Source organism: Streptomyces sp. NBC_00536 (assembly GCF_036346295.1).
Taxonomy (GTDB): Bacteria; Actinomycetota; Actinomycetes; order Streptomycetales; family Streptomycetaceae; genus Streptomyces.
In genome coordinates this window covers 1,948,068-2,004,087 of sequence record NZ_CP107819.1, presented here as the reverse complement: position 1 = coordinate 2,004,087, position 56,020 = coordinate 1,948,068, and the positions used below count along the sequence as shown (strand labels likewise).

Sequence of the window (56,020 nt, the reverse complement as noted above, 5' to 3'; positions counted from 1 at the left end):
CCAGTCGCCCGGAGGGCAATTCCAGCCTGCCCGGCGTTTGAGGGCCCGCCGGAGGCGACATCAGCCCGCGCGGCGTTTGAGCGCGATCGATCCTGGTGCGGTGCGGCCGGTTTGGCTCTCCGGGGGCGCCTCAAACGCCGGCGGGGCTGGGTTGCGCGGAGGCCGCCCGGACGGCCGCGAGCGCGGCCGTGACGCTCGCCTCGATGTCCGTAACCGGATAGATCGTCTCGACGACGGTCCGGTCCCGCGCCACCACCAGGGTGAGCCTCTTGAGCCGGCTCACCCCCGCCGCCCGGAAGGTCGGCAGCCGCAGCGCCGCCACCAGCGAGAGCCCCGCGTCCGAGAGCAGCGGGAAGCGCAGCCCCTCGGCCCGGGCGAACTCCCGCTGCTCGTCCGGGCGCTGGGTCGAGACGCCGTGCACCGTCGCCCCCGCCGCCGTGAACTCGGCCAGCTGGTCGCGGTAGGTGCAGGATTCCAGCGTGCAGCCCTTGGCCCCCGGGATCCCGGCCCAGCCGGGCGGGTAGGACTCGGCGCGGGCGTAGGCGCCGGGGAAGCAGTACAGAACGGTGTACGGGCTGTCCGCGACCGGGTCGCGCAGCGCCCCGGAACCGTCCGGCAGCAGCAGCTCCGGTACCCGCGTGCCCTTGAGTGCGTGCACGCGCGCCGCCTCCCGCGAGGCCTCGTCGGCGGTCGCCGTCATCTCTCCCTCTCCCAGGATCCAGGCGTCCCCCCAGTCCTGGAGGGCCACCAGCACCGGCAGCAGCGCCCGCCCCCGCGGGGTCAGCCGGTATTCGTGCCGCACCGGACGTTCCTGGTACGGCTCGCGCGTGAGCACGCCCGCTTCGACGAGCAGCCGCAGCCGCTCGCTCAGCACCTTGCGTGACATGCCCAGCTCGCGCTGCAACTCCTCGAACCGGTGCAGACCGCGCGCGCTGTCGCGCACGATCAGCAGCGTCCACCAGTCGCCCACGACGTCGAGGGCCTGGGCGATGGCGCAGTCGGCGTCGCCGAGCTGGGTGCGCTGGGCCATGGGCACTCCTTTGTCCGTTGACCCGAGGCTGTCATGCTGACATAGTCCGTTCCCAAAAGGAACTGACTCGGAGTGACTCAGAACGAAAGCCGGGGGCGGACATGCTGCGGGGATTCAAGGACGTGCCACGTGTGGTGTGGCTGCTGGCGGCGGGGGTGTTCGTCAACGCCGTCGTCAGCTTCACCTTCGTCTTCGTCTTCCTGTACCTGACCGGACCGCGCGGCCTCGCGGTCACCGAGGCCGGGCTGGTCACCGGCCTCGGCGGCATCGGCATGGTCGCCGGGAACTTCACCGGCGGCTGGTACGGCGACCGCTTCGGCCACCGCCGGGTGCTGCTGACCGCCTCCGGCCTCGGCGGGCTCGTCCTGATGGCCTTCCCGCTGCTGCCCACGCCGCTGCTGTTCGCCGCCCTGCCGCTGGCCCAGTACGCCGCCGGGGTGATCCGCGCCGCCAACGGGGCGCTGGTCGCCGTGACCGTCCCCGAAGGCTCCCGCCGCCAGGCCTACGCCGTCGTGCGCAGCGCCTCCAACGGCGGCTTCATCATCGGCCCGCCGCTCGGCGCCCTGGTCGCCACCGCCGTCTCGTACGACTGGCTCTTCGTCTGCGACGGCATCGGCACCCTCGGCTTCGCCCTGTGGACCGCCCGGGCCGTCCCGGCCCGCGGCGCCGCACGCTCCGCCGCGGCCCGGGACGGGGGTCCGGGCCGCGGCGGCCTCTGGTCCGAACTGCGCGCGCGGCCCGCCGTACTCCTGCTGCTCGGCGCGATCCTGGCCGTCGACTTCGTCTACCGCCAGCAGTACTCCGCCTTCCCCGTCTTCCTCGCCGACCACGGCCTCGACGCCCGCGTCTTCGGCTTCGCCATCGCCCTGAACGGCGCCGTCGTCATGCTGCTGGAACTCCCCGCCGCCGTCGCCCTGCGCGCCCGCCCGCCGCTGCGCGTCATCGGCGCCGGACTGGTCCTGGTGGGGGCGGGGTACGCGGCCCTGCTCCTCGGGGCCTCAGTGGCGAGCACGGCCGCGATGATGCTGCTGGTGAGCCTCGGCGAGATCCTCTACAAGACCACCGCCACCGCCTACATGGCGGACCAGGCCCCCGAGCACGCCATCGGCCGCTTCCAGAGTCTGTACGCCGGAGTCTCGGTCAGCGGGGTGGTGCTCGCCCCGCCGCTCGGCGGGGCCCTGTACGCCGCCGCGCCCGGCCTGCTCTGGCCGCTGTGCGCCCTGCTCGCGGGCGGCGCCGGGGTGGCCGTCCTGTGCGCGTCCGCGCAGATCAGGGTGGGTCGCGCGGCGCGCGCGGCGACCGGCACATGAGACCGGTTCGCTCCGGCGGGCCGTCGCCGGTTAGGTTTCGGGCATGACTGCTACGCGTACCACCGGCGCCGTCGCCGCCGGACTTGCCACCCTCGCCGCCGACGGCACCGTCCTCGACACCTGGTTCCCCGCCCCCCAGCTGGTCGCCGAGCCCGGCCCGGCCGGCACCGAGCGCCTCACGGCCGAGCAGGCCGTCGAGCTGCTCGGCGCCGCGGCGCCGAAGGCGGTCCGCCAGGACGCGGTCCGCGGCGTCGAGGTCGTAGCGGTCCGCACGGTGATCTCCTCCCTGGACGACAAGCCGCTGGACGCGCACGACGCGTACCTGCGCCTGCACCTGCTCAGCCACCGCCTGGTCCAGCCGCACGGCCAGAACCTCGACGGCCTCTTCGGCCTGCTCGCCAACGTCGCCTGGACCTCGCTGGGCCCGGTCGCCGTCGACCAGGTCGAGACCGTCCGGCTCAACGCGCGCGCCGAGGGCCTGCACCTCCAGGTCACCTCGATCGACAAGTTCCCGCGCATGACCGACTACGTCGCCCCCAAGGGCGTGCGCATCGCCGACGCCGACCGCGTCCGCCTCGGCGCGCACCTCGCCGAGGGCACCACCGTCATGCACGAGGGCTTCGTCAACTTCAACGCGGGCACCCTCGGCACCTCCATGGTCGAGGGCCGGATCTCCGCGGGCGTCGTCGTCGGCGACGGCTCCGACATCGGCGGCGGCGCGTCCACCATGGGCACCCTCTCGGGCGGCGGCAAGCAGCGCATCTCGATCGGTGAGCGCTCCCTGGTCGGCGCCGAGGCGGGCGTCGGCATCGCCCTGGGCGACGAGTGCGTCGTCGAGGCCGGCCTGTACGTGACCGCGGGCACCCGCGTCACCCTCCCGGACGGCCAGATCGTCAAGGCCCTGGAGCTGTCCGGCGCGGACAACATTCTCTTCCGCCGCAACTCGGTCACCGGCGCCGTCGAGGCCCGCCCGAACAACGCGGTCTGGGGCGGCCTGAACGAGATCCTGCACAGCCACAACTGATCTGCACACGCTGTACACGACGAAAAGCCCGTCGGCCGGATCTCCGGCCGACGGGCTTTTCGTCGTTCGTGCGTCAGTGCAGCGGGATCGTGCGCACCAGGCCCGCGAAGGCCTGCTGTTCCGCCTCGGTCAGTTCCACGCGTTCCAGGGGGTGGGCACTGGAGTCGCGCTGGGCCGGGATCACCGAGAGGCCCTCGAAGGAGCCTGGCTCGGGGTGGTGGAAGCGGCTGTCCCACATCATGTGGCCGAGGCCGAGGATCCAGATGAAGGCGGCCACCAGCAGCACGGCGAGGCCGATTTCCTGGGCCAGGGAAATGGAGGGGAACACGCGGTCCTCCCGGGGAGTGCGGGCGGTACAAGATCGGGCGTGTGGATACTCAACACCACAAAACGCGGAATGAGTAGGGGTGTGGCGAGGATCACGCCAGGGCCGAAAGTCCCGATCTCGGGGCGGAACGGGCCCGTCCGGGGACGTGGCAGGGGGCCCGGCCGGGACGGCGGCCGGGCCCCCTGCGGATCACGGGGTGCGATCACGGGATGGCGATCACGGGATGAGGATCACGGGCGGAAGCGCAGCACCTGCGGGTCGTGGTCGCTGTTCTGCGCCGCGAACTCGGCGTTGATGTGCACGCTGTCGTACGTGTACTTCTTGACCGCCGGGCTGGTCAGGATCTGGTCCAGCACCTGGGCGTTGCCCTGGTAGACGTACGAGTAGCGCTCCGCCTTCGGCAGCGACTGGATCGCCGGGTACAGCACCCCGCCGTCGCGCAGCGCGGTCGTGGTGCCCGAGAAGTCGAAGTCGTTGATGTCGCCGACCGCGAGGACCTTCGCGTCCTTCTGCGTGGCCAGCAGGCTCTTGACGAAGCCGTTCACGGCCTGCGCCTGGAGCAGCCGCTTGGTCTCCGAGGAGCGCGCCGGGGGCTGGTGGACCGAGGTCAGGCCCTCGTCGCCGCCCTTCGAGGCGAAGTGGTTGGCGATCACGAAGACCGTCTTGCCCTTGAAGACGAACTCGCCGGCGAGCGGCTTGCGGCTGTCGGTCCACGCCGGGTTCGCCGGGTCGATCCGGCCGGGGGAGTGGGTCAGGGCCGCCTGGCCCTTGTCGCCCGTGGTCACGCCGGTCGCGGTGAAGGAGTCACCGGGGGCGCGGTCGGTGAAGGAGACGCGCAGCGGGTTGAAGAGGAAGACCTGGCGGATGTTGCCGCCGGGCTCGCCGCCGTCCTTGTTGTTCTCCGGGTTGATGTAGCGCCACTGGTACGCCGGACCGCCCGCGGCGGTGACGGCCGCGGTGAACTTCGTCAGCGTCTGGTCGGCGGAGACGGTGCCGTCGTTCTTGGCGCCGTTGTCGTCCTGGATCTCCTCCAGGGCCACGATGTCGGGCGAGGCGAGGTTCTCCACGACGGCCTTCGCCAGGTTGTCGAACTTCGTCTGCGGGTCGGTCGGGTCGAGGTTCTCGACGTTGTACGTCGCCACCGCCAGCTCGTCGGCCTCCTGGGCCTTGGTCTTCTCGGGGGCGAGGGTGCCCGCCTTGACCGTGCCGAGGGTGCGGGCCGCCAGGGTGTAGCCGCCGAACTGGTTGAAGTCCAGGGGGCCTTCGGTGGTGCCGGTCAGCTTGTCGCCGACGTTCGCCACGGGGAAGGGCTGGGTGGCGAGCGGGGCGAGCTGCTGGACCTGGATCCGGCCGGTGTTCTGGGACTCGTACGAACCGTAGAGCGTGCCGCCGCGCTTGACGGGGTTCTCCCAGCCCTTCACCGTGACCCACAGCTCCGCGTACGGGTCGGTGGCGCCGACCACGCGGGAGGTGCCGATCTTTACGTTCATGCCCTCCAGCGACTCGTAGTAGTCCAGGGCGTAGCGCGCGGGGTCCAGGGTCAGCCCGTTGATGCTGCCGGCCGCGGCCGGGTCGCCCGCCGGGGCGTACTCGGCCGGGACCGAGTACTCGTTGACCGAGACGGCCTCGGGGAGCGCGTTGCCGGAGGAGACCACGGTCACGACCGGCTTGGTGATCTGGGTGACCGACTGGTTGCCGGAGTTCGCGCCACCGGGGATGTACTCGCCGACCGTGCCCGAGACCGTCACCGCGTCGCCGACGGCGACGGTCGGCGCGGAGCCGGTGAAGACGAAGATGCCTTCGCTCGTCGCGTCGTTGTCGTCCGCGTCGGGGTCCTGGAACCAGAAGCCGCGCGAGCCGTAGGTGCGGACGCCCGTGACGATTCCGGCGACATCGGCGACCGGCTTGCCGTTCAGCGGCGATATGCGGGTGGTGCCCTGGATGTCGTGGATGTGTATCGCGTCGGCGGTCGCGGCGCCTTCGGCGGCATCGGCGGAGCCGGCGAGCAGACCGGTGGCCAGAGCGGTGGCCACGAGGGCCGCGACGGCGGCGGAACGGGGATGCGAGGAGCGCATGGGCAGGAACTCCGGTGTGTGGGTGGGTGGAGCGGAGCGGGCACGCGATCCGTTCGGGCTCCAGGGGGACGCCCTACAGGTCTGCGCACATATCTACGCGCGTCAATTTCCTTTGTGGCCAGCGACATTGTCAAGGCCTCCAGGGAATACGGCAGCTGACTGTGGGATGAACCAAAGGCGATGACCCGCGGGGAGCGGCCCCGATGCGTCTACGCTGGTGGGCGCTGTCACACAGTTCACGCGAGGAGAACCACCCCATGTCCGCTGAGGCGCACCCCACGTTGCCGCCGGTCCGGCTGCACTCCGAGGCGGAACTGGCGCGCGACGCCCTGGCCGCCCCGCTGTTCGCCCGCGCCGTGCGACTGGCCCGCTGGGCCACCCCCGGCACCCCGGTCGGCTCCGGCGGCGAACTCCTCGCCGACCGGCTGCCCGAGGCGGTGCGGCTGCTCGGCTTCGAGGACGACGCGGACGGGGCGGCGTACGCGAGCGAGGCCTGGCGGGTGGCCGTCGACACCGGTCTGGTGGAAGTGACCGACGTCGAGGACCTCGCGGAGGACGCAGCCGACGCGGCGCAGCCCCCCGCCGCGGAACTCGCCGAGGAATCCGGTGCCTTCGGGGTCGCCGGACCGGGCGAGGACCTGGCCCTGGTGACCGGCGGCGCGCCCGGCGACGTACTGGACCTGTGGCTCGCCGCGCTCGACGCGGTCCTCGCGGACGCGGCCGTGCCCGACCTCGACGACCTCGTCGAGGCCCTGGACGCGGGCGGCGAGATCGACTTCACCCGGCTCGACTGGAACCCGCAGCGCGAGGCCGACTTCCTCGACGGGGTGCTCGCCAACCTGTACCTGCTGACCGTCGCGGAGGGCGGCGCCGCCGACACCCCGGTGCCGCTGCCCGTCCTGGCCGCTTCGATGGTCGTGCCCGACGGGATGGCCGAGCCCACGAACGAGGTGCTGGAACAGGTCTCGGACGCGATGATGCGCCTGGACGACCAGTTCCGGCAGCTGGAGCCGATCGGGCTGGTCGAGTTCCGGCCGGTCGACGAGGAGCTGATGGCCGAAGCCGAAGCCGACGACGATGACGGGCTGCTCCCGGCGGCCGACGGCCTCGACGACGAGGACGTCTCCCGGTACGGCATGGTCCGGCTGACCCCGCTCGGCCTGTACGGGATCCGTGCCCGGATGCGCGAGGCCGGGGTCGAGGCGCCCGCCATCGGTGACCTCGCCGACAAGGGCGCGGACGCGCTGCTCGACGCGGTCTCCGGCTACCCCGAGGGCGCCGCGCAGGCCGAGATCGAGCAGTGGATCGAGGGCCGCGAACTGCCGGAGGCCGTCACCGAACTGCTCGCCGCCGCACGCGGCGGGGACGCGGGCGGGCCGCTGCGGCGGCTGCGCTGCCAGCAGGCCCTCGCCCCGGCCGGACCGGCCGCGGAACCCCTGATCAGGGCGGTCCTGGACGACGCCGAACTCGGCGGACTCGCCCGGGTCTGGCTCGCCGAGCACGGCGCGGCCGACATCCCCGCGCCCTCCGAGGCCATGGTGTTCTGGCTGACCGTCGACACGATCGCCGCCCAGCTCGGCGAGGAGGCGGAATCCGATGAACTGCCCGGACTGATGGCGAGCCTGACAGCTCATCACACCGGATTCTTTGACGCGGTGTGGCGGGTCGAGCACCCGTACACGGCGCAGGTGCTGGAGGCCATGGGACGGCTGCACCCGGACCGCAAGTCCGCGAAGGAGGCCCGCAAGGCCGCCTTCAAGGCCCGTTCGCGGCAGCCGTCCGGCGCGTAACGCGCCGCTCACGGGCCGGGAGCCCGACAATCGGTGGCGGACCGTCAGCCGCGGGCCCGGCGGCGGACACGCGGCGGGCGGGCAAGGGGACCACTCCCCCTGAGGGGGACCACTCCTCTTGAGGGGACCACTCCTCTTGAGGGGACCACTCCTCCTCACGGGGATGTCAGCCTCCGTTCACGTGGAGGCGGGACTCTGACCCCGCCGACCGCAGATCCGCGCCCGCTCCCCACCCAGGAGACCCGATGCCGCTCAGCCGCAGAGACTTCACCGCCCGCACCGTCCTCGCCGGAGCGGGTGTCGCGCTCACCGGGACGGTCGGCGCCCTCGCCACCGCCCCCGGCGCCCTCGCCGCCGACGACACGACCCGCCACGACGAGCACGGCCGCCCGGCGCAGCCCGGGTACGGCCCGCTCGTCCCGGACCCGGCCGGACTGCTCGCCCTCCCGGCCGGGTTCTCGTACCGCGTGATCACCCACAGCGGGGTCACCACGCTGGACTCCGGCGAGAGCACCCCGTCCAACCACGACGGGACGGCCGCCTTCGAGGGCCACCGCGGGGTCACCCTCCTGGTCAACAACCACGAGCTGAAGGGCGCGCGGGCCGCCTGGGCGCACCCCGTCCCGCTGGCCGAGGGCCTCGTCTACGACCCCGCCGCGGCCGGCGGCTGCACGGTCGTCGAGGTCCGGCGCGGCGGCGAGGTCGCCGAATGGGTCGGCATCGCCGGTACGTCGACCAACTGCGCGGGCGGGGCCACCCCCTGGGACACCTGGCTGACCTGTGAGGAGACCGAGGACCTGGCCGGCAAGAACGGGATGACCAAGGACCACGGCTACGTCTTCGAGGTCGACCCGAACGACCGCCGGGCCAACCGCGACCCGCGGCCGGTGAAAGCCTTCGGCCGGTACGCCCACGAGGCCGTGGTGATCGACCCGCACAGCGGCCACGCCTACCTGACCGAGGACGCCTCGAACCCCAACGGGCTGCTGTACCGCTGGACCCCGCCGCAGGGCTTCCGGCACGGGCGCGGCAAGCTGCGTACGCTCGCCCCCGACGCGGGTGTGCTGGCGGCGGCCAAGTGCTTCGACAAGGCCGGGCAGTTCGTGGACGACCTCTCCCGTGCCACCAAGGTCGGGACCGTCTACGGGGTCGACTGGGCGGAGGTCACCGACCGGGACGCGCGCACGCTGTCGGTGCGCAAGCAGTTCGCGGCGGGCGCGGTGACCCGGGCCCGCAAGCTGGAGGGCATGTGGTGGGCCGACGGGGGGACGTACTTCGTCTCCTCCTACGCCCGTGAGGAGAGCCCGGGCGCGGCGCACGACGGGCAGGTGTGGTTCTACGACCCGAAGCGGCGCACGATCCGGCTGATGGTGATCTTCGGCGTGAACGCCACCCCGTCGGCGGAGGGCGGCTTCGACGGCCCCGACAACATCACGGTCTCCCCGTACGGCGGTCTGATCATCGCGGAGGACGGCAGCGGGCTCCAGCACCTCTTCGGAGCCACGGAGGACGGGCGCACCTACCCGCTGGCGCGCAACGAGTTGAACAACGGGACCGCGGCGGAGCCCGACTACTCGGAATTCACCGGTGTCTGCTTCTCCCCGGACGGGCGGACCCTCTTCGCCAACATCCAGGAACCGGGCATCATGCTGGCCATCACCGGCCCGTGGCGGCGGGGGCGCTGACGCACGCCCGCCGGGACCGGGGGAGCGGCGGGGGCCTACAGGGCCGCGGAGCCGACTTCCTCGCGGCTGCCCGCGGCCCATTCGCCGAGGAGGAACTCATACGCCTCGGAAGGCCACTCGCTGTCCACCCCGGTCTCGACGAGGTGCCGTATCGCCTCGTTCGCCTCGGAGGCGGACGGGCGGGCGGGACCCGCGGTCGGGAGTGTCTTGTACATGGGGTCAAGGCTACGGGCGGGCACTGACAGCGACCTCCTGTTTAACTGCGGCCCGGGGTGGCCTGGGTCACCCCGGGCTCTCCGCGGGGGGCGGTCAGTCCCCGCCCACCTGCGTCAGAGCGCCTGAGCGGCGGGTTTGACCATGCCGCGCACTGTGCGGGACTTCACAAAATCTCCGATGGCCGTCATCTCCCATTCGCCGGAGAACTGCTTGATCAGCTTGGCCATCATCACGCCGGTCTGCGGTTCGGCGCCGGTGAGGTCGAAGCGGACCAGCTCCTCGCCGCTGGCCGCGTCGATGAGCCGGCAGTAGGCCTTGGCGACCTCGGTGAACTTCTGGCCCGAGAAGGAATTGACCGTGAAGACGAGGCCGGTGGCCTCGGCGGGGATGCGGCCGAGGTCCACGACGATGACCTCGTCGTCCCCGGCGCCCTCGCCGGTCAGATTGTCACCGGAGTGCTTGATGGCGCCGCCCAGGATCGACAGCTTGCCGAAGTAGCAGCTGTCGATGTGGTTGCGCTGCGGGCCGTAGGCGATGACCGAGGCGTCGAGGTCGATGTCCCGGCCGCCGTACGCGGGCTCCCAGCCGAGGCCCATCTTGACCTGGGAGAGCAGCGGGCGGCCGCCCTTGACCAGGGAGACGGTCTGGTTCTTCTGGAGGCTGACCCGGCCCTTGTCGAGGTTGATCTTCCCGGCGCCGGGGGCGGGCGGGGCCGCCGGGGCGACGGGCGGTGCCTGCGGCGGCGGGGGGAACGCGGCCGCGACGGGGGCGGGGGGCGGGGTGTGGACGGCGGCGGGGACGGGCGCGGGCGCCGCGGCCGCGGGCTCGTCGTCCACCGAGACGCCGAAGTCGGTGGCGATCCCGGCGAGTCCGTTCGCGTACCCCTGGCCGACGGCGCGGACCTTCCACACACCGCCGCGCAGGTAGACCTCGACGACGACCAGCGCGGTCTCGGTGCCCAGCCGCGGCGGGGTGAAGCTGGCGATCACCCTGCCGCCGTCGGCGTCGCGCACGGTGGCGGTGGGCTCGACGCCCTGGAAGCTCTGCCCGGCGGCGTCGGGGCTGGCCGTCACCACGATGCGCTCGATGCCGGGCGGGACCGCGGAGGTGTCCACGGTGATCGAGTCCGGCGCCGCACCGCCACCGGACCGGTAGCTGACACCGGGGCCGGCGGGCTGGTTGTAGAAGATGAAGTCGGCGTCGGAGCGCACCTTGCCGTCCGCGGCGAGCAGGAGCCCGGATACATCCAGCCGTACCGGAGCAGCCACATCCACCGTCACGCGGACGGCATTGAGCGGCAGGTTCGAACCAGGGGTCATAGCGGTCATGCCCGGAGAACGACCGAAGGCCCTTTGCCGTTCCCTTACCCGCGGGTCCGTCGCCCGAGTGCCGGGCGAGTGCCGGGCCGAGGGGCGGTGGGCTGCCGTCTACCGCCGGTTGCGGGGGTGGTTCTTCGCCATCCGCTCGTTGCCGAACTTGTAGGCGCCGGTCCAGCGGGCCATGACCAGCTGGGCGTCCCCCGACCCCACCTCGGCCAGGAACTTCTCCGCCCGGGCGCCGCGCAGGGTGCTCGCCTCGCGGCCCTGGTGGGTGATGACGACACTGCCGTCGCGGCGCTGCTCGTACGTGAATCCGTGGGGTCTCGGCATGGCGGCAGCCTGCCCCGCGCCGCGCGGGGCGGGCAACCGCATTTCTCCGTCGGAGCCGGTGGAGGCGCCCGTCAGGCGGCGGGTCCGCCGGTCACCAGGCGGGGCAGTCCCAGCGGGTTGGCCTCGCGCAGCTCCGGCGGCAGCAGCGGGTCCGGCACCGACTGGTAGGCCACCGGGCGCAGCCACCGCTCGATCGCCGTCCCGCCGACGGAGGTGGAGTGCGAGGTCGCGGCCGGGTAGGGGCCGCCGTGGTGCTGGGCCGGGGCCACGGCGACACCGGTCGGCCAGCCGTTCACCACGACCCGCCCGGCCAGCCGCGTGACCTGCCCGATCAGCTCCGCCGCGCCGGTGGGGTCCGGGCCCGCGCACTCCGCCGCCGACAGCTGGAGGGTGGCGGTGAGGTTGCCGGGGAGCAGGTCCAGTACGTCGGCGGCCTCGCCCTGGTCGGCGTACCGCACGACGACGGTGACCGGGCCGAAGCACTCCTCCAGCAGCGCCCCGTACGTCCGCGGCCCGTCCAGCAGGCCGCGCGCGGCGATGGTCAGGTAGCCCGCGCCGACCGTGTGCGCGCCGCCGGAGCCGGGCCTGACCGGGGCGCCGACTCCGGGCAGCACGGCCCGCTCGCCGACCCCCGTGATGAAGTTCTCCCGCATCCGGTGGTCGAGCAGCACCCCCGGCCCGCTCTCCCCGAGGGCCTTGGTGAGCGCGCCGGTGAGCCGGTCGCCGTCCGCTCCTTCGGGTACGAGCACCAGCCCGGGCTTGACGCAGAACTGGCCGACGCCGAGCGTGACCGAGCCGGCCAGCCCCGCGCCGATCTCCTCGGCGCGCTCGGCCGCGGCGGCGGGCGTGACCACGACGGGGTTGAGGGAGCCGAGTTCGCCGTGGAAGGGAATGGGGACGGGCCGGGCGGCGGCCGCGTCGAACAGCGCCCGGCCGCCCCGGATGGAACCGGTGAACCCGGCCGCCGTGACGAGCGGGTGACGGATCAGCTCCAGGCCGGCGTCGAAGCCGTGGACGACGCTCACGACGTCCGCCGGCAGCCCGGATTCCGCCGCGGCCCGGCGCAGCAGCGAGGCGCACAGCTCGGAGGTGGCCGGGTGGTCGGGGTGGGCCTTGACCACGACGGGGCAGCCCGCGCCGAGCGCGCTGGCGGTGTCGCCGCCCGGCACGGAGAAGGCGAGCGGGAAGTTGGAGGCGGCGTAGACCGCGACCACGCCGAGCGGCACCTTGTAGCGGCGCAGTTCGGGCCGGGGCGGGGTGAGCGCGGGGTCGGCGCGGTCGATCCGGACGTCGAGGTACGCGCCGTCCGCGACGGCGTCGGCGACCGCGCGCAGCTGGTAGGTCGTACGGGCCAGCTCGCCGGTGAGGCGGCCCGGGCCCAGCGCCGTCTCGGCGTCGGCGGTCTCGACGACCCGCGCGGCCGAGCCGTCCAGTAGGTCGGCGGCGGCGCGCAGGAAGGCGATGCGGGTGGTGCGGTCGGCGAGCGCGCCGCGGGCCGCGTGGGCCGCCCGTACGGCCCGGTCCACCTCACGGGCCGTGGCCTCGGCCGCGACCTGCTCGCGCTGCTTCCCGGTACGGGGGTCCACACTCCAGACTGGGGTTCCTGTCATGGCGCACTTCCTCCTGGGTCTGGAGATGAATCGTTCAGTATTCTGAACGCCGTTCCGATGGATGAATGATCACATCCGTCGTGGACTCTATTTCCGTGTCTTCGGGGTTGACAAGGCAAAGGGGCGAGAACGCGCATGACGACAGCCGAGTCGGAGGCTTCAGAGGTCTCAGGGGTCTCAGGGGTTACGGCGGTGGGCGCGCCGGTGAAGTCCGCGGTGCGGACCGTGCAGTTGCTGGAGCACTTCGCGGCGCGGCCCGGACTGCACAGCCTGGCGGACATCCAGCACGACCTCGGACTGCCCAAATCCAGCCTCTACATGCTGCTGCGCACGCTCGTGGGACTGGGCTGGGTGGAGACGGACGCGCAGGGGACCCGGTACGGGATCGGCGTACGGGCGCTGCTCGTCGGCAGTTCGTACATCGACGGGGACGAGGTGGTCGCGGCGGCCCGGCCCACCCTGGACCGGCTCTCGGACGGGACCACCGAGACCATCCACCTGGCCCGGCTCGACGGCACGAGCGTGGTCTACCTGGCCACCCGCCAGTCGCAGCACTACCTCCGGCCCTTCACCCGGGTCGGGCGGCGGCTGCCCGTGCACTCGACCGCGCTCGGCAAGGCGCTGCTGGCCACGCACACGGACGAGGAGGTGCGCCGGCTGCTGCCGGAGCGGCTGGAGGCGGTCACGCAGCACACGATCACGGACCGGGAGGTGCTGATCGAGGAGCTGGCGCTGGTGCGCGAACAGGGGTACGCGGTGGACCGCGAGGAGAACACGCTGGGGCTGCGCTGCTTCGGGGTGGCGGTGCCGTACCGCACTCCGGCGCGGGACGCGGTGAGCTGCTCGGTGCCGGTGGCGCGGCTGACGGCGGGGCACGAGCGGCTGATCAAGGAGGCGCTGTTCGAGGCGCGGGACCGGCTGACGGTCGTGACGCGCCGGATGTGACGGGCCGGATGTGACGGCTCTGCCGGGGGGGGTCTCCCCCGGGCGGGGGAGGCGGATCACCTTCGCGGGGGAGGTGCTGGGGCGGCGGAGGCGGGACCGTTGACCCATGAACACGCGAGCGGTGGAGACGGCGCGGTCGTCGGCAGCGCGCGAGCCCTTCCTCGATGCGTGGGTGTTCGTCCAAGTACTCGCCCTCGCCGGACTGTTCGTCCCCTCCGCGCGTCAGCGCCGGGGGCACCGGTGGCAGGGCGTGCCGGGCCGGCGGTTCCCGTCATCCACGGGGGTGGTGGCGGGAGCCGCGGCGGTGGCGGGACCGGCGGTGGGCGCGACGTACCGGGACCACGGTCGGCATGTACCTGACCTACGCTGGCCAGATGATCACCGGATTGCTGGCGGCCGCCGTGCTCACGAGGTTCCTCGCCGCGCGCCGCGCGGACCGGCCACGGAGCGGGTGAACGGGATGGGGCGGACCGGGGTGGGGCGGAGCGGGACGGGGCTGCGCGGGACGCGGTTGGGCAGGGCGGGGCTGAGCAGGGCCGGTCTCAGCAGGCTCGGTCTCAGCAGGGCCGGGCTGGCGACGGCCGGGTTGCGCTGGGTGCACCTGGTGCTCGGCGGGGCGCTGCTGATGCCGTACTTCCTCCTGGCCCAGGTGGTGGTGGGGGTGGTCGCGGGCGGGGTCAATGCCCTCGCCTCGTTCCCGCTGACGCTCATCGCCTATGCGGCGGCGCTGCCGCTGGTGGCCGTCACCGCGGTGTTTCCCCTGGTCAGGCCGATGTCGGTGGTCGTGGTCCGGGCCTTGTGCGGGGTGCCGGGGGAGCGGCTGGCGCAGGGGCCCGGCCGGTCCTGGGCGGCGCGGGGCCGGACCGCGGCGTGGTGGACCCTGCACCTGGGGACCGGCGCGGTCGTGAGCGGGATGACCCTGGCGGTGCCGCCGATGGGGGTGGTGCTGCTCCTCCTGCCGTTCGTGGGGGCGCTGCGGAACAGCCGGTCGGGGCTCGACTGGTTCAGCACCTCGGCCGGGCCCTACCTCGCTCCCCTGCTCGGGGCCGGGCTGCTCGGCGGGCTGGCGCTCTGCGCGGCGGGGGCGGGGGCGCTGCTGGCCCGGCTGGCGCCCGTACTGCTCGGGCCGACCCCGGCGGACCGGCTGGCCGCCGCCGAGGAGCGGGCCGCCGACCTGGCGGTGCGCAACCGGCTGGCCCGGGAGCTGCACGACGCGGTGGGGCACGCGCTGAGCGCCGTCACCCTCCAGGCGGGGGCGGCCCGGCGGGTGCTGGACACGGATCCGGAGTTCGTCCGGGAGGCGCTGGCCGCGATCGAGGACACCACGCGGCGCACGGTCGGCGAGCTGGACGCGGTCCTGGGCCTGCTGCGGGAAGGGGACGGGGTGGACGGGGCGGGTCGGCCGGGCGCTGCGCCCGCGCCGACCCTGGCCGCCGACCTGGACGGGCTGCTGGCCCGCAGCCGGGCCGGGGGCGTCCGGATCACGGCCCGGCAGGATCCGGGACCCGTCGGCGACTGGGGGCAACTGCCCGCGATCGTGTCCCGGGAGGCGTACCGGATCGTCCAGGAGGGCCTGAGCAACGCGATGCGGCACGGCGCGGGCCCCGTCGACCTGCGGATCCTCGTACGGGACGGCGGCAAGAGCAACGACCACGGCGACCACGGCGGACATCGGGAACTGGAGTTGATCATGAGTAATCCCCCGGGCACGGGCACGGGCACGGCCGAAGGGCGGGAGTCCCGCGGCGGCGGGGGCCGCGGGCTGCGCGGGGCCGCCGAGCGGGCCGCCCTGCTCGGCGGCCGGGTGGAGGCGGGGGAGCAGGGCGGGCACTGGCGGCTGCGCGCCGTCCTCCCGCTGGGCGGGGGCGCCCGGTGAGCGGGCCGCCGCTGCGCATCGTGATCGCCGACGACGAGCGGATGGTCCGTACCGCCCTGCGGGTCATCCTCGACGCCGAGCCGGACATGGAGGTGGTCGGCGAGGCGGCCTCCGGCGCCGAGGCGGTCTCCCTGGTCCGGTCCGTGGCTCCCGACGTGGTCCTCATGGACGTCCGGATGCCGGAGACCGACGGGATCCGGGCCACCGGGCAGATCCTCGCCACCATGGCGGAGCCGCCCCGGATCGTGGTGGTCACCACCTTCGAGAACGACTCGTATGTGTACGACGCCCTGCGCGCGGGCGCCGCCGGGTTCCTCCTCAAGCGCGCCCACCCGGAGGAGCTGACCGGCGCGGTCCGGCTGGTCGCCCGCGGCGATTCGCTGCTCTTCCCGGCGGCGGTGCGTTCGCTGGCCGCCGCCCACGGCACGGGGCGGTCCTCCGCCCCGGCCTGGGCGGCCCGGCTGACCGAGCGGGAGGCCGACGTACTGGGGCTGATGGCGACCGGGCTGTCGAACCACGAGATCAGCGAGCGGCTCGGGGTCGGCCCGCAGACGGTGAAGACCCACGTGGCGGCGGTCCTGGCCAAGACCGGCTCCCGCGACCGGACCCAGGCGGTCATCGCCGCCTACGAAGGGGGCTTCCGTATGAAGAAAAGCTGAGAACCCCGCCACAATCGGGGCAGAGTGGAACGCCCGGGACCGCTGGCGCGTCTTTCCCGGAGATGAACAAGACGATCAGGCGCGCGTCGGTCTTCTGTCTGCTTCTGGTGCTTGCCCTGCTGGTGCGGGTGACCTGGGTGCAGGCGTACCAAGGCCAGGCCCTCGCAGACGACACGCACAACCAGCGGAACATCATCGGGCAGTACGCGAACCCGCTGGGCAACATCATCGTGGGCGGAGAGGCGATCACCGGCTCGACGAAGACCGAGGGGAGCAAGACCTACGCCTACAAGCGGACCTACACCGACGGCCCGCTGTACGCGCCGATCACCGGACACACCTCACAGGCGTACACCTCCACGATGCTGGAGGGGATCTACAAGAACATCCTGAACGGTTCGGACAACCGGCTGAAGTCGTTCATGGACGTCCTCACGAACAAGCGGGCCGACCCGGGCAACGTCCTGACGACGATCGACAAGGACGTCCAGAAGGCCGGGTACGACGCGCTCCAGGGCAAGCAGGGCGCCGCCGTCGCGATCGACCCGGTCTCCGGCGAGATCCTCGGCATCGTGAACAACCCGTCCTACGACCCGGGCAGCATCACGGGCAACACCAAGGCGGACGAGGCGGCCTGGGTGAAGCTCTCCGAGAACCAGGGCGCGCCCATGCTGAACACCGCGCTGCGCAAGCCGCAGGCCCCCGGGTCCACCTTCAAGCTGGTCACCCTGGCGGCGGCGCTGGAGAACGGGCTGTTCAGCTCGATCGACACGCCCACCGGGATCCCGGACCCGTACACGATCCCCGGCACCACGACCGTGCTGAAGAGCGAGGTCTCGACGCCCGGCTGCAACAACGTGACCCTGCGCGACGGTCTCAAGAAGTCCTGCAACAACGTCTTCGCGGAGCTGGCCCACCGGCTCGGCCAGGACAAGATGCGCGCCATGGCGGAGAAGCTCGGCTTCAACGCGGACGCCAAGATCCCGATCGGGACCACTCCGACGAGCAAGTACCCGTCGAAGAAGATGTCCAAGGACCAGGTGGCCCAGACGGGCATCGGCCAGTTCGACGTCCAGGCCACCCCGCTCCAGATGGCGATGGTGACGGCGGCGATCGAGAACGGCGGCAAGCTCGTCGCCCCGCACGTGGTCTCCGAGGTCACCGACTCCAGCGGCAATGTCCTGGAGAGCTTCAAGGACCCGAAGTCCCAGCAGGTCATGAGCGAGAAGACGGCCTCGATGATCCGCGACGCGATGCGGACGGTGGTCTCCGAGGGCGGCGGCAGGCCCGCGCAGGTCTCCGGAGCCGAGGTCGGCGGCAAGACCGGCACCGCCCAGCGCGGTGTCAACAACAGCCTCAATCCGCTCGCCTGGTTCACCTCGTACGGCAAGACGAACGGCAAGCAGATCGTGGTGGCCGTGGTCATCGAGAACTCGGACACGGACCGGTCCGAGATCGGCGGCGGGAAGCTGGCCGCGCCCGTGGCCCAGAAGATGATGGACGCGTGGCTCAAGAAGTAGCCTCAAGAAGTAGCCGACGTACGCAAGTACGAACGCGCCGGGAACCCGCGAGGTCCCCGGCGCGTTCTCTTTCCCATGATCAGGACCGCACTCCCCGCCGATCTCGACGCGATCGCCGCCCTGCACACCCGCGCCCGCGCCACCTACTACCGGGGCCGGATCCCCGAGGACGCCTACGCGGGCGAGGGCGAGCTGGCCCGTACCCGCGAGGGCTGGTCGCGCGCCGTCGCCCGCGGCGACGGGACGGCCGGCGGGGTGCTCTGCGCGGAACAGGACGGTGAGCTGACCGGCGTCGCCGCCTTCCGGACCGAGGCCGGTGAGACCACGCTCACCCAGCTGCACGTGGACCCCGCCCACTGGCGGCGCGGCACCGGCGCCGCCCTGCACGCCGCCTGCCTCGACCGCTGGCGCCGGGCGGGCGTGCCCCGGGTCCGGCTGGAGGTCTACGAGCACAACCTGCGCGCCCAGGCCTTCTACGCCGCCCACGGCTGGCGCTCCGACCCGGACGCCCCGCACGCGGGCTCCCACCACACGCTCTGGCTGACGGTCGGGGAATGAGGGCCGCGGGGGAATGAGGGCCGGGGGGTGGGTGTTGTGCTCGCTGGGACGGCGGAGGGGACCCCTCCGCGCCCCGAGAGCCCACCCCGGACCCGGAGAGAAGAAGGATCATGCGCGTCGAGATCTGGAGCGACATCGCCTGCCCCTGGTGCTACATAGGCAAGGCCCGTTTCGAGAAGGGGCTGGCCGCCTTCGCGCACCGCGACGAGGTCGAGGTGGTCTTCCGCTCCTTCGAACTCGACCCGAACAGCCCCAAGGGCAGTGTCGCGCCGGTCGTGGAGATGCTGGCCAAGAAGTACGGCCGCACCGTCGAGGAGGCGCGCGGCATGGAGGAGCACGTCGCGGCGAGCGCCCGCGCCGAGGGGCTGACGTACCGCACCGAGGGCCGTGACCACGGCAACACCTTCGACATCCACCGCCTCCTGCACCTGGCCGCCGCCCGTGGCCGCCAGGAGGAGCTGCTGGACCTCGCCTACCGGGCGAACTTCGCCGAGGAGCGGTCCGTCTTCGACTCCGCGACCCTCCTCGTCCTCGCCGTCGAGGCCGGTCTGGACGAAGCGGAGGCGGCCGCGGTGCTCGCCGATGCCACCGCCTACGCCGACGCGGTGCGCGCGGATGAGCGCGAGGCGGCCGAACTGGGCGCGAACGCGGTGCCGTTCTTCGTCCTGGACCGCCGCTTCGGGGTCTCCGGCGGGCAGCCGGCCGAGGTGTTCACCCAGGCGCTGGAGCAGGCGTGGGCCGGCCGCGAGAGCGTCCCGACCTCGCCCGACGCGGAAGTCTGCGAACCGGACGGCGCGTGCGCCGTGCCCGGCCAGGCCTGATTACCCCTCCGCCGGGCCGCCCGTCCGGGCGAACCGGCCATGGACGGTGGGCTGTTGCTGCAGCAGAGTGGGATCCATGGATCATCGCGATGCCGAAGCGACCGCTGCCGATGTGCACTCCGACGACGTGAACCTGGCCGAGGCGGTCCGGGCCGAATTCGGGCACACCACCGCCTACCTGAACACCGCCACCTGCGGCGTCCTCCCGCGGGCGGCGGTGGCGGCCGTGCACGCCATGGCCGACGCGGCCGGGGCGGGGCTTCCCGAGGGGTTCGGGGACCTCGCGGTCGTCGGCCGGGTGCGCGAGGGCTTCGCGCGCCTGGCCGGGGTCGCGCCGTCGCGGGTGGCCATCGGTTCGGCGGTGGCCACCCATGTCGGGCTGATCGCCGCCGCGCTGCCCGCCGGGTCCGAAGTCCTGTGCGTCGAGGGCGACTTCGCCTCCGTCATGAATCCCTTCGTGGCGTGGGGCGACCTCAAGACGCGGTTCGTCCCCCTGGAGTCGGTCGCCGGAGCCGTCCGTGAGCGGACGGCCCTGGTCGCGCTGAGCGCCGTACAGTCCGCGGACGGGCGGGTGGCCGACCTCGCGGCGATCCGCGAGGCGAGCGCCGGGTACGGGGCGCGGATGCTGGTGGACGCGACGCAGGCGGTCGGCTGGCTGCCGTTCGACGCGGCGCCCTACGACTACACCGTGACCGCCGGTTTCAAGTGGCTGCTGGCCTCGCGCGGGGTCTCGTACCTGACCGTCTCCGAGGAGGCGCAGGAGGGCCTGGTACCGCTGCACGCCGGGTGGATGGCGGCCGGACCGGGGCGGGACCCCTTCTACGGGCCGATGGCCGAACCGGCCCGTGACGCGCGCCGGTTCGACGAATCCCCGGCCTTCCTCGCCTACCACGCGGCCGAGCCGTCGCTGGCCCTGCTGGAGCGGGTCGGCATCGCGGCGGTGCACGCCCACGACACGGCGCTGGCCGACCGGTTCCGGGCCGGGCTCGCGACCCTCGGCCACGAGCCCGTCCCGGGCCGCGCCCCGATCGTCGCGGTCCCGGGCCTGGCCGACCGCCAGCCGGCCCTGCTGGCGGCGGGCATCCCGACGGCGGCCCGCGCGGGCGCCCTGCGCGCCTCCTTCCACCTGTACAACACGGAGGCGGAGGTGGACCGGGCGCTCGACGCGCTGTCCTAGACGTCGGACGTCTAGACGGAAGCGGTCTCCCAGGCCGCGGTGGCCGCGTCCAGGGCGGGGGCCGACGGGACGGACAGGGCCGTGGCCAGGGCCGTCAGCGAGGCGTGCACCACGGGGAGCGCGGCCGCCGGGCCGAAGTGGTTGACCCGGATCATCTCCTGGGCCAGCGCGCCGCCGCCCGCGGCCAGCGGCGCCGAGGGGTCGGCGCCGAGGGCCTTCGCGACCACCAGCGAGGCCTCGGCCACCCGCAGGGTGGTGGCCACCGGCGCCGCGTCCGCCGCGTCGATGACGTACGGCGCCACGCCCAGCGCCGCCGCGCCCGCCCGGGTCGCCGCCGCGGCCGCCGCGTGGCGGGCCATCAGGGCCGCCGGGCCCTCCTCGGCGATCCGGGCCAGGCAGGCCTCCAGCGCGAGCATCTCCAGCTGGGCGGGGGCGTGCAGCAGCGTCGTGCGCCCGCCGTCGATCCAGCGCTCCTTCCAGTCCAGGAGGGAGAGGTACGAGCGGCGCGGCGCCGAAGGGTTGCCCGCGAAGCGGTCCCACGCGCGCTCCGAGACCGACACGGCCGACACCCCGGCCGGTCCGCCCATCGCCTTCTGCGCGCCGATCACGCACAGGTCCACGCCCCACGCGTCCGGCAGCAGCGGTTCCGCGCCCACGGAGGCCACCGCGTCGAGCATGAAGAGCGCGCCGTGCGCCCGCACGACCTCACCGATCTCCGCGACCGGGTTCGTGTTCCCGGTCGCCGCCTCCGCGTGCACCAGCGAGACGAAGTCGATCTCCGGGTGCGCGGCGAGGGCGCGCGCGACCTGCGCCGCGCTCACGGCGGTGTCGAAGGGCACGGTCAGGTCCACCACCGTCGCGCCGCAGTCCCGCAGCCAGTTGCCGAAGGTGGTCCCGTACGGCCCCGTCACGATGTTCAGCGCCGTCGAACCGGGCCGCGCGCCCGAGCGGATGCAGCCCTCCAGCGGGAGCAGCGCCTCGCCCTGGGTGATCACCACGTCCTGGCGGGTGGAGAGGAGTTCCGCGACCCCCCGTTCGATCGACGCGAAGCGCTCCGCGGTCAGCGGCGGCAGGTCAAGGAGGGGGTGGGGCACGGTGCTGGTCACGGTGGTGCTCTCTTCGTTCGAGGTTACGGGCAGAGCGTACCGAGCGGGTGGCTACAGTGCGGCCATGAGCGAAGTGCTGCACGTGAAGGGGCGGATTCTCGTCGGTCCGGACGAGGTCCGCGACGAGTTGTGGGTCATCGGTGGCCGGATCTCGTACGAGCCCCCGCGCGGCGCGCCGGGTACGGGGCCGGGCGCCGGGGCCGGGGGACACGAGGTGACCACCGTGAGCGGCTGGGTGCTGCCGGGCCTGGTCGACGCGCACTGTCACGTGGGACTGGACGCCCACGGTCCGGTCGACGACGCGACCAGCGAGAAGCAGGCGCTGACGGACCGGGAGGCGGGCACCCTGCTGATCCGGGACGCCGGTTCGCCCTCCGACACCCGGTGGATCGACGCGCGCGAGGACCTCCCGAAGGTGATCCGGGCCGGCCGTCACATCGCCCGCACCCGGCGCTACATCCGCAACTACGCCCATGAGATCGAGCCCGCAGACCTGGTCGAGTACGTCGGCCGCGAGGCCCGGCGCGGCGACGGCTGGGTGAAGCTGGTCGGCGACTGGATCGACCGCGAGGTGGGCGATCTGACGGCTTGCTGGCCGCGCGCCGAGGTCGAGGCGGCGATCGCCGAGGCGCACCGGCTCGGCGCCCGGGTCACCGCCCACTGCTTCGCCGAGGACTCGCTGCGCGACCTGGTCGAGGCGGGCATCGACTGCGTCGAGCACGCCACCGGCCTGACCGAGGACACCATTCCGCTCTTCGCCGAGCGCGGGGTCGCGATCGTGCCGACGCTGGTGAACATCGCGACGTTCCCGAAGCTGGCGACGGGCGGCGAGGCCAAGTTCCCCCGCTGGTCGGCCCACTTGCGGCGGCTGCACGAGCGGCGCTACGACACGGTGCGCTCGGCGTACGACGCGGGCGTCCCGGTCTACGTCGGTACGGACGCGGGCGGTTCGCTGCCCCACGGACTGGTCGCCGCGGAGGTCGCCGAGCTGGTGAAGGCCGGGATCCCGGCCTCGGCCGCGCTGTCGGCGACGGCGTGGGGAGCCCGCGCGTGGCTGGGCCGGCCCGGACTGGAGGAGGGCGCTCCGGCGGACCTGGTGGTCTACGGGGAGGACCCGCGGGCGGACGTGTCCGTGCTGGCGGACCCGCGCCGGGTGGTGCTGGCGGGCCGGATCCGCGGCTGAGCGCGCGTGGTTGACGGGGCGTGTTGACGGGGCGTGTTGACGGGGTGTGACGTTGCCCCGCGCCTGGTCGTTGAGTGTGGCTGAAACCCGTGGTCCCGTGTGTGCTCGCGGGGTTTCGGCACACTCCTGTGCCCACTGATTCGAATATGTGCGTGGAAACCACCCTTTGGGGTGAACTCACGCCAGGTCGTCACCCATTCACTCTCAGTGCGTAAAACTTCCGGGGTCCAGGCCGTCGGCGCGCGATGTCCCCCATTGGCGGCGCGACGGCTCCCACCTCCCTGGGGGTTCCACCACCTTGAACAGCAACACCTTCCGCATGCCCGCGGCCGCCCTGCTCGCCGCGGGCGCGGTCGCCCTGCTCACCGCACCCGCCGCCCACGCCACGGGCGGCTCCGGAGCCGGGAGCACGGGCAGCACGGGCGCCGTGGGCACGGCCGGCGCCGTCGTCCTGCGCGCCGGGCTCGACGTGGGCCTGCTCAACAAGACCGTCGACGTACCGCTGACCGCCACCCTCAACGAGGTCAGCGCTCCCGCCGACGCGGCGAAGACCGCCCTGACCGTCACCCTCGACGGGGTCGACCAGGGGAACCCGGTGAGCGTCCTGCGCGCCGACGTCGCCACCTCGAAGGCGACCGCGGACAAGACCGGGGCGCGGGCCGAGGCGAACCTCGCTCACGCCAGGGTCCACGTCCCCGGACTGCCCGCGCTCTCCCTGATCGAGGTGGAGAAGGTCACCTCGAAGGCCGTGTGCGAGCCGGGCAGGAAGCCGGTGGCCATGTCCAACGTGCTCGGCACGGTGACCGCGCTCGGCAAGAAGATCACCCTGTCCGCGGGCGGCCCGACCCGGGTCGCGGTCCCGGGCGTCGGCGAGGTCAGCCTGGAGCTGTCCGGTACGCAGACCACCTCCACCACCGCCGCGGCCGCCGCCCTGCGGCTCAAGGTGTCGGTGAACCCCGGCAACCTGAACGTCGCCCAGGTGACGGGCGAGGTGGTCCTGGCCGAGGCGCACTGCGAACGGGCGGGCGGCATCGCGCCCTCCCTCGCCCCGTCCACCGCGCCCTCGGCGCAGGCCCCCGCGAAGCCCGCCGTCGCGGACGTCAAGCCCCAGTCCGCCGGGACGGAGGCCAACCTGGCCGAGACCGGGGCCGGTTCGGTCACCCCGTACGTGGCGGGCGGCGCGCTGCTCCTGCTGGGGAGCGGCGTCGTCGCCCTCGTCGTGACCCGCAGCCGGGGCCGCGGCCGGATCCAGTAAAGCCCCCTGGCGGGGGGTACGGGCGGGGCTGGAGGGTTTCAGCCCCGCCGGCGATTGAGGCGCGGGGTCTGGGGCAGAGCCCCAGTCCCCCGAGGCCGCTCAGGCCGGGCCGCGGCACACCGGCTCAGGAGGACGTCAGCGTCAGCGCGTGGTCCAGGGCCTGCAGCAGCCGCCCCGTCGTCGCCCGGTCGCGCACGGCCAGCCGGAGCCAGGACCTGTCCAGCCCGGGGAAGGTGTCCCCGCGCCGGACGGCGAAGCCCAGGGCCCGCAGCCGGGCGCGGACCTCCGGCGCCCGCTCCACCCGGATCAGGACGAAGGGACCCGCCGCCACCCCCGCCACCGTGACCTCATCGAACTCGGCCAGCCCGGCCAGCAGATGGGCCCGGTCCACCTCGATCCGGCGCGCCGCCTCCGCCGCCTCCGCCAGCGCCGCCGGGGACACACACGCCTCGGCCGCCACGAGCGCCGGACTCGACACCGGCCACAGCGGCTGCGCGGCCGCCAGCGCCGCGATCACCGCGGGCTCGGCCAGCACGTAGCCGATCCGCAGCCCGGCCAGCCCCCACGTCTTGGTCAGGCTCCGCAGCACCACCAGCCCGGGCACGTCCACCCGCCCGGCCAGCGCTTCGCGTTCCCCCGGAACCGCGTCCATGAAGGCCTCGTCGACCACCAGCGTCCGCCCCGGCCGGGCCAGCGCCGCGATCGCCGCCGCCGGGTGCAGCACCGAGGTCGGGTTGGTGGGATTGCCGATGACCACGAGGTCCGCGTCCTCGGGGATCACCGCCGGGTCCAGCCGGAACCCGTCCTCGGGCCGCAGCAGCACCCGCTCCACCCGGTGCCCGGCATCGCGCAGGGCCGCCTCCGGCTCGGTGAACTGCGGGTGCACCACCACCGGCCGTACGGCGCCCAGCGCCCGCGCGATCAGTACGAACGCCTCCGCCGCCCCGGCCGTCAGCAGCACCCGCTCCACCGGCAGCCCGTGCCGCGCGGCCACCGCCGCCCGGGCCGCCCGCCCGTCCGGATAGGCCGAAAGGGTGTCCAGCGAGGCGGCGATCCGCTCCTTGAGCCAGGCCGGGGGCGTGTCGGACCGTACGTTGACGGCCAGGTCGACCAGCCGCCCCGGCGCGTCCAGCACCTCGGCGTCCCCGTGGTGGCGCAGGTCGTGCGCCTCCGCCCGGGCCACCGCGCAGGTGGCCGCCGCCGACTTCCGCTTGGGCACGAGCAGCTCGCCGCCCCCGGCCAGCGCCGCCGCCTCCGCCACCGAGGGGGTGCCGGCCGCCGCCCGGGCGGCCTCGCTCGGATGCGGGACCGCGATCCGCTCCAGCTCCTGGGGCCCGTATGTCAGCAGCGGTACGCCGAAACGTTCCGCGGCGCCCGAGATCCCGGCCTCGGCCGCCTTCGACTCCACCGTGGCCAGGGCCGTGACCGCGGCCACCGCCAGCCCGGCGTCCCGCAGCGTCTCCTCGACCAAGGCGCAGACCTCCGCCACCGAGACCCCCGAACGGCCGCCGACGCCGACGACCACCCGCTCGTACCCGCTGTAACCGCCCTGCTCGCCCACCCGGGGTCCTCGCTCCCTCGTCATCGTCAGCCGTCAACATCGTGTCGTCCGCCACCCCGCGCGCGAAGGTGCGCGCGGGCCCGGCAGTCGGTATTCAGGGGCCTATGGCCGTGATCGTGGCGTTGGGCGCGTTCCTGATGACGCTGGCGGGCGGATGGACGGCGCAACGCGTCACCGACCGCCGCCACCTCGTGCTGGGCCTCGCCGGCGGGCTGATGCTCGGCGTGGTGGGCCTGGACCTGCTGCCGGAGGCGATGCGGGCGGCCGGGCACGAGGTGTTCGGCGTCCCGCTGGCCCTGCTGCTCTTCGTGTCCGGGTTCCTCGTCGCGCACGTGGTGGAGCGGGTCCTGGCGGTCCGCCAGGCCTCGCACGGCGGCGAGAACGGCTCCGGGCACGGCGGCGAGAACGGCTCCGGGCACGGCTCCGGGAACGGTTCCGGGCACGGGGAGCACGGGGGCAGGGTCCCGCAGGTCGGGCTGACGGCCGCGGGCGCCATGGTCGGCCACAGCCTCGCCGACGGGGTGGCGCTGGGCGCCGCGTTCCAGGTCGGCGGCGGGATGGGGGTGGCCGTCGCGCTGGCCGTGATCACCCACGACTTCGCCGACGGCTTCAACACCTACACGCTCACCAGCCTGTACGGGAACGCCCGCCGCAAGGCCCTGATGATGCTCTTCGCGGACGCCGTGGCCCCCGTCGTCGGAGCGGCGTCCACCTTGCTGTTCACCCTTCCGGAGGAACCGCTCGGGGGATACCTCGGCTTCTTCGCCGGAGTCCTGCTCTACCTCGCGTCGGCCGAGATCCTGCCCGAGGCGCACCACCGGCACCCCGCCCTGTCCACACTGATGTGCACGGTGGGCGGGGTGGCGGGCATCTGGCTGGTCGTCGGCCTCGCGGACTGACCTCACGGGGCGTCCGCTGCCCCGGCCGGTGTCGCCCCCGCCGGGGCCGCCCCGGCGTCCGCCGCGCGCGCGTGGCCGACGAAGCGCCACGCCACCGACGGCTGCGCGGCCCAGTGCGTGTGCAGGTAACTGGCGTGCACACCCCCCTGCACGAAGCCCTCGACCCGGCGCTCGGGATGCGTGAACCCCCACGCGGGCGCGGCCCCGGCGCCCGGCTCGATCACCGTGCGGTGGAACTCGTGCCCGCGCAGCCGGGTCCCGGCCCGCGCCAGCGGGCTGTCCGAGACCGCCACCGCCTCGCGGTAGCCGAGGGTGAGCCGGTCCGACATCCGCGCGTCGGCGTTCAGTACCCCGCACATCGGCTTGCCGTCCAGCGAACCCGCCAGGTAGAGCAGCCCGGCGCACTCGGCGGCGACCGGGGCCCCCGACGCGGCGAACGCGGACACCGCGGCGCGCAGCGGGGCGTTCGCCGACAGCTCCGGCGCGTACATCTCGGGGAAACCGCCGCCGATGACCAGTCCTGCGGTGCCCGCGGGCAGCGCCTCGTCCCGCAGCGGGTCGAAGGTGACGACCTCCGCCCCGGCGGCGGTCAGCAGCTCCGCGTGTTCGGCGTAGGAGAAGGTGAAGGCGGGCCCGCCCGCCACGGCGACGACCGGCCGCCGCCCGGTGGCGGCCCCGGTCGGCTCCTCCGGGTCCCGGGCCGGGTTCCGCGCCGGGTCCCACGGCTCGACCTCCAGCGGCGGCGCGGTCCGGGCCAGCGCCATCAGCGCCTCCAGATCGCAGCCCGCCCGCACCTGATCGGCCAGCGCCGCCACCGAGGCCAGCGCGTCCGCCCGGCGCTCGGCGACCGGGACCAGCCCCAGGTGCCGCGAGGGCGCCGCGACCTGCGGCACCCGGCGCAGCACGCCGAGCACCGGCATCCCGGCCTCCTCCAGCGCCTCCCGGAGCATCACCTCGTGCCGGTCGGAGCCCACCTTGTTCAGGATCACGCCCCCGATCCGCACCTGCGGATCGAAGGACGCGAAGCCGTGCGCGAGCGCCGCGACCGACCGGGACTGCGAGGACGCGTCCACCACGAGCACCACCGGCGCCCGCAGCAGCTTCGCGACCTGCGCGGTCGAGGCGAGTTCGCCCCGCCCGGCGGCCCCGTCGTAGAGGCCCATCACGCCCTCGACCACGGCGAGGTCACAGCCCGCCGAGCCGTGCGCGAACAGCGGGCCGATCAGGTCCGTCCCGGACATGAAGGAGTCCAGGTTGCGCCCCGGGCGGCCGGTGGCCAGGGCGTGGTAGCCCGGGTCGATGTAGTCGGGCCCGGCCTTGTGCGGGGACACGGCGAGACCGCGCTGCGTGAAGGCCGCCATCAGGCCCGTCGCGACGGTGGTCTTGCCGCTGCCGGAGGACGGCGCGGCGATCACCAGGCGCGGGACGGTCACGGACGTCACCACTCGATGCCTCTCTGGCCCTTCTGGCCGGTGTCCATGGGGTGCTTGACCTTGGTCATCTCGGTGACCAGGTCGGCGAACTCCACGAGCTTCTCGGGGGCGTTGCGGCCGGTGATGACCACGTGCTGGGTTCCGGGACGGCCGCGCAGCACCTCGATCACCTCGTCCACATCGATCCATCCCCAGTGCAGCGCGTACGTGAACTCGTCCAGGACGTACAGAGTGTGCGTCTGCGCGGCCAGGTCGCGCTTGACTTGCTCCCAACCCTCCTTGGCCGCCTGCTCGTTGTCGAGCTGCGCGTCGCGCTGGACCCAGGACCAGCCCTCGCCCATCTTGTGCCAGACGACCGGGCCGCCCTTGCCGGTCTCGCCGAGGGCCTTGAGCGCGTTCTCCTCGCCGACCTTCCACTTCGCCGACTTGACGAACTGGAACACCCCGACCGGCCAGCCCTGGTTCCAGGCGCGCAGCGCCAGCCCGAAGGCGGCCGTCGACTTGCCCTTGCCGGGGCCGGTGTGGACGAAGACCAGCGGGCGGTTGCGGCGCTGACGCGTGGTGAGTCCGTCGTCGGGGACGACGGACGGCTGTCCTTGGGGCATTAGGCGGCCTTCCTGAGAGTCGCGGATGAGGTACGTACGTTCTTCACGAGCCCGGCCAGCGAATCGGCCCGCAGCCCGTCGAGGGTCACGGCGGGCCCGCCCAGGTCGGCGGCCAGCACCCCGGCCAGGCCCAGCCGGACCGGACCCGACTCGCAGTCCACGACCACCGAGGCGACGTGCTCGCCCTGGAGCAGCAGCGCGGCCCGGCGCGCGAGCGCCCGGGCGTCACCGCCCGCCGGACCCGCCGAGGTGGCGCGGCCGTCGGTGACGACCACCAGCAGCGGGCGGCGCGACGGATCGCGCAGCCGCTCGATCCGCAGCACCTCGTGGGCCTTGAGCAGCCCCGCGGCCAGCGGGGTGCGCCCGCCGGTCGGCAGCTGCTCCAGCCGGGCCGCCGCCGCGTCCACCGAGGAGGTGGGCGGCAGCGCCAGCTCGGCGCCGGTGCCGCGGAAGGTGATCAGGCCGACCTTGTCGCGCCGCTGGTAGGCGTCCAGGAGCAGGGACAGGACCGCGCCCTTGACCGCGCCCATCCGCTTGCGGGCCGCCATCGAGCCCGAGGCGTCGACGACGAACAGCACGAGGTTGCCCTCGCGGCCCTCCCGGGTCGCCTGGCGCAGGTCGTCCCCGCGCACGACCAGGCCGCGGCCGGTGCGCCCGCGGGCCAGCTGGTGCGGGGCGGCCGCCTGGATGGTCGCCGCGAGGTGCAGCTTGGTCAGCTGGCCCCGGGGGCGCTGCGCGCCGGTCGTGCGCCCGTGCGCGGTACGGGCCCGCGAGCGCCGTCCGGACGCGCCCTCGCCGAGCCCCGGGACGCTGAGCATCTTGGTCCGGAACGGGTCGGCGGCCCGCACGGCGGCCTGGGTGGGAGCCTCGGCCGCGTCGGCGCGGGCCGGGGCGGGCTCGGGAGCCCCCTCGGCCTCCGCCGGGTCTGGGGTGCCGCCGTCCGGCTCCGGAGCGGACTCCGGCGCCGGATCCTGGCCGTGCCCCTGCGGCGGCAGCCCGCCGCCGTCCGGTCCGCCGTCGGGCCCGCCGTCCGGTCCGCCCTCAGGTCCGCCGTCGTCCGGACCCTCCGGCTCCGGTTCGGGCTCCGGGTCGGGCTCGGGCTCCTCGTCCGGGAAGGAGTCGAGGATCTCGTCCAGCTTGTCCTCGTCCAGCCCCGGCGCGTCGAAGGGGTTGCGCCGCCGCCGGTGCGGCAGCGCCAGCAGAGCGGCCTGCCGCACGTCCTCCTTGCGGACGTCCGTCCGCCCGGCCCAGGCCGCCAGTGCGGTGGCGGTGCGCGCCATCACGATGTCGGCCCGCATCCCGTCCACCTCGAAGGCGGCGCAGGTCGCGGCGATCTGCATCAGCGCGCCGTCCCCGAGCACCACCCGGCCCAGCAGGGCACGTGCCGCGACCACGCGGTCCCGTACGTCCGCCTCGTCGACGGCCCAGCGCGCGGCGAAGGCCGCGGAGTCGTCCTCGTACGCGAGCCGGCGGCGCACCACCTCGACGCGCTGCGCGGGCTCGCGGGAGGCGGCGACCTCGACGGTCAGCCCGAACCGGTCCAGCAGCTGCGGCCGCAGCTCGCCCTCCTCCGGGTTCATCGTGCCGACGAGCAGGAAACGGGCCGCGTGCCGGACGGAGACGCCCTCGCGCTCGACGTAGGAGGCGCCCATCGCGGCGGCGTCGAGGAGCAGGTCGATGAGGTGGTCGTGCAGCAGGTTGACCTCGTCGACGTAGAGGATCCCGCGGTGCGCGTCGGCCAGCAGGCCCGGCTCGAAGGCCTTCACGCCCTCGGACAGGGCGCGTTCGATGTCGAGCGCCCCCACGAGGCGGTCCTCGGAGGCGCCGACCGGCAGCTCCACCATCCGCGCGGGCCGCGCGGCCCGGCCGCCCGCCTCGTGCGGGCCGTCGGGGCAGGCCGGGTCCGGGGCGGTGGGCGCGCAGCTGAACCGGCAGCCGGGGACGACGTCCACCTGCGGCAGCAGCGCGGACAGCGCGCGCACGGCGGTGGACTTGGCGGTCCCCTTCTCGCCGCGCACGAGCACGCCGCCGACCGCGGGGCTCACCGCGTTGAGCAGCAGCGCGAGGCGCAGGTCGGCCTGGCCGACCAGTGCGGTGAACGGGTAGGGCGTGCTCATGCGTTGCTCACTCCTTCGAAGGTGCGGACCATTGCCGGGGCTCCGCCCCGGACCCCGCGCCTCAAACGCCGGCGGGGCTGGAGGATTTCAGCCCGTCCGGCGTTTGAGGACCGGGTCTGGGCAGAGCCCAGTTTCGGGAACGCCCGGGCCGCGGTCACGGCGCACCCGGGGGGAGGAACGGGAGCCCCGCCGGAGCCCCGCCCTCGATCAGCCGCAGCAGCGCCCCGGTATCCGCGTGCTCCTCGATCAGATCGCCCAGCAGATCCAGCTGTTCCTCCCGCAGCGCCCCGAACGACGTGTCCGCCGCCGGAACGAACCGCCGCCCCGCCGCCGCCGCGACCTCCCGCAGGAAGGCCCGCCGGAAGCCGTCGCTCTCCAGCGACCCGTGCCAGTGCGTGCCCCACACCTCACCGACGCGGCAGCCGTCCAGGAAGGGGATCCCGCCCCGCACGTCGGCCACCCCGTGGTGGATCTCGTACCCCTCGACGCTCTCGCCGAGCGCGTGCCCGCTCGGCCGCGCGAGGGTCTTCTCCCGCGCGAAGCGGACGCGCACGGGCAGCAGCCCCAGCCCGTCGACGACCCCGGCCCGGGATTCGACGTCGTCCTCGATGGTCTCGCCCAGCACCTGGAAGCCGCCGCAGATGCCCAGCACCGGGCGTCCCTCGGCGGCCCGCCGCGCCAGCGCGTCGGCGAGCCCGCGCTCGCGCAGCCAGGCCAGCGCCTTCACGGTGCCGCGGGTGCCGGGTACGACGACCAGGTCGGCGTCGGCCAGTTCCTCGGCCCGGTCCACGAACCGGACCACGACGCCCGGTTCGGCGGCCAGCGCGTCGACGTCGGTGAAGTTCGACATGAGCGGCACCGCGCACACCGCGACCCGCAGCACGTCCTCCCCGACGGGCGGGGCGACCACGGATTCCCGTACGGCGCCGCGCAGCGAGACGCGCAGGCCGTCCTCCTCGTCGATGCCGAGCCCGTGCTGGAAGGGCAGCACCCCGTACGTCGCGCGCCCCGTCAGGCCCCGCAGCATCTCCATGCCGGGTTCCAGCAGGGACACGTCACCGCGGAACTTGTTGACCAGGTAGCCCGCGATCAGCGACTGGTCCTCGGGGGACAGCAGCGCCGTCGTACCGAAGAAGGAGGCGAAGACCCCGCCGCGGTCGATGTCGCCGACCACGACCACCGGGAAGCGCGCGGCCCGCGCGATGCCCATGTTCACGATGTCCGTACGCCGCAGGTTGATCTCGGCCGGACTGCCCGCCCCCTCGCAGATCACGGCGTCATACGTGCCCCGCAGCTGCTCCAGACAGTCCGTGACGATGCCGAGCAACTGCTCCTGCCTGCCCCCGTGGTAGCCACGGGCGCTCATCTCGCCCACCGGCTTGCCCAGCAGCACCACCTGGCTGCTCTGGTCACTGCCGGGCTTGAGCAGCACCGGGTTCATCAGCGCGGTCGGTTCGACCTTCGCCGCCTGGGCCTGCATCGCCTGGGCGCGGCCGATCTCGGCGCCCTCCAGGGTGACGAAGGAGTTCAGGGACATGTTCTGGGCCTTGAAGGGGGCCACCTTCACGCCCTGGCGGGCCAGCCAGCGGCAGATGCCCGCCGTGACCACGCTCTTGCCCGCGTCGGAGGTGGTGCCGGCGACCAGGAGTCCGCCGCCGCGCCGTGCGCCGCTCATGCGCGTCCCTTCGTAGTACGACCTGACGTGCGACGACCTGACGTGCACTGTGACAACAGGAACCGCAGCGACACACACGCCCCGAGGGAGATCCAGGTGACCCGGCGCGACAGCCGGACGGCCCGCTCGATGTCCGCGACCTCGACCGGGCGGCCCGCGGCCCCGTTCAGCACGGCCCGGTGCTCCACGCGCCCGGCGTACGCCAGGGTGCCGCCGAGGCGGACCCCGAGCGCCCCCGCGAAGGAGGCCTCCACCGGTCCGGCGTTCGGGCTGGGGTGGGCGGCCGCGTCCGCGCGCCAGGCCCGTACGGCGCCCCACCGGTCGGGTCCGGCCAGTACGGCGGCCAGCGCGGTCAGCCGCGCGCCCGGCCAGCCCGCGACGTCGTCGAGCCGGGCCGAGGCCCAGCCGTAGCGCAGGTGGCGGGGGGACTTGTGGCCGACCATCGCGTCCAGGGTGTTCACGGCGCGGAAGCCCAGCAGCCCGGGCACCCCCGCCAGCGCGCCCCAGACCAGGGCGCCGACGACGGCGTCGGAGGTGTTCTCGGCGACGGACTCCACGACGGCGCGGGCGATCTGCTGTTCGTCCAGGGCCTGCGGGTCGCGCCCGCACAGGTGGGGCAGCCGCTCGCGGGCCACCTCGGTGTCCCCGGCGGCCAGCGCGCCCCCGATGGCCCGGGCCTCCCGGCCCAGCGAGGTGCCGCCGACCACCGCCCAGGTGGCGGCCGCGGTCAGGGCGATACGGGCGGCGGCGGGCCGGGAGCGCACGGCGCGGGCGCCGAGCGCGCCGATGGCGGCCGCGCCCCCGGCGCACACCAGGGCGTGCACGGCTCCCCGGGCCCGGCTGTCGCCCCACAGGGCTCGTTCGACGGCGGCGGCGGTCTTTCCGAAGGCGGCGACGGGATGGCCGCGGCGCGGATCACCGAGGATCCGGTCGCCGATCAGGCCGGCCGTCGCGCCGTACGCGAAAACGCGATCGGCACGCATGGGGCAGGTGGGTCCTCACTCAGGGTCCGCGCCCTGGTTCGACGTGTCCGGTGGCGAGAGTTCCTGGCTTCCGGGAGCCTGTGGCTCCCGGTGACAGTGGCGGGACCGCGCCGGATTCGCACCGGACTTCCTCTTCATGCCGCCGTATTGGCTCCGGCAGTCCACCACGCACCGCGAACGCCCGTCAACTTGCCGTTGACCTGCGAAAGCTCCCCCCGGCATTGGGCCGGAGGGAGCTTTCGGACGTGCGGTGCCGCTGAGGTGCCGGTGGGGCGCGCGGGCGCGCCCCCGTGCCGTCAGCTGACGATCAGGTAGATCGCGTAGCCGACGGCCACCGCGCACAGTGCGAAGCAGGCGTAGGCGCCGGTGCGCGCCAGGTGGGCGGCGCCGCCCTGGCCCGTCGCGGTCTCGTGCTTCGACAGGCCCACGATGCCCAGGGTGAACAGGGTCACGAGGGCGACGGTCGCGGAGAGGCTGACGCCGAACACGGAGCCGAGTGCTGCCCAGTCGATCTTCATACTGCCGATTCCTCTGTGGGTCAGACCGCGGCGGCGGGAGCCGCCGGTGCCGGGGGAGCGGCCGGGGTCGGGGTCGGGATGGTCGCCTTGAAGGCCTCGTCCGTGACCGCGGCGGTGCTGCCCGCGACCGGCGGGACGGCGACGGCGGCGATCGCGGTGGTGACCACGCCCGGCGCCTCGGCGGCGGTGTCCGCCACCTCGTTCACGTTGGTGTGGTCGACGACCTGGCGGCGCGAGATCAGCCAGATGGCGACGATCGAGCCGACGAGGAAGAGCGCGACGGCGGCCACGCCGACGTCACCGGTGCGCATGACCAGCTCGGCGCCCGCGGACACCAGTGCGGCGGCCGGCAGGGTCAGGCCCCAGGCGATGAACATCCGGGAGGCGGTGGACCAGCGGACCACGCCGCCCTTGCGGCCCAGACCCGCGCCCATCACCGCGCCGGAGCAGGCGTGGGTGGTGGAGAGGGAGAAGCCGAGGCTGGAGGAGGCCAGGATGACGCTCGCGGCCGAGGTCTGGGCGGCGAAGCCCTGCTGCGGCTGGAGGTCGGTCAGGCCGCTGCCCATGGTGCGGATGATGCGCCAGCCGCCGAGGTAGGTGCCCATCGCGATCGCCATGCCGGCGGAGACGATGACCCAGACCGGCGGGTTGGAGCCGGGCGCGAGGGCGCCGCCGGCGACCAGCGCCAGGGTGATGATGCCCATGGTCTTCTGCGCGTCGTTGGTGCCGTGCGCGAGGGAGACGAGTCCGGCCGAGGCGATCTGACCGGCCTTGTAGCCCTTGGCCGAGGTCTTCGCGTCGACGTTCGCGCCCAGCTTGTACGTGAGCCTGGAGGCGAGCATCGCGGCCACACCGGCCACGATCGGCGCGGCGACCGCGGGGAGCAGCACCTTGGTGACGAGCGTGCCGCCGTTGACGGCGCCGAGGCCGGCAGAGGCGACGGCCGCGCCGACCAGGCCGCCCATCAGGGCGTGCGAGGAGCTGGACGGCAGGCCGACCAGCCAGGTGACGAGGTTCCAGAGGATCGCGCCGACGAGCGCGGCGAAGATGACCTCCGGCTGGATGCCTTCCTCGTTGACCAGGCCCTTGGAGATCGTCTTGGCGACCTCCACGGACATGAACGCGCCGACGAGGTTCAGCACGGCGGACATGGCCACCGCCGTCTTGGGCTTGAGTGCGCCGGTCGAGATGGTGGTGGCCATCGCGTTGGCCGTGTCGTGGAAACCGTTCGTGAAGTCGAACACGAGAGCGGTGATGATCACGATCCCGAGGAGAAGCGTTACGTGCTCCATTTACCCAGGCTTCTGTTTGACGTCAGTGGCACGCCGACCGTAGGCAACCTGGGTGAACGGAAGATGAACTGAAACGGGCGGAGCGGTGTACCAGGTCAGGGCTGGTTTGGGACCCTCGTCCCCATTGATTCATGGATATATCGATTCGCGCACGTCAGGGGCTGGTCGACAACCGGCCGAACGGGGGTCTTTCGGCCCACCGAACCGCCCGCCGGGACCCCCGGAGGAGACCCAGATCACCCTCTCCTGCCGTCTTTTGCCGCCGCCGGAGCGATCCGCTCCGCTGGCCGGGGCGACCCGGCCGTCCGACACTGGAGCGGTGCGCTCCGCAACGACGACGGCCAGGACCGTCACCGCCACCCTCACCGCCGCCGCAGGCCTGGCCGCGGCCGCCGGAGTGGCCGCGGTCGCCGCCGCCCGGTACGCCGCCGACGGCGCCCTGCGGGGCGAGCCCGGCCGCCCGCTGCCCGGCGGCCCCCGGCTCAGCGTCCACTCCACCGCCGAGGACCGGATCACCCTCACCCGGTCGCTGGCCTCCCTGTGGCCCGGCACCTACGCGCTGGCCGCGCCCGGGGTGCACGCGGTCGTCGGCGCGGTCCTGCCCGACGCCCCGCACGACCCCGACACCGTCGTCCGGCGCCTCGTCGGGGTCACCCACGGCGCCCTGGAGCACGGCACCCGGGTCCGGCTGACCCCGCAGATCCACCTGGGCAACCCGCGCACCGCCCTCGGGCTCGACCACGCCGACGTGGACGTCCCGGGCGAGCTGGGCGCGCTGCCGGCCTGGTTCGTGCCGGCCGCCCGCGACACCTGGGTGATCACCGTGCACGGGCTCGGCGCCACCCGGGAACACCCGATGGTGGTCATGCCCTTCCTGAACCACCACCGCCTCCCGGTCCTCGACCTCGCCTACCGCGGCGACCTCGGCGCCCCCGCCCCGCCCGACGGCCTCGGTCACCTCGGCGCCTCCGAGTGGCGCGACCTGGACGCGGCCATCCGCTACGCGCTCCGCTTCGGTGCCCGCCGGGTCGTCCTCCACGGGTGGTCCACCGGCGCCACCATGGCCCTGCACGCCGCCGAACGCTCCGCGCTCGCCGACCGCATCTGCGGCCTCGTCCTCGACTCCCCGGTGCTGGACTGGCGCACCACCCTCGGGCGGCTCGCCGCCGCCCGGGGCACCCCCGCCGCGCTGCTTCCGCTCGCCGTCCGGGCCGCCGAGGGGCGCACCGGGCTCCGGGCCGACCGGCAGCCCCCGGGCGTCGATCCGGCGGCGGTGCGCGTGCCCGTACTGATCTTCCACGGGCCCGACGACACCCTCGCCCCCTGGGAACCCTCGCGCCGCCTCGCCGAGGCCCGGCCCGACCTCGTCACCCTGCGGACCGTCCGCGACGCCCCGCACGGGGCGATGTGGAACGCGGATCCGGCCGGCTACGAGGAAGCCCTGCGCAGGTTCCTGACCCCTCTTATGTAGCCACCGTGACGTGAAGGCCGGTTCGTCCCGTTATCACCCACCGGCCTTCGGCGGCAACGGCCGGTTCCGTTTGGGCTTTCGGGCGGTGACGAGCGAGACTGCTTCCGTGACGTCCCGAAAGCCTGATGAGCAGTTGGCTCGCGACTCCAGACTCCGACTCGTCTCTCCGCGCTCCGTCGCCACGGCCCGCAAGGCAGTGACGGACCGGAGCACCCGGCCGGCCCCCCGGCCCCCGGCGGGCACCCCCGCCGCGCCCGACCTCGCGAACCGGGCCCGCGCCTCGCTGGCCGACGCCGTACGCCTGGCCCGCTGGGCCGAGCACCACCTCGGCGTCGCGGACGGGTCCCGGCCCGCCCCGGCGGGCGCGCTGGCCGCCGCCGACGTCGAACGGGCCGCCCGGCAGCTGGGTCTGACGCACGGCCAGATCCAGGTCGGCTGGGACCGCGCCCGGCTCGCCGGCCTCGTCGAGGTGCACGGCGGCCACGCCCGCCCCGGCTGGCGGCTGCGCGCCTGGGACCGCGACGACACCGCCGTCCTGCGCGGCTGGGTCGCCCTCTTCGACGCCTGGTCGCTCGTCCACCCGGCCCCCGCCGACATCGCCCCCTCGGCCGTCGCCGAAGTGGTCGAGTCGATGCCCCAGGTGCTGTCCCTGCTCCAGCTCTCCGCCGGTCCGGTCACCGTCCCCGCACTGCTGGACCTGCTCGGCCAGCGCGTCGTCGAACTGCGCGACGAACGCTGCGAAGTCCCCTACGACGCCCCCGCGTCCGACCCCGGCGCGACCGTGTCCGACGCTGGCGTCGCCCCGGCCGCCGCCGAGCGGCCCGTCCCGCTGGCCCGCCTGCTGCGCTGGGCCCTCGGCGGCCTGGCCGCCGTGGACGCCGTCACCCTCGGCCCCGCCATGGCCGCGCTCACCCCGCTCGGCAGCTGGGCGGTCTGGGTCAAGCTGGAGCAGATCTGCGTGGCCGCCCAGAGCCCCGCGGGGAACATCGAGCAGTCCGCCGCGGCCATGCTGCACGGCTGCGCCCGGCTCACCCCCGGCCCGGCCCGCGCCGAATACCAGGCCTGGCTCGCCGCCCGGCCCGTCGGCCACGCCGTCAGCGAGCTGCTGCACGCCGCCCGCGGGGAGGACGCCCTGCTGCGCGGCCTGGCCTTCGAAGCGCTGCGCGTCGTCGGAGCCCCGGCCGAGCCCGAGGTCCGCGCCGCGGCCCGCGAGGCCGCGCTGCGGCCCTACGCCCTGCTCTGGCTCGCCGAGCACGACGGGGTGGACCCCGACGAGGCCCAGGACGTGCTCACCCGCGAGGAGTCGACCTGGCTGTGGGTCGACACCGCGGCCGCCATCGCCGACCACGGCGAGGCGGAGCTGCTGGCCCGCCACCTCGACTCGGCCGTGCGCACCACCGTGCCCCGGCTGCTGGACGAGGTCCGCGCGGTCGGCCACCCGCGCACCGTGCAGGTGCTCGTGGCCCTGGCCGCCGCGCACCCCGACCCGGCCCTGGCCAAGGCGATGCGCCGGGCCGCCTTCCAGGTGCACACCGGCGGGGTCTGAGCCGGCACACGCACGGGCGGACGCGCCGCAGGGTCAGGGGGTGTCTTGTGGATCAGGCCGGATCAGGGAGCGGCGTCTGGTGCCGTGCATCGCAAGGCGGAGGAGGGAGTCAATGCGGAGCATTGGCGACCGACGACAACGCGGCGAGGTGCGGTGCCAGGCGCCGCGAGCCCGGCGTGATCCACAAGACACCCCCTAAACCTGCGGCGCGTACGTCCCGAAGCTCCAGATGTTGCCCTCGCCGTCGCGCGCCATGTAGTCCCGCGACCCGTAGTCCTGGTCGGTCGGCGGCATCAGGACCTCCACCCCGTGCTCCACGGCCCGGCGGTGGTGCGCGTCCACGTCCTCGACCACGATGTACACCCCGCTCGGACCGGCCTCGGCCATGGCCGAGTCGAAGACCCCGCCCCGGCCCTTGCTGCCCAGCATCACCATGCCGTTGCCGTACGCCAGCTCGGCGTGCATGACCGCGCCGTCCTCACCCTCGTACACCGCGGCCTGGGTGAAGCCGAAGGCCTCCGTCAGCTGCTTGATGGCGGCCTGGGCATCGCGGTAGAGCAGCGTCGGAAAGATGGTCGGAACGCCTGCCATGGCGATCACTCCCTCTCGTGAAGATGACCCGTGTGACCCGGACCACAAGTCTCGCAGGCGGGTGTGACAGTCAGGGGGTCTGACATTCAAGGGGTTCGGCAGTCAGCGGAAGGTGTTGCACTGGGCCATGTCGCCCGTCCGGTAGCCCTGGTAGAACCACTGCTGGCGCTGCTCGGCGCTGCCGTGCGTCCAGGACTCCGGGGTCACCCGGCTCTGGAACTTCTCCTGGATCCGGTCGTCGCCGACCGCCGCCGCCGCGTCGAGCCCGTCCTTGATGTCCTGCTCGGTCAGGCTGGTGATCAGCGGCCGCCCGGTGGCCTTGTCCGGGGTCCGGGTGGCGTTGTGCGCCCACACCCCGGCGTAGCAGTCGGCCTGCAGCTCCACCTTGACCGCGTTGCTGTTCGCGCCCTGCCGTCCGTCCTGGGCCTTCTGCAGGGTGCCGGTCAGGTTCTGGATGTGGTGCCCGTACTCGTGGGCGACCACATAGGCCTGGGCGAACGGACCCCCGCTCGCCCCGAACTTCGTCCGCAGTTCGTTGAAGAACCCCAGGTCCAGATAGACCTGCCGGTCACCGGGGCAGTAGAACGGGCCCACCGCCGAGGTGGCCGTCCCGCAGGCGGTGCCCACCTTGCCGGTGAAGAAGACCGTCTGCGCCGGGGTGTACTGCCCGCCGCGGCGGGTGAACTCCTGCTTCCAGAAGTCCTGCGTGCTGTTGACCACCGCGACCAGCCGGCAGTCCTCCCGCGCGTTCGCGTCCCGCCCCGTCTTGCAGGTCTGCTGCACCTGCGCGGCCGACGAGGAGGTCGCGGCGGGCGTCGGACTGCCGTCGGACAGCCCCAGCTGCTCGGGGCCCACGCCGAAGAGCAGCCCCAGGACCAGCGCGATGAAGCCCACGATGCCGCCGCCGACGGTGGCCCGGCCCCCCGGGATGCGACTGCCCCGGACGTCCTTGACCTCGGAAGTGTCCAGATTGGCGTCGTCGTCGAACTGCATCCCGCACGCCCTCTCCTCGTGAAGTGGGGGAGATCACGCCTCCGCCCTGCGGCGAGTATCAACCCCTTCATCCTGGTACGCCCGGTCCCACACCGGCGCCGTACGGGGGCCGAACGGGGGACCCCGGCCGGCGCCCGCCCGAGGGCGGGCGCCCCGCAAAGTGGTTGCGCGCCCCCGGTAGAATGTCTTCTATGGCAAATCTCCTCGCGGATTAGCGGCGTCGAAGCATCGCGTCCCTGCCCCCCTTCCGCCGTCCCCACCGCCCTGGAGTATTTCCGTGATCACCGCCACCGGCGTCGAGCTGCGCGCCGGCGCCCGCGTCCTCATCGAGTCCGCCTCCTTCCGCATCGCCAAGGGCGACCGCATCGGCCTGGTCGGCCGCAACGGAGCGGGCAAGACCACCCTGACCAAGTGCCTGGCCGGGGAGGGCACGCCCGCCGCGGGCTCCATCACCCGCTCCGGCGAGGTCGGCTACCTCCCGCAGGACCCGCGCACCGGCGACCTCGACGTCCTCGCCAGCGACCGGATCCTCTCCGCGCGCGGCCTCGACGTCCTGCTCAAGAAGATGCGCATGAACGAGGAGCGCATCTCCTCCGGCGCCGGCGCCACCCGCGAGAAGGCGATGCGGCAGTACGAGCGCCAGGAGACGGAGTTCCTCACCAAGGGCGGGTACGCCGCCGAGTCCGAGGCCGCGACCATCTCCGCCGCCCTCGGCCTGCCCGACCGGGTGCTCGGCCAGCCCCTGCACACCCTCTCCGGTGGTCAGCGCCGCCGCGTCGAGCTGGCCCGGATCCTCTTCTCGGACGCCGACACCCTGCTCCTCGACGAGCCGACCAACCACCTCGACGCCGACTCCATCGTCTGGCTGCGCGACTACCTCAAGAACTACCGCGGCGGCTTCGTCGTGATCTCCCACGACGTCGACCTGGTCGAGACCGTCGTCAACAAGGTCTTCTACCTGGACGCCAACCGCGCCCAGATCGACGTCTACAACATGGGCTGGAAGCTCTACCAGCAGCAGCGCGAGGCCGACGAGAAGCGCCGCAAGCGCGAGCGCCAGAACGCCGAGAAGAAGGCCGCGGCCCTCAACTCCCAGGCCGACAAGATGCGCGCCAAGGCGACCAAGACCGTCGCCGCGCAGAACATGGCCAAGCGCGCCGACCGGCTGCTCGCCGGCCTGGAGGCCGTCCGCGTCTCCGACAAGGTCGCCAAGCTGCGCTTCCCCGACCCGGCGCCCTGCGGCAAGACCCCGCTGACCGCCGAGGGCCTGTCCAAGTCGTACGGCTCGCTGGAGATCTTCACCGACGTCGACCTCGCCATCGACAAGGGCTCGCGCGTGGTCATCCTCGGCCTCAACGGCGCCGGCAAGACCACCCTGCTGCGCCTGCTGTCGGGCACCGAGAAGCCCGACACCGGCACGGTCGTCCCCGGCCACGGCCTCAAGCTCGGCTACTACGCCCAGGAGCACGAGACCCTGGACCCGGAGCGCACCGTCCTGGAGAACATGCGCTCCTCCGCGCCCGACCTGGACCTGGTCGCCGTCCGCAAGACGCTCGGCTCCTTCCTCTTCTCCGGCGACGACGTCGACAAGCCCGCCGGGGTCCTCTCCGGCGGCGAGAAGACCCGCCTCGCCCTGGCCACCCTGGTCGTGTCCTCGGCGAACGTGCTGCTCCTCGACGAGCCCACCAACAACCTCGACCCGGCCAGCCGCGAGGAGATCCTCGGCGCGCTGCGCACGTACAAGGGCGCCGTCATCCTCGTGACGCACGACGAGGGCGCCGTCGAGGCGCTGGAACCGGAGCGGATCATCCTGCTCCCGGACGGCGTCGAGGACCTGTGGGGCCCGGACTACCGGGACCTGGTCGCGCTGGCCTGACCCGGTCCGGACCGGCCCGGAGCCCGCTCCGGAGCCCGGTCCGGCGCGTTGATCCAGTTCCTTATGGATCATTCGGCCCACGAGTGATCCATCATCTGAGTGAGAACGTCTCGTACCCCCGCACCCTGTACAACGGCCCCGGCCCCGCACTCACCCGAGTGCGGCCGGGGCCCGTTGTTTTTCCCGTGTGGCCCCTGACCTGGAGATTCCCACCCTGGGTCGCCGGGCGTGACGGAGGGCAAGGGGCGGAAGAGAAGATTCCGTTCTGCTCGGGTGTCCACTCCTCGGGAAAAGCGCTCGCGCCGACCTTGCTGAATGGGTGGCCAGGAAGCCCAGGAGGGGTGATCATGAGAAGTCCAGAGCGCACTTCCCATGAGGAGGCACGGGTGGCCGAGACTCTGAAGAAGGGCAGCCGGGTAACCGGCGCCGCGCGCGACAAGCTCGCGGCAGACCTGAAGAAGCAGTACGACTCCGGTGCGAGCATCCGGGCGCTGGCCGAATCAACCGGCCGGTCCTACGGATTCGTCCACCGGATGCTCAGCGAGTCCGGAGTCACACTGCGCGGACGCGGTGGCGCGACGCGCGGAAAGAAGGCGGCTTCGGCCTGAGGCCCCGGCCGCAGGCTTCGGTCCGATCCAGGCCATCCGGCCGGGTTCGAAATCGCTCCTAGAGTTCCTTCGGTGACCCCCGGTCGGCCATCCGGTCGGCTGGGTGGTTACTGTGCAGTCACTTAAGGCCGAGTCCGCGGCCGACTGCACACCGGAGGCATACAGATGGCTCTGCTCGACAAGGACGGCGTACGGCTCACCGTCGACGACACGGTCGCCTCGGTGACACTGACCAATCCGGCCAAGCGAAACGCTCAGTCCCCCGCGCTCTGGCGGGCGTTGGCAGAGGCCGGCCGGTTGTTGCCGGGCACCGTCCGGGTCGTCGTGCTGCGCGGCGAAGGCAAGTCCTTCTCCGCCGGACTCGACCGACAGGCGTTCACGCCCGAAGGCTTCGAGGGCGAGCCGTCCTTCCTGGACCTGGCGCGTGGCTCCGACGAACTGCTGGACGCCACCATCGCCGAGTACCAGGAGGCCTTCACCTGGTGGAGGCGCAACGACATCATTTCCGTCGCCGCGGTGCAAGGTCATGCCATCGGCGCCGGCTTCCAGCTCGCGCTCGGCTGTGACCTGCGCGTCGTCGCGGACGACGTGCAGTTCGCCATGCGCGAGACCAGCCTGGGTCTGGTGCCGGACCTGGCCGGTACGCGGCCGCTGACCGAACTCGTCGGCTACGCCCGCGCGCTGGAGATCTGCGCCACCGGGCGCTTCGTCCACGCGGAGGAAGCCGAGCGGATCGGCCTGGCCAACCTCGTGGTGCCCGGGTCCGAGCTGGACGCCGCCGTGCAGGACCTGGTGGCGGCGCTGGTGGCTCCGCCGCGGGATGCGGTGATCGAGACGAAGGCGCTCCTGCGGGGGGCCTCCGCCCGTACGTACGACGACCAGCGCACCGCCGAACGCGCCGCCCAGTCCCGCCGCCTCCGCGACCTGGCAGGCCTCTCCGACTGAGCCCTTGCCGCTGGCCCATCCCAGCCTGCCCGGCGTTTGAGGGCCCGCCGGAGGCACGAGTACGGCGGACAGTCGCCCTTCGTCCGTCGGCCGGTTGGGCCTCCGGCGGGCCCTCAATCGCCGGGCAGGCTGACTTTGCCGCCCCGGGCGGGCTGCACTTGCCTTGCCGCCGGCCCACCCGGACCATCCCAGCCTGCCCGGCGTTTGAGGGCCCGCCGGAGGCACGAGTGCGGCGGAAAGCCGCCCTTCGTCCGTCGGCCGGTTGGGCCTCCGGCGGGCCCTCAATCGCCGGGCAGGCTGATTTTGCCGCCCCGGGCTGAAGCGGTTGCCCCGGGATCCGGTGGGGGGCTCTTTCGGGGCGACCGGCGTAGTGCCGGCGCGGCGGGGGCGGGGCGCGCTTACCGTGGTCGCAAGTCCGTACGCGCGAAGGGACACGGCGATGAGCGAATCGGCATCCGGATCCGGATCCGCCTCGGGAGGCCCCACCCGGGCTCCGGCCGACCGGGGCCGTACCACCATCGCGGACGGCGTGGTCGAGAAGATCGCGGGGCTGGCCGCCCGCGAGGTGGTCGGCGTCCACGCGATGGGCAGCGGCAGCGGGCTGTCCCGCACCTTCGGCGCGGTCCGCGACCGGGTCCCGGGCGGGGCGAAGGCCTCGGTCAGCCGGGGCGTCAAGGCCGAGGTCGGCGAGGTGCAGACGGCCCTCGACGTGGAGATCGTCGTGGACTACGGCGTGTCGATCCGCGAGGTGGCCCGGGCGGTGCGGGAGAACGTGATCTCGGCCGTGGAGCGGATGACCGGCCTGGAGGTCGTCGAGGTCAACGTCGCGGTCAGCGACGTGAAGCTGCCCGACGAAGAGGACGACGAGCCCGAGTCCCGGCTCCAGTAGGCCCCGGCAGCGAGAGGAACCCGCATGAGCATGGCGGTCGTCGGCCTGGTGGCCGGCATGGCACTGGGGTTCGCCGGGTACTTCGGCGGCTTCGGGGCCTTCCTGCTGGTGGCGGCGCTCGGCGCCGTCGGATTCTTCGTGGGCCGGTTCCTGGACGGGGACCTGGACCCCGGGGACTTCTTCCGCCCCCGTGACCGGGGTTCCCCGCGCGACGGCGACCACGGCGGCGGCCGCCGTGACGACCGGCGCCGGTGAGGCCGCGGTGAACGGCCGAGAGACCGGCGCCGCCCCGCGCCGCACCCCGCCCAAGGTGGCCCCGGCGGACCGGGGCGCCACCCGGATCGCCGACCGGGTCGTGGCCAAGATCGCGGCGCAGGCCGCCCGCGAGGCCCTGGCGGCGCTCCCCGCGTCGCCGCCCGCCGACGCCGCGCCCCCGCACGCCACCGTCACCGTGCACCACGACATCGCCCGGGTCCGGATCAGCCTGGAACTCGGCTACCCCGCCGACCTCGCCACCCAGTGCGCGGCCGTACGCCGCCAGGTCGCCCACCGGGTAGAGGAATGCGCCGGGATGACCGTCCCCGAGGTCGACATCGACGTGGAGCGGCTGCACCCCGCCCAGGTCGGCCCCGCCCGGCGGGACCGGCTGCGGTGACGGCGCCCGCCGACCTCCGGAAAGAACCGGCTGGAGCCAACGCGTCCCCCCGCTTCCGCTCGGCCCGCCGGATCCCCGCCGCGCTCACCGCCCTCGTGGTGCTGGGCGCCGCCGGGCTCTTCCTCTACGACCTCGCCGCCGTACGGGCCCACCGCCCCGGCATGCGCTGGCGCCGCGAACTGGCCGGGCTGCTGGAGCGGCACACCCCGGCCGACACCGGCGTGGCCATCGGCGGCGCGGTACTGGTGGCCGCCGGGGCGGCCCTGCTGTACCTCGCGCTGGCCCCCGGGCTGCGCTCGGTGCTGCCCCTGCGTTCCCCGGGGCCCGCGCGGTCCACCGGCCGGGGCGCCGAGGTGCGCGCCGGGATCGGACGCAAGGCCGCCGCGCTGGTGCTGCGGGACCGGGCCATGGAGGTGTCCGGGGTCCGGTCGGCCCGGGTCAGGGTGGCCCGCTCCCACGTCACCGTGCGCGCCGCGTCGCACTTCCGCGAACTGGACGACGTACGGGCGGACCTGGAGGCGGTCCTCGCGGTCGGGCTGGCCGAACTGGGCCTGGCCCACGATCCGCAGCCACGCGTCCGGGTCGGCCCGGCCGGAAAGGGGTGAGCGCGCACATGACCGGGCTGGTCAACCGGATCCTGCTCGCCCTCGCCGGGCTGGTGCTGCTGGCGGGCGGCGCCGCCGTGCTCACCGGCGCCCGGCCGCTCGAAGGCCGCCACGCGCCGCTGCTGAGCGCCGCCCGGCGGCGGCACTGGCACACCGAGGGCTGGTGGTGGTGGGCCGCCGTCGCGGTCCTCACGCTGTGCGTGCTGCTCGCCCTGTGGTGGCTGCTGGCCCAGCTGCGCCGCGCCCGGCTCGCGGCCGTCGTGGTCGACACCGGGGACGGCGCCTTCGCCCTGCTGCGCGGCCGGGCCCTGGAGGAGGCGGTGGCCGTCGAGGCGGGCGCGCTCGACGGGGTCGCCCAGTGCCGGGTGGCCCTGCGCGGCCGCCGCACGGCCCCCGTACTGCGGCTCGCGCTGCGCCTGGAGCCGCACGCCGTGCCCGCGGACGTCCTCGCCGCGCTGGCCGGCCCGGTCCTCGACCACGCCCGCGCCTCGGCGGGCCTGGCCGAACTCCCCACGGAGGTCCGCTTCCAGGTCGCGGACCACCGGGCGCAGCGTGTCAGCTAAGGGTGGCGCGACCTCAGAACCCGTGCCGGGCGCCGCCGTCGACCGGGAGCATGACGCCCGTCAGGTACGAGGCCGCGGGGGAGAGCAGGAAGGCCGCGGCCCGGCCGAACTCCCGGTCCGTGCCGTACCGGCGCAGCGGAATGCGGGACTCGCTCGCCGCCCGCGAGGCCGCCGCGTCGCCCGAGAGGGCGTCCAGCTCCCGCACCCGGTCGGTGTCGATCCGCCCGGGCAGCAGGCCGACCACCCGGATCCCGCGCGGCCCGAGGTCGTCGGAGAGGGATTTGGCGAAGCCCGCGAGCCCGGGGCGCAGCCCGTTGGAGATGGCCAGCCCGGGGATCGGCTCGTACACCGAGCCGGAGAGCACGAAGCCGATGACCCCGCCCTCGCCCAGTTCGGCGGCGGCCGTGCGGGCGAGCCGTACCGCGCCCAGGAAGACCGACTCGAAGGCCGCCTGCCACTGTTCGTCGGTGTTGTCGGCGCCCAGGCCGGGGGCGGGACCGCCGACGCTGACGAGGATGCCGTCGAAGCGGCCGAACCGCTCGCGGGCGGTGGCGATGAGCCGGGCGGCGGCGGCCGGGTCGGAGTTGTCGGCGACGGCGCCGACCGCGTTCGGGCCGAGCGCGGCGGCGGCGTCCGCCACCCGCTTGCCGTCCCGGCCGGTGATGACCACCCGGGCGCCGTCGGCGGTCAGTTCGCGGGCGCTGGCGAAGCCGAGGCCGCGGGTGGCCCCGGTGACGACGTAGACACGGTCCTTCAGTCCAAGATCCATGCGGACACGCTACGCCGTCGCCGGACGCGCTACGCCGTCGCGGGCTCGGGCTCCTCGGTGGCCGCGGCCTTGGCCGCCGCCTCCTCGCGGTCGCGCTTCTCGCGCCGGACCAGGATCACCCAGCCCACCGGCACGGCGGCGGTGAACAGCCACCACTGCACGGCGTAGGCCATGTGCGGGCCGATCGAGTCGTGGTCGGGCTCGGCGACCGGCTCGGGGCTGCCGCCCGGCGGGACCGGAGCGGTCAGCTCCAGATAGCCGCCGAGCACCGGCTTCTTGAGGTACTCCGCCTGCTGAGCGCTGTTGATGAGCATCACCTGGCGGTCCGGCAGGCCCTTGCGGTCCCGGATGCCGCCGTCGCCGTTGACCTCGTCGGCCTTCAGCCGGCCGGTCACCGTCACCTCGCCCGCGGGCGCGGTGGGCACCGGGGGATAGGCGCGCGGATCGTCGCCGCCCGGAATCCAGCCGCGGTTGACCAGGACCACCCGGCCGTCGCCCAGCACCAGCGGGGTGACGACCTGGAAGCCGACCTTGTCACTGTTGGAGGTCCGCATCCGGACGACGACCTCGTGCGCGGGGTCGTAGGTGCCCGTGGCGGTGACCGCGCGCCAGAAATCGGCGCGCGGAACCTCGTGACCGGGAGCCGTCAGCTCGGTCATCGGAGCCGGTTTCGCGGCCAGGTTCGCCGCGATCAGCTCGTTCTGGGCGACCCGGTGCTCATGGCGGTGGAACTGCCAGAACCCCAGCTGGATCATGGAGGGGATCAGGACGAGGGCCAGGAGGTGCAGGCCCAGCCACTGCCGGGTCAGTACAAAGCGGTACACGCCCATGACGGTACCCCTCGGGGTACGGGCCCCGGCGGCCGGGTGACCCGCCCGCCGGGAACGGCCGGTCAGGTGCGGTGGCCGCCCGCGGGCGGCGGCCGGTCAGCTGTGGTCGACGACGCCCACCTTCCCCTCCGCGCGGGCGCAGTGCGCCCCGCAGAACCACTGCTTGTCGACCTCGACGCCCTGTCCGATGATTTGGACCCGGCAGTGCTCGCAGATGGGCGCCATGCGGTGGATGGCGCAGGAGAAGCAGTCGAAGACGTGCACCGCGCCCTGCGCGTGCACCTCGAAGGACATGCCGTAATCGTTTCCGCAAACCTCACAACGTGCCATGCGCCACAGAGTGGGACCGGACGGGCCGGACGGGAAAGCGGTCGCCGGGCGAGTCGCCCGACGCTCACCCGTCTGCCGCAGCCACGTCCCGCAGCAGCTGGGTGAAGGCGGCCTCGTCGACGACGGGGGTCCCGAAGGACTTCGCCTTGACCGTCTTCGAGGTCGCCGAGTCCGGGTCGTTGGTCACCAGCAGGCTGGTGAGCCGCGACACGCTCGTCGCGATGTGCAGCCCCGCCTCGACCGCGCGGTCCTCCAGCAGCTCGCGGTCCACCGAGGTGTCACCGGAGAACGCGATGCGCATGCCCTGTTTGAGCGGCGCGCCGTCCGTGTACCGCCCGGGGTTGGGGTGGGGGCACGCCGGCCGCTTGCGCGACTGGCGCCAGCTGCCCGCGCCCGCTCCCGCGCCCCGGTAGGAGGCCTGGTAGCCGACGCGCGGCGTGGCCGGGGTGTCCGACCACTCGGTCAGCGGGCGGCACTCCAGCAGCGGCAGCCGTACGCCGCCCCGCGCGGCCGCGTGCAGGGAGGGCCGGAAGGCCTCGGCCAGCACCCGGGCGTCGTCGAGCGCGTGGTGGGCGCGCTGCTGGACCACGCCGAAGTGCGCGGCGAGCGACTCCAGCTTGTGGTTGGGCAGCGGCAGGTCCAGTTCCTTCGACAGGGCGATGGTGCACAGGCGCTGGCGGACCGGCGCGGTCGCCGCGGCCCGCGCGTACTCCCGGGCGATCATCTGCCAGTCGAAGATGGCGTTGTGCGCGACGAGCACCCGGTCCGCGAGGCGCCCGGCGAACTCCTCGGCGATCTCGCCGAAGAGCGGCGCGTCCTGGAGCATCTCGCTGGTCAGCCCGTGGATCCAGACCGGTCCGGGGTCGCGCTGCGGGTTGACCAGGGTGTACCAGTGGTCCTCCACATTGCCCCGCGCGTCCAGCCGGTAGACGGCGGCGGAGACTATCCGGTCGTCGCGCGCGAGCCCGGTGGTCTCCACGTCGACGACCGCGTATCCCTGGGGGTACGCGGTCGGCCACATCGTCTCTGCGGTCGTACGGTCGTCGAGCATGGTCACAGAGGATATCGGCCCGGACCGACAGCCGGGTCCAGAAGGCCGGAGACCAGGGTCCGCACCGACAGCAGGAACAGCCGTTCCGGGTCCGCCGGGCGGGCCAGGGCGCGGGACAGGGCCGGGTCGTCGGGGGCGGCGGCCGGGTCCCAGACCTCGCCCTCGGCGGGGGACTGGGCGGGGGAGCGTTCGCGGTTGCGCTCGATCAGGACGAAGCCGACGATCTGGAACTGGACCACGCGGACGGCGTCCGCCGCGCGCGCCCCGCGCAGTCCCGCCGCGTGCACCTCGTGCACGAGCGCCTGCTGGGCGGGCAGGAACATCCGCTCGGTCAGTCCGCGTTCGTGCACCATCGCGATCAGGTGCGGGCGCCCGCGCAGCTCGCGGCGCAGGATCCGGGCCACCGAGACGATCCGGTCGGCCGGGGTGCGGCCGGTGGGGCGGACCGCGCCCATGTCCCGGACGGTCCGCTCCACGAGCGCGTCGAGCAGCGATTCGCGGTTGCCGACGTGCCAGTAGATGGAGGTCACCGCGGTGCCGAGTTCGGCGGCCAGTTTGCGCATGGTGAGGGCCGCGGGGCCGTGCTGTTTGACCAGGGACGCGGCGGCCTCCAGCACCTCCTCGCGGGTGAGCGAACTCCTGGCCATCACGGCCCCAACTCCCTCCGGTTGATCTGTCGGTCCGTCAGTTCTCGTGCGTGCAGCCCTCTTTACCCTTCATCGTCGGCGGTGTAACTGTGTTACAGAACCGACCGACCGAAGGGTGGTGCTTCCCATGGCACGCGTACGGTACGGCGCGCGGACCGAAGCCGAGATCTCGGCCTCGCGCGAGAAGAGTTCCAAGCTCCCCGACATCTGGTCCACCGGTGTGGTGGCCGTCTGGGAGAGCGATCCCGACGTGGTGGCCGCCGTGCTCCCGCCGCCGCTCAAGCCCGCCGAACGGCCGCTCGTACGGGCCAACATCAGCAAGGTCGACCTGCCCGGCTATCCGCTCGGCGCGGGCTCCGTGGCCGTCGCGGCCCGGCACGGCGCGGTCGAGGGCTGGTACCCGCTGGTCATGCCGATGACCCACGAGCGCGCCCTCATCGGCGGCCGCGAGGTCTTCGGCGAGCCGAAGAAGCTGGGCGAGGTCGCCGTCGAACGCGACGGGCTCGTCGTACGGGCCTCCCTCGCCCGGCACGGGATCGCCTTCGTCGAGGTGCGCGGGGCGGTGGACCGCGAGCTTCCGGTGCCCGAACCCACCACGAAGACCGACTTCTACTTCAAGTTCCTGCCCGCCGTGGACGGTGAGGGCTTCGACGCCGACCCCGTCCTCGTGCACTGCACGCGCAACGAGAAGGTCCGCAAGCTGGAGCACGTCACCGGTGACATCGTCCTGCGGGAGTCGATGTTCGACCCGGTCGCCGACCTGCCGGTGCGCCGGATCGTGGAGATCACCATCGGGGAGAAGACCACCGACCAGAAGGGCAAGGTGGTCGAGCGGGTCAGCGCCCGGGCCCTCCTCCCGTACATCCACCAGCGCTACGACGACCCGATGCAGATCCTCGACGCGCCCCCCGAGGGATCGACGGCGGGACCGTCAGCGGGATCGTCGGCGGGGAGCGTCTGAGATGCGGCTCGAAACAGGACAGGTGGCGGTCGTCACCGGCGCGGCCGGCGGCATCGGGCTCGCCATGGCCCGCCGTTTCGCCGCGGAAGGACTGAAGGTGGTCCTCGCCGACGTCGAGGAGGGCGCCCTGCGCAAGGCCGCCGACGAACTCGCCGCCGACGGGGCCGAGGTGCTCGCCCGGATCGTCGACGTCAGCGACCGCGACTCGGTGCTCTCCCTCGCCGACGCCGCCTACGACACCTTCGGCGCGGTCCACGTGCTCTGCAACAACGCGGGCGTCGGCTCCGGCGCCGAGGGCCGCATGTGGGAGCACGAGCCCAACGACTGGAAGTGGGCCTTCTCCGTCAACGTCTGGGGCGTCTTCCACGGCATCCAGGCCTTCGTCCCCCGCATGATCGCGGGCGGCGCCGCGGGCCACGTCGTCAACACCTCCTCCGGCGACGGCGGGATCGCCCCGCTGCCCACCGCCTCCGTCTACGCCGTCACCAAAGCGGCCGTGGTCACCATGACCGAGTCGCTGTACGCCCACCTCAAGGCGGAGGGCGCGACGGTCGGCGCCTCCGTCCTCTTCCCCGGACCGCACATGCTGCGCACCGGACTGTGGGAGTCCCACCGCAACCGGCCCGTCCGGTACGCCAAGGAACGCCCGCGCAAGGCGCCGTACCGCACCCTCGACCAGTACGAGGAGGCCATGAGGCGGGCCGGGCACGAGGTGGACTTCACGCCGGTCGAGGAGGTCGCCGAGCACGTGGTCGACGGCATCCGCGCCGACCGCTTCTGGATGCTCCCGGCGAGCGAGCACAGCGACCGGCAGATCCGCGCCCGGTCGCAGTCGATGCTCGACCGCGCCAACCCCGCCTACCTGGAGAGCTTCATCCTCGACTGAGGAGTCGTGCAGTGAACGCGTACGAAGCGCACGAAGACCCGTACCTGATCATCTCCTCCGACTGCCACGCGGGCCTGCCCACCGAGCGGTACCGCCCCTATCTCGACTCCCGCTTCCACCCCCAGTTCGACGAGTTCCTCGGCCAGCGCGACGCCCGCCGCGAGGAGGCCACCCGGCTGGGCGTGCGCAACGAGGCCTTCGCCGAGAAGTGGTTCCACGACCACGAGGAGGGCCTCAAGGGCGGCTGGGACGCCGGTCAGCGCCTCAAGGAACTCGACGGCGACGGGGTGGCCGCCGAGGTCGTCTTCCCCGACGCCGACGCGGTCGACAGCCAGACCGCCGCACCCTTCGGCGTGGGCCTCGGCCTCTCCGGCGACCAGGACCCCGAGCTGGGCATGGCGGGCGCGCAGGCGCACAACCGCTGGCTGGCCGAGTTCGTGTCCCAGAACCCCGAACGGCACTGCGGGGTCGCCCTGCTCCCCATCACGGGCGAGCCGGACCGGGTCGTGGCCGAGATCCACCGGGCCAAGGAGTCCGGGCTCGGCGCGCTCATGATCCCGTCCATGTGGGTGGACAAGGCGCCCTACCACGACCGCCGTTACGACCCCGTGTGGGCGGCGGCCGCCGAGACCGGGATGCCGGTCGTGACCCACTCGGGGGCCGCGCCGCGCCACGAGTACGGCGACCACCTCGGGATCTACGTCTCCGAGGTCACCTGGTGGCCCGCCCGCCCCCTGTGGTTCCTCCTGTGGTCGGGCGTCTTCGAACGCCACCCGGGCCTGAAGTTCGGGGTCGCCGAGTCCGGCTGCTGGTGGCTGCCCAACCAGCTGTGGTTCATGGACCGGCTCTACCTCGGCGCGCACGGCGGCAAGAAGCTCTCGCCCTTCGCGGAGCTGAAGCGCCCGCCCAGCGAGTACCTGGACCGGCAGGTCTTCGTCTGCGCGACCAACACCAAGCGCCGCGAGCTGGCGCAGCGCTATGAGATCGGCGTGGACAACATCCTGTGGGGCTCGGACTTCCCGCACCCCGAGGGCACCTGGCCGAACACCCGGAGCTGGCTGAAGAAGACCTTCCACGACATCCCGGTCGGCGAGAGCCGCCGGATGCTGGGCCTGGCCGCCGCCGAGGTCTTCGGCTTCGACACCGAGGCCCTCGCCCCGCTGGCCCGCCGGATCGGCCCGACCCCGGCCGAGCTGGGCCAGAGCGCCGACCAGGCGGCCGTGGAGGCCTCCTGGTCCCGCTCCCGCGAGGTCGGCCGGCACTGGCTGACCGACAACGAGTTCCCGGTGCTGGGGGTGAACGGATGAGCGGCGGGGAGGGCGGCGGGGAGGACCGCTACACGGTCATCTCGGCGGACTGCCACGCGGGCGCCGACCTGCTGGACTACAAGCCGTACCTGGAGAAGCGGTACCACGACGAGTTCGACGCATGGGCCGCCGGCTACGTCAACCCGTACGAGGACCTCCTCGCCGACACCGCCGACCGCAACTGGAACTCGGGGCGCCGGCTGGCCGAGCTGGAGGCGGACGGGATCGTGGCGGAAGTGCTCTTCCCCAACACGATCCCGCCCTTCTTCCCCAAGGCCTCCCTGATGGCCCAGCCGCCCACCGCCGCCGAATACGCGCTGCGCTGGGCCGGGCTCCAGGCGCACAACCGCTGGCTGGCCGACTTCTGCGCGGACGCGCCGGGGCGGCGGGCCGGGGTGGTCCAGATCCTCCTCAACGACGTCGACGCGGCGGTGGCGGAGATCCGGCGCACCAAGGCGGCGGGCCTGACCGGCGGGATCCTGCTGCCGGGCGTCCCGCCGGGCTCGCCGGTCCCCGAGCTGTACTCGGCGGCGTACGACCCGATCTGGGCGGTCTGCGACGAGCTGGACGTCCCGGTCAACCACCACGGCGGCTCGGCCTCGCCGCCGCTGGGGGACGAACCGGCGGCCCGCGCCGTCTTCATGGTGGAGACCACCTGGTTCTCCCACCGCGCCCTGTGGCACCTCGTGTTCGGCGGGGCCTTCCGCCGCCACCCGGGCCTCAAGCTGGTCCTGACGGAGCAGGGTTCCGGCTGGATCCCGGGCGTCCTGGACATGCTGGACTATTACCACGGCCGGCTGGTGAACGCGGCGACCAGGGCCGCCACCGCCGAGTCCAAGTTCGGCGCGGGCCTGGCGGAATCCATGGGCAAGGGCCCCAGCGAGGTCTGGCGGGACAACTGCTTCGTGGGCGCGAGCTTCATGCGCCCCCACGAGGTCCCGCTACGGCACCGGATCGGCCTCGACAAGATCATGTGGGGCAGCGACTACCCCCACGACGAGGGCACCACCCCCTTCTCCCGCGAGGGCCTGCGCATCGCCTACGCGGGCCTCCCGCGGGCCGAGGTGGCGGCCATGGCCGGGGGCAACGCGGCCCGGGTGTACGGCTTCGACCTGACCCTCCTGGACAAGCTGGCCGCCGAGCACGGCCCGCTCGTCTCGGAGATCGCCGAGCCCCTCACGGAGATCCCGCCGCAGGCCACCAGCCCGGCCTTCGCGCGCGGCGCGTCGGTGCGCGTCTGGTAGCCCGTAGCCCGCAGTCGGCGGCTCAGGTGCCGATGTACTTGAGCCGCTCGGGCGGGACCCGGTCCGCCCCGGTGAAGCTGGTCCGCCGGTCCACCTCGACGGTCAGCCCGTCCAGGGCGGCGAGCGGGGCGAGGTCGACCACGCCGGAGCACTCGGTCAGCACCAGCCGCCGCAGCGCCGGGAATTCGGCCACGGCCTCCAGCGTCCCCTCGATCCCGCACCGGGACAGGTGCAGTTCGGTCAGCCACCGGTAGGGCACGAGGGCGCCGACCGACACCGGCCCGGTGTGCCGGATCTGCAGGCTCCGCAGGCCCCCGAGCGGCTGGCGGTCGACCAGCTGCCGGTACTGCCAGGGCCCGGCGATGGTCAGGCTCTCCACCCCCGGCCAGCGGTCGATCCCGTCGAGGGTCAGCCCGCGCGCCCCCTGCCACAGGGACAGCGAGGTCAGGGTTCCGGCGGCCGGGACGTCCCCGATCCGCCGCTCCTGGGGCTCGTACCCGATCACCAGCGAGCGCAGCCCGGGGACCCCGGCCAGTGGGGCGAGCGGGAGGCCGTCGCGCAGGTACCCGAAGGCGAGGCTGTCCGCCGGGAGTTCGGCGACCGCCTCGATGTCGGTGAGGTTCGGGCAGTCGTAGACCCCCAGGTGGCGCAGGGCCGGGAGGTCCGTCAGCTCCGCCAGGCCGGTCAGCCCGGGGTTGCGCTGGAGGACCAGCCATTCCAGGTCCCGGCGCCGGGTGAGCGCCGGGGGCACCCCCTGGTCCCAGGTGAGGTGCACGCGCCGGATGTGCGGGAGCCGGTCGAAGGCGGCCAGCTGACCGGGGGTGCTGATGTGCAGGTGCGCCGTGCGGACGGGGGCGTCGGCGAGCACCGCGTCCGCGAAGTCGTCGGTGGGGAACAGGCTCCACGATCCGCAGATCTCGTGGCTCACCTCGAAGCGGTCGTCCCGCCGGAACCCGGCGATCACCTGGAGCGCCCGGTCCCCGCCGACCAGCGCGGCGGTGCGGATCGTCGCGGCCGCCTCGTCCTCGGTGAGGTCGGCGGGCTCCGGCAGCAGCTCCAGGACCAGCTCACCGGCCTTGGCCAGCTCCTCGGCCTGGCGCACCGAATGGGGCGGCAGCAGGTGGGCGGTGCGGGTCTCCACCTCCCGCCACACCTCCGGATCCAGCTCCGGGGCGTGCTCCAGGCAGGCCGCGGCGAGCAGCACGAGTCTGCTGCGGTCCCGTTTGACCCGGTCGGCCCGGCGCAGCAACTGCAGGAGGATCCGGGCCCGTTCGTCGGGCCGGGCGTGGCCGACCGCCATCCGGATGACGTCGTACCAGTCGTCCTCGTGCGCGTTGCGGACCAGGACGCCGAAGTCCCGGGCCTCGACGGCCGCCTTGGCGCCCAGGTAGTCGCGGAAGGTGCGGTGGACGAAGTGCACCGAGCCCGGGACCGGTTCGCGCAGCAGCCCGCTGCGGATCAGCAGGTGCCGGAAGACCTGCCGGGCGCTGCCCTGGGCGCGGGCCTGCGGCATGGCGTCCAGCCACTCGTCGACCATCTCCACGGCCTCGTCGCAGTCCGCCTCGACCTGGCCGTTGCGGATCAGCCAGTAGGCGAGCCGCTGGAGCAGCAGGGTCTGTTCGTCCCGGGTGAGGTAGACCCCCTCGACGCCGATGATCTCCCGCTCGCTGTCCCGCCGGACGAGCAGCATGTCGAGCGCGGCGTCGTACAACTCCTTGCGGGCGCGCGGCAGGTGCATGTGCCGGTCCCGGTTGAGCGCGCACAGCAGTGCGCACATCAGCGGGTTGGTGGCGAGCCGGCCGAGGTCCCGGCGCAGGCGCACGGCCTGGCCGAGGGATGCCTCGTAGCGGTCCAGTTCGGCCCGGCCCTCGACGGAGGCGCATTCGGCGCGCGCCGCGTCGTGCCAGTGCGTCAGGAACGCCTGGATGTCGGCGCGTTCCATGGGCAGCAGGGTCATCGGGGTGAAGGCGTGGCCCGAGAGCCAGTCGTCGCGGACGGCGGAGGGGCGGGTGGTGACGATGAAGCGGGACTCGGGGTAGGCGTCGATCAACGACCAGATCCAGGCCTCGGTGCGGTTGCGCAGCCGCTGCGGGACCTCGTCGACCCCGTCGATCAGGACCAGGGCCCGTCCGGCGCGCAGCACCGAGCTGGCCCATCCGGGCGGCGCCTCCCCGTGGACGGGGACCCCGCAGGCGCGCAGGAACTCCTCCGGCATCGGGAGCGCGTCCCGGGAGGTGAAGGAGCGCAGCCGCAGCACGAAGGGGACGTGGGTGTTGAGTTCGCGCAGTTCCGGGCCGAAGCTGCGGCGCGCCGCGTTCAGCGCCAGCCACTGCACCAGGGTGCTCTTGCCGGA

52 protein-coding genes and 1 riboswitch (1 of these 53 running past the window's edge) are annotated in these 56,020 nt (G+C 73.7%); of the genes, 28 read left to right on the top strand and 24 right to left on the bottom strand.

Features of this window, described 5'->3' with window-relative positions; all coding sequences use genetic code 11:
* Positions 1 to 130: 130 nt before the first annotated feature.
* Positions 131 to 1,030 (bottom strand): winged helix-turn-helix transcriptional regulator, encoded by a 900-nt coding sequence (locus OHS33_RS08605; protein WP_330329779.1) that lies wholly within the window; start codon positions 1,028 to 1,030, stop codon positions 131 to 133.
* 122 nt (positions 1,031 to 1,152) lie between these two features.
* On the opposite strand from OHS33_RS08605, the gene OHS33_RS08600 reads away from it, so the two are divergent.
* Positions 1,153 to 2,340, top strand: coding sequence for an MFS transporter (locus tag OHS33_RS08600; protein WP_443065267.1), 1,188 nt, complete (start codon positions 1,153 to 1,155; stop codon positions 2,338 to 2,340).
* A 43-nt stretch (positions 2,341 to 2,383) separates the two neighbouring features.
* The gene (gene dapD, locus OHS33_RS08595; RefSeq protein ID WP_330329777.1) at positions 2,384 to 3,364 is read left to right on the top strand and encodes a 2,3,4,5-tetrahydropyridine-2,6-dicarboxylate N-succinyltransferase; all 981 of its coding nucleotides are present in this window, start codon (positions 2,384 to 2,386) and stop codon (positions 3,362 to 3,364) included.
* A gap of 73 nt (positions 3,365 to 3,437) precedes the next feature.
* Here dapD and OHS33_RS08590 read toward each other — a convergent pair whose 3' ends face one another.
* Both OHS33_RS08590 and OHS33_RS08585 read right to left on the bottom strand, forming a co-directional pair.
* A complete protein-coding gene (locus OHS33_RS08590) occupies positions 3,438 to 3,692 on the bottom strand; it encodes a hypothetical protein (RefSeq protein ID WP_330329776.1) in 255 nt (84 codons plus the stop codon).
* Between the two features lie 230 nt (positions 3,693 to 3,922).
* Entirely contained in the window at positions 3,923 to 5,767 is a 1,845-nt protein-coding gene (locus OHS33_RS08585) for an endonuclease/exonuclease/phosphatase family protein (RefSeq protein ID WP_330329775.1), read from the bottom strand.
* A gap of 257 nt (positions 5,768 to 6,024) precedes the next feature.
* On the opposite strand from OHS33_RS08585, the gene OHS33_RS08580 reads away from it, so the two are divergent.
* Both OHS33_RS08580 and OHS33_RS08575 read left to right on the top strand, forming a co-directional pair.
* Entirely contained in the window at positions 6,025 to 7,557 is a 1,533-nt protein-coding gene (locus tag OHS33_RS08580; RefSeq protein WP_330329774.1) for a hypothetical protein, read from the top strand.
* 245 nt (positions 7,558 to 7,802) lie between these two features.
* Positions 7,803 to 9,242, top strand: coding sequence for an alkaline phosphatase PhoX (locus OHS33_RS08575; RefSeq protein WP_330329773.1), 1,440 nt, complete (start codon positions 7,803 to 7,805; stop codon positions 9,240 to 9,242).
* Between the two features lie 35 nt (positions 9,243 to 9,277).
* On the opposite strand, the gene OHS33_RS08570 is transcribed toward OHS33_RS08575, so the two are convergent.
* The 4 genes from OHS33_RS08570 to OHS33_RS08555 all read right to left on the bottom strand — a co-directional run bounded on the left by OHS33_RS08570 (position 9,278) and on the right by OHS33_RS08555 (position 12,717).
* Positions 9,278 to 9,457 (bottom strand): hypothetical protein, encoded by a 180-nt coding sequence (locus tag OHS33_RS08570; RefSeq protein WP_330329772.1) that lies wholly within the window; start codon positions 9,455 to 9,457, stop codon positions 9,278 to 9,280.
* A 114-nt stretch (positions 9,458 to 9,571) separates the two neighbouring features.
* Positions 9,572 to 10,777, bottom strand: a complete 1,206-nt coding sequence (locus tag OHS33_RS08565) for a TerD family protein (RefSeq protein WP_330334964.1) — start codon at positions 10,775 to 10,777, stop codon at positions 9,572 to 9,574.
* 108 nt (positions 10,778 to 10,885) lie between these two features.
* A complete protein-coding gene (locus OHS33_RS08560) occupies positions 10,886 to 11,107 on the bottom strand; it encodes a hypothetical protein (protein WP_330329771.1) in 222 nt (73 codons plus the stop codon).
* Between the two features lie 71 nt (positions 11,108 to 11,178).
* Positions 11,179 to 12,717, bottom strand: a complete 1,539-nt coding sequence (locus OHS33_RS08555; protein WP_330329770.1) for an aldehyde dehydrogenase (NADP(+)) — start codon at positions 12,715 to 12,717, stop codon at positions 11,179 to 11,181.
* A gap of 135 nt (positions 12,718 to 12,852) precedes the next feature.
* Here OHS33_RS08555 and OHS33_RS08550 point away from each other — a divergent pair, with 135 nt between their 5' ends.
* From OHS33_RS08550 to OHS33_RS08520, 7 genes are all read left to right on the top strand, one after another.
* The gene (locus OHS33_RS08550; protein ID WP_330329769.1) at positions 12,853 to 13,662 is read left to right on the top strand and encodes an IclR family transcriptional regulator; all 810 of its coding nucleotides are present in this window, start codon (positions 12,853 to 12,855) and stop codon (positions 13,660 to 13,662) included.
* Between the two features lie 625 nt (positions 13,663 to 14,287).
* The gene (locus OHS33_RS08545) at positions 14,288 to 15,538 is read left to right on the top strand and encodes a sensor histidine kinase (protein WP_330334963.1); all 1,251 of its coding nucleotides are present in this window, start codon (positions 14,288 to 14,290) and stop codon (positions 15,536 to 15,538) included.
* Positions 15,535 to 16,197: a response regulator transcription factor gene (locus OHS33_RS08540; protein ID WP_330329768.1), complete on the top strand. Its 663-nt coding sequence runs from the start codon at positions 15,535 to 15,537 to the stop codon at positions 16,195 to 16,197. Before OHS33_RS08545 ends, OHS33_RS08540 begins: the two co-directional genes overlap by 4 nt.
* A gap of 62 nt (positions 16,198 to 16,259) precedes the next feature.
* Positions 16,260 to 17,717 carry a peptidoglycan D,D-transpeptidase FtsI family protein gene (locus OHS33_RS08535; protein WP_330329767.1) on the top strand — a complete coding sequence of 486 codons (1,458 nt, stop codon included), beginning with the start codon at positions 16,260 to 16,262 and terminating at the stop codon, positions 17,715 to 17,717.
* 75 nt (positions 17,718 to 17,792) lie between these two features.
* Positions 17,793 to 18,275, top strand: a complete 483-nt coding sequence (locus OHS33_RS08530; protein WP_330329766.1) for a GNAT family N-acetyltransferase — start codon at positions 17,793 to 17,795, stop codon at positions 18,273 to 18,275.
* Positions 18,276 to 18,385: 110 nt separating this feature from the next.
* Positions 18,386 to 19,096, top strand: coding sequence for a DsbA family oxidoreductase (locus OHS33_RS08525; protein ID WP_330329765.1), 711 nt, complete (start codon positions 18,386 to 18,388; stop codon positions 19,094 to 19,096).
* Positions 19,097 to 19,172: 76 nt separating this feature from the next.
* Positions 19,173 to 20,273, top strand: a complete 1,101-nt coding sequence (locus OHS33_RS08520) for an aminotransferase class V-fold PLP-dependent enzyme (RefSeq protein ID WP_330329764.1) — start codon at positions 19,173 to 19,175, stop codon at positions 20,271 to 20,273.
* A gap of 11 nt (positions 20,274 to 20,284) precedes the next feature.
* Here the strand turns inward: OHS33_RS08520 and OHS33_RS08515 are convergent, their stop codons facing one another.
* Positions 20,285 to 21,367, bottom strand: a complete 1,083-nt coding sequence (locus OHS33_RS08515; RefSeq protein WP_330334962.1) for an aminotransferase class V-fold PLP-dependent enzyme — start codon at positions 21,365 to 21,367, stop codon at positions 20,285 to 20,287.
* Between the two features lie 76 nt (positions 21,368 to 21,443).
* On the opposite strand from OHS33_RS08515, the gene OHS33_RS08510 reads away from it, so the two are divergent.
* On the top strand, positions 21,444 to 22,562 hold the full coding sequence (locus OHS33_RS08510; protein ID WP_330329763.1) for an amidohydrolase family protein: 1,119 nt from the start codon (positions 21,444 to 21,446) through the stop codon (positions 22,560 to 22,562).
* Positions 22,563 to 22,860: 298 nt separating this feature from the next.
* Positions 22,861 to 23,817: an SCO1860 family LAETG-anchored protein gene (locus tag OHS33_RS08505; protein WP_330329762.1), complete on the top strand. Its 957-nt coding sequence runs from the start codon at positions 22,861 to 22,863 to the stop codon at positions 23,815 to 23,817.
* 124 nt (positions 23,818 to 23,941) lie between these two features.
* Here OHS33_RS08505 and cobC read toward each other — a convergent pair whose 3' ends face one another.
* Positions 23,942 to 25,402, bottom strand: a complete 1,461-nt coding sequence (gene cobC / locus OHS33_RS08500) for an Rv2231c family pyridoxal phosphate-dependent protein CobC (protein ID WP_330329761.1) — start codon at positions 25,400 to 25,402, stop codon at positions 23,942 to 23,944.
* An 80-nt stretch (positions 25,403 to 25,482) separates the two neighbouring features.
* Here cobC and OHS33_RS08495 point away from each other — a divergent pair, with 80 nt between their 5' ends.
* On the top strand, positions 25,483 to 26,277 hold the full coding sequence (locus tag OHS33_RS08495; protein WP_330329760.1) for a ZIP family metal transporter: 795 nt from the start codon (positions 25,483 to 25,485) through the stop codon (positions 26,275 to 26,277).
* Positions 26,278 to 26,279: 2 nt separating this feature from the next.
* On the opposite strand, the gene OHS33_RS08490 is transcribed toward OHS33_RS08495, so the two are convergent.
* From OHS33_RS08490 to OHS33_RS08460, 7 genes are all read right to left on the bottom strand, one after another.
* Positions 26,280 to 27,710, bottom strand: a complete 1,431-nt coding sequence (locus OHS33_RS08490; RefSeq protein ID WP_330329759.1) for a cobyrinate a,c-diamide synthase — start codon at positions 27,708 to 27,710, stop codon at positions 26,280 to 26,282.
* Between the two features lie 5 nt (positions 27,711 to 27,715).
* A complete protein-coding gene (gene cobO / locus OHS33_RS08485) occupies positions 27,716 to 28,315 on the bottom strand; it encodes a cob(I)yrinic acid a,c-diamide adenosyltransferase (RefSeq protein ID WP_330329758.1) in 600 nt (199 codons plus the stop codon).
* Positions 28,315 to 30,432, bottom strand: coding sequence for a putative cobaltochelatase (locus OHS33_RS08480; RefSeq protein WP_330329757.1), 2,118 nt, complete (start codon positions 30,430 to 30,432; stop codon positions 28,315 to 28,317). Before OHS33_RS08480 ends, cobO begins: the two co-directional genes overlap by 1 nt.
* A 154-nt stretch (positions 30,433 to 30,586) precedes the next feature.
* Entirely contained in the window at positions 30,587 to 32,107 is a 1,521-nt protein-coding gene (locus tag OHS33_RS08475) for a cobyric acid synthase (protein WP_443065266.1), read from the bottom strand.
* Positions 32,104 to 33,090 (bottom strand): cobalamin biosynthesis protein, encoded by a 987-nt coding sequence (locus OHS33_RS08470; RefSeq protein ID WP_330329756.1) that lies wholly within the window; start codon positions 33,088 to 33,090, stop codon positions 32,104 to 32,106. Before OHS33_RS08470 ends, OHS33_RS08475 begins: the two co-directional genes overlap by 4 nt.
* Positions 33,091 to 33,125: 35 nt before the next feature.
* Positions 33,126 to 33,271: riboswitch (cobalamin riboswitch) on the bottom strand.
* A 115-nt stretch (positions 33,272 to 33,386) separates the two neighbouring features.
* Positions 33,387 to 33,608: a hypothetical protein gene (locus OHS33_RS08465; RefSeq protein ID WP_330329755.1), complete on the bottom strand. Its 222-nt coding sequence runs from the start codon at positions 33,606 to 33,608 to the stop codon at positions 33,387 to 33,389.
* A gap of 20 nt (positions 33,609 to 33,628) precedes the next feature.
* Positions 33,629 to 34,900 carry an inorganic phosphate transporter gene (locus OHS33_RS08460; protein WP_330329754.1) on the bottom strand — a complete coding sequence of 424 codons (1,272 nt, stop codon included), beginning with the start codon at positions 34,898 to 34,900 and terminating at the stop codon, positions 33,629 to 33,631.
* Positions 34,901 to 35,219: 319 nt separating this feature from the next.
* Between OHS33_RS08460 and OHS33_RS08455 the strand changes: the two genes are divergently transcribed.
* Positions 35,220 to 36,371 (top strand): alpha/beta hydrolase family protein, encoded by a 1,152-nt coding sequence (locus OHS33_RS08455; RefSeq protein WP_330329753.1) that lies wholly within the window; start codon positions 35,220 to 35,222, stop codon positions 36,369 to 36,371.
* A gap of 106 nt (positions 36,372 to 36,477) precedes the next feature.
* A complete protein-coding gene (locus OHS33_RS08450) occupies positions 36,478 to 37,917 on the top strand; it encodes a hypothetical protein (protein ID WP_443065265.1) in 1,440 nt (479 codons plus the stop codon).
* A gap of 195 nt (positions 37,918 to 38,112) precedes the next feature.
* Here the strand turns inward: OHS33_RS08450 and OHS33_RS08445 are convergent, their stop codons facing one another.
* Both OHS33_RS08445 and ypfJ read right to left on the bottom strand, forming a co-directional pair.
* Complete coding sequence (locus OHS33_RS08445) at positions 38,113 to 38,508, bottom strand: VOC family protein (RefSeq protein WP_330329752.1); 396 nt, start codon at positions 38,506 to 38,508, stop codon at positions 38,113 to 38,115.
* Positions 38,509 to 38,610: 102 nt separating this feature from the next.
* Positions 38,611 to 39,501: a KPN_02809 family neutral zinc metallopeptidase gene (ypfJ, locus tag OHS33_RS08440; protein WP_330329751.1), complete on the bottom strand. Its 891-nt coding sequence runs from the start codon at positions 39,499 to 39,501 to the stop codon at positions 38,611 to 38,613.
* A 277-nt stretch (positions 39,502 to 39,778) separates the two neighbouring features.
* Here ypfJ and OHS33_RS08435 point away from each other — a divergent pair, with 277 nt between their 5' ends.
* From OHS33_RS08435 to amaP, 8 genes are all read left to right on the top strand, one after another.
* Positions 39,779 to 41,377 (top strand): ABC-F family ATP-binding cassette domain-containing protein, encoded by a 1,599-nt coding sequence (locus OHS33_RS08435; protein WP_330329750.1) that lies wholly within the window; start codon positions 39,779 to 39,781, stop codon positions 41,375 to 41,377.
* A gap of 386 nt (positions 41,378 to 41,763) precedes the next feature.
* Positions 41,764 to 41,985, top strand: coding sequence for a helix-turn-helix domain-containing protein (locus OHS33_RS08430; RefSeq protein ID WP_329115282.1), 222 nt, complete (start codon positions 41,764 to 41,766; stop codon positions 41,983 to 41,985).
* Between the two features lie 165 nt (positions 41,986 to 42,150).
* Positions 42,151 to 42,930, top strand: a complete 780-nt coding sequence (locus tag OHS33_RS08425) for an enoyl-CoA hydratase/isomerase family protein (RefSeq protein WP_330329749.1) — start codon at positions 42,151 to 42,153, stop codon at positions 42,928 to 42,930.
* 439 nt (positions 42,931 to 43,369) lie between these two features.
* Positions 43,370 to 43,819, top strand: a complete 450-nt coding sequence (locus OHS33_RS08420) for an Asp23/Gls24 family envelope stress response protein (RefSeq protein ID WP_330329748.1) — start codon at positions 43,370 to 43,372, stop codon at positions 43,817 to 43,819.
* Between the two features lie 24 nt (positions 43,820 to 43,843).
* Positions 43,844 to 44,074, top strand: coding sequence for a hypothetical protein (locus tag OHS33_RS08415; RefSeq protein WP_330329747.1), 231 nt, complete (start codon positions 43,844 to 43,846; stop codon positions 44,072 to 44,074).
* A gap of 7 nt (positions 44,075 to 44,081) precedes the next feature.
* Positions 44,082 to 44,474 (top strand): hypothetical protein, encoded by a 393-nt coding sequence (locus tag OHS33_RS08410; protein WP_443065424.1) that lies wholly within the window; start codon positions 44,082 to 44,084, stop codon positions 44,472 to 44,474.
* Positions 44,471 to 45,079: a DUF6286 domain-containing protein gene (locus OHS33_RS08405; protein WP_330329746.1), complete on the top strand. Its 609-nt coding sequence runs from the start codon at positions 44,471 to 44,473 to the stop codon at positions 45,077 to 45,079. The genes OHS33_RS08410 and OHS33_RS08405 overlap by 4 nt, the downstream gene beginning before the upstream one ends.
* An 8-nt stretch (positions 45,080 to 45,087) precedes the next feature.
* The gene (amaP, locus tag OHS33_RS08400) at positions 45,088 to 45,642 is read left to right on the top strand and encodes an alkaline shock response membrane anchor protein AmaP (RefSeq protein WP_330329745.1); all 555 of its coding nucleotides are present in this window, start codon (positions 45,088 to 45,090) and stop codon (positions 45,640 to 45,642) included.
* A 13-nt stretch (positions 45,643 to 45,655) separates the two neighbouring features.
* Here amaP and OHS33_RS08395 read toward each other — a convergent pair whose 3' ends face one another.
* From OHS33_RS08395 to OHS33_RS08375, 5 genes are all read right to left on the bottom strand, one after another.
* Positions 45,656 to 46,411 (bottom strand): SDR family oxidoreductase, encoded by a 756-nt coding sequence (locus OHS33_RS08395; protein WP_330329744.1) that lies wholly within the window; start codon positions 46,409 to 46,411, stop codon positions 45,656 to 45,658.
* Positions 46,412 to 46,440: 29 nt separating this feature from the next.
* On the bottom strand, positions 46,441 to 47,235 hold the full coding sequence (locus OHS33_RS08390) for an SURF1 family cytochrome oxidase biogenesis protein (RefSeq protein ID WP_330329743.1): 795 nt from the start codon (positions 47,233 to 47,235) through the stop codon (positions 46,441 to 46,443).
* A gap of 102 nt (positions 47,236 to 47,337) precedes the next feature.
* A complete protein-coding gene (locus OHS33_RS08385; RefSeq protein WP_330329742.1) occupies positions 47,338 to 47,571 on the bottom strand; it encodes a hypothetical protein in 234 nt (77 codons plus the stop codon).
* A 64-nt stretch (positions 47,572 to 47,635) separates the two neighbouring features.
* Positions 47,636 to 48,628 (bottom strand): DEDDh family exonuclease, encoded by a 993-nt coding sequence (locus OHS33_RS08380; RefSeq protein WP_330329741.1) that lies wholly within the window; start codon positions 48,626 to 48,628, stop codon positions 47,636 to 47,638.
* Positions 48,625 to 49,269, bottom strand: coding sequence for a TetR/AcrR family transcriptional regulator (locus OHS33_RS08375; RefSeq protein WP_330329740.1), 645 nt, complete (start codon positions 49,267 to 49,269; stop codon positions 48,625 to 48,627). Before OHS33_RS08375 ends, OHS33_RS08380 begins: the two co-directional genes overlap by 4 nt.
* A 127-nt stretch (positions 49,270 to 49,396) precedes the next feature.
* On the opposite strand from OHS33_RS08375, the gene OHS33_RS08370 reads away from it, so the two are divergent.
* Genes OHS33_RS08370 through OHS33_RS08355 form a run of 4 tightly spaced genes read left to right on the top strand, consistent with a single transcriptional unit; the run spans position 49,397 to position 53,667 of the window.
* Positions 49,397 to 50,230, top strand: coding sequence for an acetoacetate decarboxylase family protein (locus tag OHS33_RS08370; protein ID WP_330329739.1), 834 nt, complete (start codon positions 49,397 to 49,399; stop codon positions 50,228 to 50,230).
* 1 nt (position 50,231) lies between these two features.
* Complete coding sequence (locus OHS33_RS08365) at positions 50,232 to 51,116, top strand: SDR family NAD(P)-dependent oxidoreductase (RefSeq protein ID WP_330329738.1); 885 nt, start codon at positions 50,232 to 50,234, stop codon at positions 51,114 to 51,116.
* 11 nt (positions 51,117 to 51,127) lie between these two features.
* Complete coding sequence (locus OHS33_RS08360; protein ID WP_330329737.1) at positions 51,128 to 52,423, top strand: amidohydrolase family protein; 1,296 nt, start codon at positions 51,128 to 51,130, stop codon at positions 52,421 to 52,423.
* Positions 52,420 to 53,667 (top strand): amidohydrolase family protein, encoded by a 1,248-nt coding sequence (locus OHS33_RS08355; RefSeq protein ID WP_330329736.1) that lies wholly within the window; start codon positions 52,420 to 52,422, stop codon positions 53,665 to 53,667. The genes OHS33_RS08360 and OHS33_RS08355 overlap by 4 nt, the downstream gene beginning before the upstream one ends.
* Before the next feature lie 22 nt (positions 53,668 to 53,689).
* Here OHS33_RS08355 and OHS33_RS08350 read toward each other — a convergent pair whose 3' ends face one another.
* A protein-coding gene (locus tag OHS33_RS08350; RefSeq protein WP_443065264.1) for an NACHT domain-containing protein crosses the window boundary here: on the bottom strand, positions 53,690 to 56,020 show its 3' portion. 780 nt of this gene lie beyond the right edge of the window; 2,331 of the gene's 3,111 nt are visible here — the last part of the coding sequence; its start codon lies beyond the right edge, outside the window — the gene reads right to left on this strand; it ends in the stop codon at positions 53,690 to 53,692.

Coding starts and splice junctions, on each gene's coding strand:
- OHS33_RS08605 (WP_330329779.1), bottom strand. CDS start 1,030: ATGGCCCAGCGCACCCAGCTCGGCGACGCCGACTGCGCCATCGCCCAG.
- dapD (WP_330329777.1), top strand. CDS start 2,384: ATGACTGCTACGCGTACCACCGGCGCCGTCGCCGCCGGACTTGCCACC.
- OHS33_RS08585 (WP_330329775.1), bottom strand. CDS start 5,767: ATGCGCTCCTCGCATCCCCGTTCCGCCGCCGTCGCGGCCCTCGTGGCC.
- OHS33_RS08580 (WP_330329774.1), top strand. CDS start 6,025: ATGTCCGCTGAGGCGCACCCCACGTTGCCGCCGGTCCGGCTGCACTCC.
- OHS33_RS08575 (WP_330329773.1), top strand. CDS start 7,803: ATGCCGCTCAGCCGCAGAGACTTCACCGCCCGCACCGTCCTCGCCGGA.
- OHS33_RS08570 (WP_330329772.1), bottom strand. CDS start 9,457: ATGTACAAGACACTCCCGACCGCGGGTCCCGCCCGCCCGTCCGCCTCC.
- OHS33_RS08565 (WP_330334964.1), bottom strand. CDS start 10,777: ATGACCCCTGGTTCGAACCTGCCGCTCAATGCCGTCCGCGTGACGGTG.
- OHS33_RS08560 (WP_330329771.1), bottom strand. CDS start 11,107: ATGCCGAGACCCCACGGATTCACGTACGAGCAGCGCCGCGACGGCAGT.
- OHS33_RS08555 (WP_330329770.1), bottom strand. CDS start 12,717: ATGACAGGAACCCCAGTCTGGAGTGTGGACCCCCGTACCGGGAAGCAG.
- OHS33_RS08550 (WP_330329769.1), top strand. CDS start 12,853: ATGACGACAGCCGAGTCGGAGGCTTCAGAGGTCTCAGGGGTCTCAGGG.
- OHS33_RS08545 (WP_330334963.1), top strand. CDS start 14,288: ATGCCGTACTTCCTCCTGGCCCAGGTGGTGGTGGGGGTGGTCGCGGGC.
- OHS33_RS08535 (WP_330329767.1), top strand. CDS start 16,260: ATGAACAAGACGATCAGGCGCGCGTCGGTCTTCTGTCTGCTTCTGGTG.
- OHS33_RS08530 (WP_330329766.1), top strand. CDS start 17,793: ATGATCAGGACCGCACTCCCCGCCGATCTCGACGCGATCGCCGCCCTG.
- OHS33_RS08525 (WP_330329765.1), top strand. CDS start 18,386: ATGCGCGTCGAGATCTGGAGCGACATCGCCTGCCCCTGGTGCTACATA.
- OHS33_RS08520 (WP_330329764.1), top strand. CDS start 19,173: ATGGATCATCGCGATGCCGAAGCGACCGCTGCCGATGTGCACTCCGAC.
- OHS33_RS08510 (WP_330329763.1), top strand. CDS start 21,444: ATGAGCGAAGTGCTGCACGTGAAGGGGCGGATTCTCGTCGGTCCGGAC.
- cobC (WP_330329761.1), bottom strand. CDS start 25,402: ATGACGAGGGAGCGAGGACCCCGGGTGGGCGAGCAGGGCGGTTACAGC.
- OHS33_RS08495 (WP_330329760.1), top strand. CDS start 25,483: ATGGCCGTGATCGTGGCGTTGGGCGCGTTCCTGATGACGCTGGCGGGC.
- cobO (WP_330329758.1), bottom strand. CDS start 28,315: ATGCCCCAAGGACAGCCGTCCGTCGTCCCCGACGACGGACTCACCACG.
- OHS33_RS08480 (WP_330329757.1), bottom strand. CDS start 30,432: ATGAGCACGCCCTACCCGTTCACCGCACTGGTCGGCCAGGCCGACCTG.
- OHS33_RS08475 (WP_443065266.1), bottom strand. CDS start 32,107: ATGAGCGGCGCACGGCGCGGCGGCGGACTCCTGGTCGCCGGCACCACC.
- OHS33_RS08470 (WP_330329756.1), bottom strand. CDS start 33,090: ATGCGTGCCGATCGCGTTTTCGCGTACGGCGCGACGGCCGGCCTGATC.
- OHS33_RS08465 (WP_330329755.1), bottom strand. CDS start 33,608: ATGAAGATCGACTGGGCAGCACTCGGCTCCGTGTTCGGCGTCAGCCTC.
- OHS33_RS08460 (WP_330329754.1), bottom strand. CDS start 34,900: ATGGAGCACGTAACGCTTCTCCTCGGGATCGTGATCATCACCGCTCTC.
- OHS33_RS08445 (WP_330329752.1), bottom strand. CDS start 38,508: ATGGCAGGCGTTCCGACCATCTTTCCGACGCTGCTCTACCGCGATGCC.
- ypfJ (WP_330329751.1), bottom strand. CDS start 39,501: ATGCAGTTCGACGACGACGCCAATCTGGACACTTCCGAGGTCAAGGAC.
- OHS33_RS08425 (WP_330329749.1), top strand. CDS start 42,151: ATGGCTCTGCTCGACAAGGACGGCGTACGGCTCACCGTCGACGACACG.
- OHS33_RS08420 (WP_330329748.1), top strand. CDS start 43,370: ATGAGCGAATCGGCATCCGGATCCGGATCCGCCTCGGGAGGCCCCACC.
- OHS33_RS08415 (WP_330329747.1), top strand. CDS start 43,844: ATGAGCATGGCGGTCGTCGGCCTGGTGGCCGGCATGGCACTGGGGTTC.
- amaP (WP_330329745.1), top strand. CDS start 45,088: ATGACCGGGCTGGTCAACCGGATCCTGCTCGCCCTCGCCGGGCTGGTG.
- OHS33_RS08395 (WP_330329744.1), bottom strand. CDS start 46,411: ATGGATCTTGGACTGAAGGACCGTGTCTACGTCGTCACCGGGGCCACC.
- OHS33_RS08385 (WP_330329742.1), bottom strand. CDS start 47,571: ATGGCACGTTGTGAGGTTTGCGGAAACGATTACGGCATGTCCTTCGAG.
- OHS33_RS08375 (WP_330329740.1), bottom strand. CDS start 49,269: ATGGCCAGGAGTTCGCTCACCCGCGAGGAGGTGCTGGAGGCCGCCGCG.
- OHS33_RS08370 (WP_330329739.1), top strand. CDS start 49,397: ATGGCACGCGTACGGTACGGCGCGCGGACCGAAGCCGAGATCTCGGCC.
- OHS33_RS08365 (WP_330329738.1), top strand. CDS start 50,232: ATGCGGCTCGAAACAGGACAGGTGGCGGTCGTCACCGGCGCGGCCGGC.
- OHS33_RS08355 (WP_330329736.1), top strand. CDS start 52,420: ATGAGCGGCGGGGAGGGCGGCGGGGAGGACCGCTACACGGTCATCTCG.